This window comes from Streptomyces sp. NPDC040405, assembly GCF_055595765.1.
Window position 1 is genome coordinate 784,192 of sequence record NZ_JBVIVI010000001.1, and the last position, 51,826, is coordinate 836,017.

Annotated in this window: 47 protein-coding genes (1 of these 47 cut by a window edge); 26 read left to right on the forward strand and 21 right to left on the reverse strand. The window is 71.2% G+C overall.

Going from position 1 to position 51,826, the window contains the following annotated elements; all coding sequences use genetic code 11:
- Nucleotides 1–692 carry the 5' portion of an HpcH/HpaI aldolase/citrate lyase family protein gene (locus tag ACZ59A_RS03455; protein ID WP_470952895.1) on the reverse strand. Its footprint begins 496 nt before the window's first position, so only the first 692 of its 1,188 coding nucleotides appear in the window; the start codon lies at nt 690–692; its stop codon lies beyond the left edge, outside the window.
- A gap of 222 nt (nt 693–914) precedes the next feature.
- Between ACZ59A_RS03455 and ACZ59A_RS03460 the strand changes: the two genes are divergently transcribed.
- On the forward strand, nt 915–1,964 hold the full coding sequence (locus ACZ59A_RS03460; RefSeq protein WP_470952898.1) for a TerD family protein: 1,050 nt from the start codon (nt 915–917) through the stop codon (nt 1,962–1,964).
- Between the two features lie 22 nt (nt 1,965–1,986).
- Here the strand turns inward: ACZ59A_RS03460 and ACZ59A_RS03465 are convergent, their stop codons facing one another.
- The 6 genes from ACZ59A_RS03465 to ACZ59A_RS03490 all read right to left on the reverse strand — a co-directional run bounded on the left by ACZ59A_RS03465 (nt 1,987) and on the right by ACZ59A_RS03490 (nt 6,527).
- Entirely contained in the window at nt 1,987–2,712 is a 726-nt protein-coding gene (locus ACZ59A_RS03465) for a TerD family protein (protein WP_470952900.1), read from the reverse strand.
- Between the two features lie 136 nt (nt 2,713–2,848).
- Nucleotides 2,849–4,030: a DUF475 domain-containing protein gene (locus ACZ59A_RS03470; RefSeq protein WP_470952902.1), complete on the reverse strand. Its 1,182-nt coding sequence runs from the start codon at nt 4,028–4,030 to the stop codon at nt 2,849–2,851.
- Between the two features lie 52 nt (nt 4,031–4,082).
- Nucleotides 4,083–4,658 carry a TerD family protein gene (locus ACZ59A_RS03475; protein ID WP_470952905.1) on the reverse strand — a complete coding sequence of 192 codons (576 nt, stop codon included), beginning with the start codon at nt 4,656–4,658 and terminating at the stop codon, nt 4,083–4,085.
- A 158-nt stretch (nt 4,659–4,816) separates the two neighbouring features.
- On the reverse strand, nt 4,817–5,392 hold the full coding sequence (locus ACZ59A_RS03480; RefSeq protein WP_470952908.1) for a TerD family protein: 576 nt from the start codon (nt 5,390–5,392) through the stop codon (nt 4,817–4,819).
- 125 nt (nt 5,393–5,517) lie between these two features.
- Nucleotides 5,518–5,976, reverse strand: coding sequence for a peroxiredoxin (locus ACZ59A_RS03485; protein WP_468053964.1), 459 nt, complete (start codon nt 5,974–5,976; stop codon nt 5,518–5,520).
- A gap of 110 nt (nt 5,977–6,086) precedes the next feature.
- A complete protein-coding gene (locus ACZ59A_RS03490; protein ID WP_470952910.1) occupies nt 6,087–6,527 on the reverse strand; it encodes a DUF3052 domain-containing protein in 441 nt (146 codons plus the stop codon).
- Nucleotides 6,528–7,020: 493 nt separating this feature from the next.
- On the opposite strand from ACZ59A_RS03490, the gene aceE reads away from it, so the two are divergent.
- Nucleotides 7,021–9,750 carry a pyruvate dehydrogenase (acetyl-transferring), homodimeric type gene (gene aceE / locus ACZ59A_RS03495; protein ID WP_470952912.1) on the forward strand — a complete coding sequence of 910 codons (2,730 nt, stop codon included), beginning with the start codon at nt 7,021–7,023 and terminating at the stop codon, nt 9,748–9,750.
- Nucleotides 9,751–9,935: 185 nt separating this feature from the next.
- Here aceE and ACZ59A_RS03500 read toward each other — a convergent pair whose 3' ends face one another.
- Nucleotides 9,936–10,334 (reverse strand): peptidase inhibitor family I36 protein, encoded by a 399-nt coding sequence (locus ACZ59A_RS03500; RefSeq protein ID WP_470952914.1) that lies wholly within the window; start codon nt 10,332–10,334, stop codon nt 9,936–9,938.
- A 122-nt stretch (nt 10,335–10,456) separates the two neighbouring features.
- On the reverse strand, nt 10,457–12,058 hold the full coding sequence (locus ACZ59A_RS03505; protein WP_468055541.1) for an MFS transporter: 1,602 nt from the start codon (nt 12,056–12,058) through the stop codon (nt 10,457–10,459).
- 117 nt (nt 12,059–12,175) lie between these two features.
- Between ACZ59A_RS03505 and ACZ59A_RS03510 the strand changes: the two genes are divergently transcribed.
- The 5 genes from ACZ59A_RS03510 to ACZ59A_RS03530 all read left to right on the forward strand — a co-directional run bounded on the left by ACZ59A_RS03510 (nt 12,176) and on the right by ACZ59A_RS03530 (nt 17,462).
- Nucleotides 12,176–12,874 (forward strand): TetR family transcriptional regulator, encoded by a 699-nt coding sequence (locus ACZ59A_RS03510; RefSeq protein ID WP_470952917.1) that lies wholly within the window; start codon nt 12,176–12,178, stop codon nt 12,872–12,874.
- An 85-nt stretch (nt 12,875–12,959) separates the two neighbouring features.
- Nucleotides 12,960–14,165, forward strand: coding sequence for an alpha/beta hydrolase (locus ACZ59A_RS03515; protein ID WP_470952920.1), 1,206 nt, complete (start codon nt 12,960–12,962; stop codon nt 14,163–14,165).
- Nucleotides 14,166–14,294: 129 nt separating this feature from the next.
- A complete protein-coding gene (locus ACZ59A_RS03520; RefSeq protein ID WP_470952922.1) occupies nt 14,295–15,323 on the forward strand; it encodes a DUF4429 domain-containing protein in 1,029 nt (342 codons plus the stop codon).
- Between the two features lie 118 nt (nt 15,324–15,441).
- The gene (locus ACZ59A_RS03525; RefSeq protein WP_470952925.1) at nt 15,442–16,785 is read left to right on the forward strand and encodes a sensor histidine kinase; all 1,344 of its coding nucleotides are present in this window, start codon (nt 15,442–15,444) and stop codon (nt 16,783–16,785) included.
- Nucleotides 16,782–17,462, forward strand: coding sequence for a response regulator (locus ACZ59A_RS03530; protein WP_470952927.1), 681 nt, complete (start codon nt 16,782–16,784; stop codon nt 17,460–17,462). The genes ACZ59A_RS03525 and ACZ59A_RS03530 overlap by 4 nt, the downstream gene beginning before the upstream one ends.
- A gap of 191 nt (nt 17,463–17,653) precedes the next feature.
- Here the strand turns inward: ACZ59A_RS03530 and ACZ59A_RS03535 are convergent, their stop codons facing one another.
- Nucleotides 17,654–18,292, reverse strand: a complete 639-nt coding sequence (locus ACZ59A_RS03535; RefSeq protein ID WP_470952945.1) for a C39 family peptidase — start codon at nt 18,290–18,292, stop codon at nt 17,654–17,656.
- A gap of 35 nt (nt 18,293–18,327) precedes the next feature.
- Between ACZ59A_RS03535 and ACZ59A_RS03540 the strand changes: the two genes are divergently transcribed.
- The 3 genes from ACZ59A_RS03540 to ACZ59A_RS03550 all read left to right on the forward strand — a co-directional run bounded on the left by ACZ59A_RS03540 (nt 18,328) and on the right by ACZ59A_RS03550 (nt 20,787).
- A complete protein-coding gene (locus ACZ59A_RS03540; protein WP_470952955.1) occupies nt 18,328–18,822 on the forward strand; it encodes a GNAT family N-acetyltransferase in 495 nt (164 codons plus the stop codon).
- A gap of 14 nt (nt 18,823–18,836) precedes the next feature.
- Complete coding sequence (locus ACZ59A_RS03545) at nt 18,837–19,460, forward strand: hypothetical protein (protein ID WP_470952958.1); 624 nt, start codon at nt 18,837–18,839, stop codon at nt 19,458–19,460.
- A 136-nt stretch (nt 19,461–19,596) separates the two neighbouring features.
- Nucleotides 19,597–20,787, forward strand: coding sequence for an alpha/beta hydrolase (locus ACZ59A_RS03550; RefSeq protein WP_470952959.1), 1,191 nt, complete (start codon nt 19,597–19,599; stop codon nt 20,785–20,787).
- A gap of 23 nt (nt 20,788–20,810) precedes the next feature.
- Here ACZ59A_RS03550 and ACZ59A_RS03555 read toward each other — a convergent pair whose 3' ends face one another.
- Together ACZ59A_RS03555 and ACZ59A_RS03560 are read right to left on the reverse strand one after the other, a co-directional pair.
- The gene (locus tag ACZ59A_RS03555) at nt 20,811–21,857 is read right to left on the reverse strand and encodes an aldo/keto reductase (RefSeq protein ID WP_470952962.1); all 1,047 of its coding nucleotides are present in this window, start codon (nt 21,855–21,857) and stop codon (nt 20,811–20,813) included.
- A 22-nt stretch (nt 21,858–21,879) separates the two neighbouring features.
- On the reverse strand, nt 21,880–22,383 hold the full coding sequence (locus tag ACZ59A_RS03560; RefSeq protein WP_470952965.1) for a MerR family transcriptional regulator: 504 nt from the start codon (nt 22,381–22,383) through the stop codon (nt 21,880–21,882).
- A 125-nt stretch (nt 22,384–22,508) separates the two neighbouring features.
- Here ACZ59A_RS03560 and ACZ59A_RS03565 point away from each other — a divergent pair, with 125 nt between their 5' ends.
- Complete coding sequence (locus ACZ59A_RS03565; RefSeq protein ID WP_470952968.1) at nt 22,509–23,321, forward strand: serine hydrolase domain-containing protein; 813 nt, start codon at nt 22,509–22,511, stop codon at nt 23,319–23,321.
- Nucleotides 23,322–23,521: 200 nt separating this feature from the next.
- Here the strand turns inward: ACZ59A_RS03565 and ACZ59A_RS03570 are convergent, their stop codons facing one another.
- Entirely contained in the window at nt 23,522–24,190 is a 669-nt protein-coding gene (locus ACZ59A_RS03570) for a pirin family protein (RefSeq protein ID WP_470954634.1), read from the reverse strand.
- A gap of 111 nt (nt 24,191–24,301) precedes the next feature.
- Here ACZ59A_RS03570 and ACZ59A_RS03575 point away from each other — a divergent pair, with 111 nt between their 5' ends.
- From ACZ59A_RS03575 to fabF, 5 genes are all read left to right on the forward strand, one after another.
- A complete protein-coding gene (locus ACZ59A_RS03575; protein ID WP_470952972.1) occupies nt 24,302–25,486 on the forward strand; it encodes a PucR family transcriptional regulator in 1,185 nt (394 codons plus the stop codon).
- A gap of 89 nt (nt 25,487–25,575) precedes the next feature.
- Nucleotides 25,576–26,535, forward strand: coding sequence for an ACP S-malonyltransferase (locus tag ACZ59A_RS03580; RefSeq protein WP_470954635.1), 960 nt, complete (start codon nt 25,576–25,578; stop codon nt 26,533–26,535).
- Between the two features lie 22 nt (nt 26,536–26,557).
- A complete protein-coding gene (locus ACZ59A_RS03585) occupies nt 26,558–27,568 on the forward strand; it encodes a beta-ketoacyl-ACP synthase 3 (protein WP_470952975.1) in 1,011 nt (336 codons plus the stop codon).
- An 82-nt stretch (nt 27,569–27,650) separates the two neighbouring features.
- Nucleotides 27,651–27,899: an acyl carrier protein gene (locus ACZ59A_RS03590; RefSeq protein WP_009718247.1), complete on the forward strand. Its 249-nt coding sequence runs from the start codon at nt 27,651–27,653 to the stop codon at nt 27,897–27,899.
- Nucleotides 27,900–27,969: 70 nt separating this feature from the next.
- Nucleotides 27,970–29,235, forward strand: coding sequence for a beta-ketoacyl-ACP synthase II (gene fabF, locus ACZ59A_RS03595; RefSeq protein WP_470952978.1), 1,266 nt, complete (start codon nt 27,970–27,972; stop codon nt 29,233–29,235).
- Nucleotides 29,236–29,295: 60 nt separating this feature from the next.
- Here fabF and ACZ59A_RS03600 read toward each other — a convergent pair whose 3' ends face one another.
- Both ACZ59A_RS03600 and ACZ59A_RS03605 read right to left on the reverse strand, forming a co-directional pair.
- Entirely contained in the window at nt 29,296–30,201 is a 906-nt protein-coding gene (locus ACZ59A_RS03600; protein ID WP_470952980.1) for an NAD(P)-dependent oxidoreductase, read from the reverse strand.
- Between the two features lie 28 nt (nt 30,202–30,229).
- Nucleotides 30,230–30,724 (reverse strand): DUF3145 domain-containing protein, encoded by a 495-nt coding sequence (locus tag ACZ59A_RS03605; protein WP_468055501.1) that lies wholly within the window; start codon nt 30,722–30,724, stop codon nt 30,230–30,232.
- A 326-nt stretch (nt 30,725–31,050) separates the two neighbouring features.
- Here ACZ59A_RS03605 and ACZ59A_RS03610 point away from each other — a divergent pair, with 326 nt between their 5' ends.
- On the forward strand, nt 31,051–31,998 hold the full coding sequence (locus ACZ59A_RS03610; protein WP_470952982.1) for an SGNH/GDSL hydrolase family protein: 948 nt from the start codon (nt 31,051–31,053) through the stop codon (nt 31,996–31,998).
- A 20-nt stretch (nt 31,999–32,018) separates the two neighbouring features.
- Here the strand turns inward: ACZ59A_RS03610 and ACZ59A_RS03615 are convergent, their stop codons facing one another.
- Entirely contained in the window at nt 32,019–34,532 is a 2,514-nt protein-coding gene (locus ACZ59A_RS03615; protein ID WP_470952984.1) for a glycoside hydrolase family 3 protein, read from the reverse strand.
- A gap of 74 nt (nt 34,533–34,606) precedes the next feature.
- Here ACZ59A_RS03615 and ACZ59A_RS03620 point away from each other — a divergent pair, with 74 nt between their 5' ends.
- The gene (locus ACZ59A_RS03620) at nt 34,607–35,215 is read left to right on the forward strand and encodes a TetR/AcrR family transcriptional regulator (RefSeq protein WP_470952985.1); all 609 of its coding nucleotides are present in this window, start codon (nt 34,607–34,609) and stop codon (nt 35,213–35,215) included.
- A gap of 7 nt (nt 35,216–35,222) precedes the next feature.
- Here ACZ59A_RS03620 and ACZ59A_RS03625 read toward each other — a convergent pair whose 3' ends face one another.
- The 3 genes from ACZ59A_RS03625 to ACZ59A_RS03635 form a co-directional block, all read right to left on the reverse strand.
- The gene (locus ACZ59A_RS03625) at nt 35,223–37,973 is read right to left on the reverse strand and encodes a type 1 periplasmic-binding domain-containing protein (protein WP_470952988.1); all 2,751 of its coding nucleotides are present in this window, start codon (nt 37,971–37,973) and stop codon (nt 35,223–35,225) included.
- A 103-nt stretch (nt 37,974–38,076) separates the two neighbouring features.
- Entirely contained in the window at nt 38,077–38,604 is a 528-nt protein-coding gene (locus tag ACZ59A_RS03630; protein ID WP_470952990.1) for a DUF6299 family protein, read from the reverse strand.
- A 196-nt stretch (nt 38,605–38,800) separates the two neighbouring features.
- The gene (locus ACZ59A_RS03635) at nt 38,801–39,130 is read right to left on the reverse strand and encodes a hypothetical protein (protein WP_470952992.1); all 330 of its coding nucleotides are present in this window, start codon (nt 39,128–39,130) and stop codon (nt 38,801–38,803) included.
- A 234-nt stretch (nt 39,131–39,364) separates the two neighbouring features.
- Between ACZ59A_RS03635 and ACZ59A_RS03640 the strand changes: the two genes are divergently transcribed.
- The 8 genes from ACZ59A_RS03640 (at nt 39,365) to ACZ59A_RS03675 (ending at nt 49,291) form a co-directional block, all read left to right on the forward strand.
- Nucleotides 39,365–40,528, forward strand: a complete 1,164-nt coding sequence (locus tag ACZ59A_RS03640; RefSeq protein ID WP_470952995.1) for a mandelate racemase/muconate lactonizing enzyme family protein — start codon at nt 39,365–39,367, stop codon at nt 40,526–40,528.
- 121 nt (nt 40,529–40,649) lie between these two features.
- A complete protein-coding gene (locus ACZ59A_RS03645) occupies nt 40,650–41,675 on the forward strand; it encodes a zinc-dependent alcohol dehydrogenase (RefSeq protein WP_470952997.1) in 1,026 nt (341 codons plus the stop codon).
- Nucleotides 41,676–41,779: 104 nt separating this feature from the next.
- A complete protein-coding gene (locus tag ACZ59A_RS03650) occupies nt 41,780–42,796 on the forward strand; it encodes a hypothetical protein (protein WP_470953000.1) in 1,017 nt (338 codons plus the stop codon).
- A gap of 32 nt (nt 42,797–42,828) precedes the next feature.
- Nucleotides 42,829–43,938: a multiple monosaccharide ABC transporter substrate-binding protein gene (chvE, locus tag ACZ59A_RS03655; RefSeq protein WP_470953002.1), complete on the forward strand. Its 1,110-nt coding sequence runs from the start codon at nt 42,829–42,831 to the stop codon at nt 43,936–43,938.
- A gap of 14 nt (nt 43,939–43,952) precedes the next feature.
- The gene (gene mmsA, locus ACZ59A_RS03660; RefSeq protein ID WP_470953004.1) at nt 43,953–45,515 is read left to right on the forward strand and encodes a multiple monosaccharide ABC transporter ATP-binding protein; all 1,563 of its coding nucleotides are present in this window, start codon (nt 43,953–43,955) and stop codon (nt 45,513–45,515) included.
- Nucleotides 45,512–46,744 carry a multiple monosaccharide ABC transporter permease gene (gene mmsB, locus ACZ59A_RS03665; protein WP_470953007.1) on the forward strand — a complete coding sequence of 411 codons (1,233 nt, stop codon included), beginning with the start codon at nt 45,512–45,514 and terminating at the stop codon, nt 46,742–46,744. The genes mmsA and mmsB overlap by 4 nt, the downstream gene beginning before the upstream one ends.
- A gap of 48 nt (nt 46,745–46,792) precedes the next feature.
- Complete coding sequence (locus ACZ59A_RS03670) at nt 46,793–47,956, forward strand: aldose epimerase family protein (protein ID WP_470953010.1); 1,164 nt, start codon at nt 46,793–46,795, stop codon at nt 47,954–47,956.
- An 87-nt stretch (nt 47,957–48,043) separates the two neighbouring features.
- A complete protein-coding gene (locus tag ACZ59A_RS03675) occupies nt 48,044–49,291 on the forward strand; it encodes a pyroglutamyl peptidase (RefSeq protein WP_470953017.1) in 1,248 nt (415 codons plus the stop codon).
- A 23-nt stretch (nt 49,292–49,314) separates the two neighbouring features.
- Here ACZ59A_RS03675 and ACZ59A_RS03680 read toward each other — a convergent pair whose 3' ends face one another.
- Both ACZ59A_RS03680 and ACZ59A_RS03685 read right to left on the reverse strand, forming a co-directional pair.
- Nucleotides 49,315–50,103, reverse strand: coding sequence for an EI24 domain-containing protein (locus ACZ59A_RS03680; RefSeq protein ID WP_470953019.1), 789 nt, complete (start codon nt 50,101–50,103; stop codon nt 49,315–49,317).
- Between the two features lie 18 nt (nt 50,104–50,121).
- Entirely contained in the window at nt 50,122–51,471 is a 1,350-nt protein-coding gene (locus ACZ59A_RS03685; RefSeq protein WP_470953021.1) for a jacalin-like lectin, read from the reverse strand.
- Nucleotides 51,472–51,826: the final 355 nt, after the last annotated feature.

A 51,826-nucleotide genomic window follows, 5' to 3' on the forward strand; every position in this document is an offset into this window, starting at 1 on the left:
GAGGCGACGAGCTGGACGTCGTACGCGGTCATGTCGGGCGCCCGGCGCAGCCCGTACGCGGAGCACAGGTCGGTCACCCCGAGCCGCAGCGCCAGCACCCGTTCCCGGTATTTGTCGACGATCCGGCCGATCCCGGCGAGGGTGTCGGTGCGGGTTTCGCGGTGCATCAGCTCGGGCGACTCCAGGACCGGCATCGCATACAGCCGCCGGCCTCCCAATACCTCGGCCACCTCACGGTTTTCGGCCGATATCAGCGCCTCTAGAAACGGAACGCCGCGTTCCTCGGTGAACTTGGGGAGTACGAATCCGGACAGCAGCCGGACGGCCGGTCCGAGCCGCCGGACGAGGCCGACGATCTGCTCGGGGGTGCGGACCCGGATGAACAGCAGTGGCAGATCGGCGTCCATGCCGCGCCCGTCGAGGGCCGCGAACTGCCGCACGAGATTCTCCTCGGCGCCCGGCACCTCGGCGTCGTGGATCGAGTCCTCCAGGCACAGCACCATGGAGACAACGCCCCGACCAGCCTGTTTGACGATGTCGTCGGCGAGGGAGGGCCGGGTGGCGGGACTGTAGAGGGTGGCGCCGAGAGCGACGGCGAGAGTCCGGGCCGGTGAGTCGACCGAAAATTCGACGGGCTGCTGATGGAAGAGACGCGTCCGCACCTCGTCCGGCAGATGTCCAAAATGCCGCATGTTTCTCCCCGCACTGCCGGTTCCCCACCCGGGCCACACGACCCTCGGGTGGCCGATTATCGTACGTCCGAGCCCGGGTCAAAAGTTCCCCAAGGGCGTGAAAATCACGTAACTCCTGTGCGTCGCTCCGGTATCCGGCATGCCCGTCCCGCCACATCCCACCAGCGCCGACCCGGCACCCTGCGTTGTCCCCGGACCCTGCGGGAGGGCAGGATTACGGCCATGACGCACGCGATGCTGAAGGGATCGAACATCCCGCTGGAGGCCACGGCCATACGCGCGGTGCTGCGCTGGACCCCCGGCACGGACGTTCCGGACGTCGACGCCTCGGCGCTGCTGCTGGGCACGGACGACCGCGTGCGCTCGGACGAGGACTTCGTCTTCTACAACCAGCCACGGCACCCCTCGGGCCTCGTCCGGCACCTGCCCAAGAAACAGGCGCCGGAGGGGCTGACGGACACCATCGAGGCCGATCTGACCGGGCTGGGGCCGGAAGTGCACCGGGTGGTGCTGGCCGCGTCGGCGGACGGCGGCACCTTCGGACAGGTACGGGATCTGAGCCTCCTGCTGTACGACGCGTCCCCGTCGGCCGCCGAGGAGCCATTGGCGATCTTCGCGGTGCTGCCGGAGACCGGCAAGGAGGCCGCGCTGGTCTGTGGCGAGCTGTACCGGCGGGGGGACAGCTGGAAGTTCCGGGCGCTGGGGCAGGGCTATGAGTCCGGTCTGGTCGGGCTGGCCACGGAGTACGGCATCTCGGTGGACGACGGCGAGGCCGCGGACGCGGTCCCGGACCGGGGCACCGGAGGGGGCGCCGACGAGCCGGAGGCCCTCGGCGGGGCCGAGCCGCTCTCCCCGCCCGCCGCACCGACCCCGAGCCAGGCCGATACGGCCGCTCTGCCGCCGCAGCAGCCACAGCCGCTCCCGCAGCCCGACCCCTGGGACCCGCAGGCGACCCAGCCGCTCTCCGCCGCGCCGGGCGCCACACCGACCGGCGACGGGGACTACTACCTGCCGCCACAGCCGCCCGTACCGCCGCAGGCGGCGCCGCACGCGCCGGCACCGGCCTATCCGCAGCCGCCCGCCCAGCCCCCGGCACAGCCCGCGTACGGCTATCCGCAGCAGCCGTCGTACGGATACCCGCAGCCGCCCGCGTACGGATACCCGCAGCAGGTGCAGCGGACCGATCCGCCGCCCCCGCCGCCGATCCCGATGCCGTTCCCGGACCCGAACTTCGCCCTGCCGCCGCAGGGGCCGCAGTTCCAGAAGCGCTAGCGGCACCCCGTGACGGCGGCGGCTACACCTTCGACTTGTAGCCGCGGCCCCACTGGAGGCCCCACCCGTACAGCCGGTCCAGCTCGGCCTGGAAGCCGTACACGTACTTCACCTCGCGGCGGACGACGATCTCGCCCTTGACGTTCTCCAGCATGACCACGGCGCACGAGCGGGCCTGCGGGGCCCGCTCGTCGAGCGCGATCTCCACCCGCGGACCGTTGCTCGGGAAGAGCGTGACCATGCCGTGCGTACGGTCGAAGGCGGGGGTGCCGTCGTAGATGTAGACGAAGACGAGCAGACGCTTGATGTCGTCCTTGTGGTCCAGATTGATGTAGATCGTCTCGCCCATGCCGGAGCCGAACCGGTCATCCCCGCTGAGCTTGACGTACGGCGCCTCGTTGAGGTTGCCGAAGAAGTCGCCGAGTGGCTGGACCACGCCCTTGGCGCCGCTCTTCAGCTCGTACATGACGGCCAGGTCCAGGTCGACGTTGACCATGGCGGGCCCCTGGGCCTGCACCACCTGCGGCTTGAACATCTGCAGCGGGTGGCGCAGCAGGCTGGGCCCCCTGCTGTTGAAGTCCGAGGTGCGCATCTGCCAGGACAGATTGATCCGCAGGTTGCCGCTGGCGGCCCCCTGTTTGGTCAGCGAAATGGTCGAGTTCCGCTTGGTCAGCTCGACAGCTCCGGTCGCGTCGCCGCTCTCGAACTCGCGCCACGCGGACCGCCCCCAGTTGCTCCAGAACGCCATCGTGCGCACCCCCACCCTTCGTGGCTCCCACTGCCTCAACACCGCTCCATGAGCAGCGGGGCGGCCGGGAGGTCGGTAGACCTCGGCCGCCCCGCTGAGAGCGTTCCTCAAACGCCGGTGCGTCACACTCCGGAGGTCAGACTCCGGACGTGACTTCCGCTTTCTCCTCTGATCCGGCTCCGCCGCCGCGTCCTTCCTTGCGGTTGCGGATGACCGAGGACCAGTACGAGGCGCCGATGAGGGCGACGCCCACCACGCCGGTGATGACCTCGTTGATCTCGTACTTGATGGTGACCAGCAGGATCACCGCCAGCGCGCCGATCGCGTAGTGCGCGCCGTGCTCCAGGTAGACGTAGTCGTCCAGGGTGCCCTGGCGGACCAGGTAGACGGTCAGCGACCGGATGTACATCGCGCCGATGCCCAGACCCAGCGCCATCTCGAAGATGTCGTTGGTGATCGCGAAGGCGCCGATCACGCCGTCGAAGGAGAACGAGGCGTCGATGACCTCGAGGTAGAGGAACATGAAGAACGCGGCCTTGCCGGCCAGGCCGACCACCGTGGCGCCGCTGCTGCCACGCCCACCGCCGTTCAGCTGGGCGGTCTCGGCGGGCTTCTTCTCGTCGGCCCCGTCCTTGTCGCCGTCGCCGTCCTCATCGTCTTCGTCCTCTTCGAGCTTGTCCTCGAAGAATCCGGAGATCCCGTTGACGATCAGGTACGTCATCAGACCGGCGACGCCGGACAGCAGCACGGTCGCGCTCTTGTCGCCGCCGCTGTGCGCCACGTCGGTGGCGAAGGTGGTGGCGGTGACCAGCAGCACGGCCAGGGCGATGACGGCCGAGAAGGTGTCCAGCTTGCCGAGCTTGGACAGCGGCTTCTCCAGCCAGCCCAGCCAGCGGATGTCGCGCTCCTCGAAGATGAAGTCGAGGAAGATCATCAACAGGAACATCCCACCGAAGGCCGCGATCGCCGGGTGGGCGCCCGTCACCAGGTGTTCGTACTTGTCCTTGTCGTTGATCGCGAGGTTCACGGCCTCGATCGGGCCCAGCTTCGCCGTGATGGCGACGATGACCACCGGGAAGACCAGACGCATGCCGAAGACGGCGATGAGAATGCCGATGGTCAGGAAGATCTTCTGCCAGAAGGCATTCATCTTCCGCAGGATGCCCGCGTTGATCACCGCGTTGTCGAATGAGAGCGAGATCTCCAGGATCGAGAGGATCCCGACGATCGCGAGCCCCTTCCACCCCCAGAGGACGCCGGCCAAGGCCAGACCGATCGCCGTGACGGCGAACGACCAACCAAAGGTTTTGAGGAGCACTGGCAACCCAATCCTTCTTCGTACGGTCTCCCCCGCGCCTGGTTACGCGGCTTTACGAAACGTTGACCCCGAAGTCTAGAGCGATGCCCCGGAGCCCCGACGCGTACCCCTGCCCTACCGCACGGAACTTCCATTCACCGTGGTACCGGTAGACCTCGCCGAAGATCATCGCGGTCTCGCCCGAGGCGTCCTCGGAGAGGTCGTAGCGGGCCAGCTCATTGCCGTCCGCCTGGTTCACCACCCGGATGAACGCGTTGCTGACCTGCCCGAACGTCTGACGCCTGGCGTCGGCGTCATGGATCGAGACCGGGAAGACGATCTTGTCGACCCGCTCCGGGACCTTGGTGAGGTCGATCAGCAGCGACTCGTCGTCGCCGTCGCCCTCCCCGGTGAGGTTGTCGCCGGTGTGCTCCACGGAGCCCTCGGGGCTCTTGAGGTTGTTGTAGAAGATGAAGTAGTCATCGCCGAGCACCCGCCCGGACCCGCACAGCAGCGCGCTGGCGTCGAGGTCGAACGGTGCTCCGGTCGTGGAGCGCGCGTCCCAGCCCAGGCCGACGAGCACCTGCGTGAGATTCGGCGCGGCCTTGGAAAGGGAGACATTGCCTCCCTTGGCGAGCGTAACGCCCATGATCCCTCCCCGGGGTAGTGCGATGGAGCGACGCGCGTCCGGCGCCGCACTCCCGCCCGTCGAGTGCAGGGGTGCGGCGCCGGACGTGGCGGCCGCGGCGGGCCCGGCCAATGCCTTCGGGGATCTCCCCTTGGGCCCGGCCGGGCGCCACGGCCGGTTCAGACGTTGACGCCGAAGTCCTGCGCGATGCCACGCAGCCCCGAGGCGTACCCCTGACCGATGGCGCGGAACTTCCACTCCGCCCCGTTCCGGTACAGCTCACCGAAGACCATGGCGGTCTCGGTGGAGGCGTCCTCGGAGAGGTCGTAGCGGGCCAGCTCATTGCCGTCGGCCTGGTTCACCACGCGGATGAACGCGTTGCGCACCTGGCCGAAGCTCTGCTGACGGGTCTCGGCGTCGTAGATCGACACCGGGAAGACGATCTTGGAGACCTCGGCCGGTACACCGGCCAGGTTCACCTTGATCTGCTCGTCATCGCCCTCGCCCTCACCGGTGATGTTGTCACCGGTGTGCTCGACGGAGCCGTCGGGGCTCTTGAGGTTGTTGAAGAACACGAAGTTCTGGTCGTTGCCGACCTTGCCCTCGGTGTTGGTCAACAGGGCACTGGCATCGAGGTCGAAGTCAGTGCCCGTGGTGGTGCGGGCGTCCCAGCCCAGACCGACGACCACCGCGGTCAGGTTAGGGGCTTCCTTGGTCAGCGAGACGTTGCCGCCCTTGCTGAGGCTGACTCCCACGAGTCCTCCCAATAAGGTTCGTCAGGAGCACTTCGTGCCCCTATCTCCATGAAGGTTTCCCACCAGGATCAACGCGTCGATCCTAGTGAGCGGTTCCCGCCCGAAACAGGTGTATCCCTGCTCGATTACAGGCTTTCGAGGGCCTTGGCGTAGTCGTTGAGGTCCCGGGCGTCCGGCAGACCGTTGACGACCGTCCAGCGGACCACGCCCTCCTTGTCGATGACGAAGGTGCCGCGCACCGCGCAGCCCTTCTCCTCGTCGAAGACGCCGTAGGCGCGGCTGGCCTCGCCGTGCGGCCAGAAGTCCGACAGCAGCGGGTACTCGAACCCCTCCTGCTCGGCGAAGACCCGCAGGCTGAAGGGCGAGTCGTTGGAGACCGCCAGCAGCTGCACGTCGTCGTTGACGAACTTCGGCAGCTCGTCGCGGAGCGCGCACAGCTCGCCGGTGCACACGCCGGTGAAGGCGAACGGGTAGAAGAGCAGCACGACGTTCTTCTCGCCGCGGAAGTCGGAGAGCCGGACCGACTCGCCGTGCTGATTCTTCAGCTCGAAGTCCGGAGCCTTCGTACCGACCTCTATGGCCATGGGAGCCATCCCTTCACATCAAAGTCTCGACTGATCACGGCCCACCCTACGCGCCGAGCCCCCCACCGAAAGGGAACGGCGGGGGGCTCGGGTGTGTAGGTCCTTCGGCCTCAGCGCTTGCCCGAACGGGCGGCCTTCGGAGTGACCAGGCGGCTGCCGGTCCAGTCCTTGCCCGCGTTGAAGCTCTTCGTCTGGGACAGGCCCGCGGTGGTCGCGGCCTCGTTGATGTCGCTCGGCTCGACATAGCCGTCACGGCCGGTCTTGGGCGTCAGGAGCCAGACCGGTGCGCCGTCGTCGATCATCTGGATGGCGTCCACCAGCGCGTCCGTCAGGTCGCCGTCGTCCTCCCGGAACCACAGCACAACGGCGTCGGCCACATCGTCGTACTCCTCGTCGACGAGCTCCTGGCCGGTGATCTCCTCGATGGCCTCGCGGAGCTCCTGGTCGGCATCGTCGTCGTAGCCGATTTCCTGGACCACCTGTTCGGGCTGAAAACCCAGCCTCGCGGCAGGGTTGGTCCGCTCCTCCGCGTGGTCCGCGGTCGCGCTCACGGATTGCCTCCTGTCATCTTTCGTTCACTCTTCGGATCTGGGGACCCCGCGCGCGTACGCGAGGGCATGGGGCGTAGTCCACACGGGCCGGGCGGATCGCGCAAGTACCCGGCCAGCGATCCCGCCCAAACGTTGACGTGTCGCCGCAACTCCCATCAGGGAGGAACGGCACGGAACGGCACGCGGCTGCCCGGATTACCCCGTTATGCCCAGCTTACGTGTGTGTATCGACACCCTACGCCGCCCGGAGCCGAACGGCCGTACGCAGGTGCCCCCGGACGTGGGCGTAAGGTTGCGATTTGGCCGTCGCGACGCCGACCGCACTCCGGCCGGCACCGTCCGGCTCGGTGAGCGCCCGTCCCAGCAGGTGTTGGTTACCACTCGGTAGAGGTGACGTATCCCGCACCCGAGGTACACGATGGAGACCGGCGCGACAGCAGCAGAGCACGAATCCATGTGCGTGCACAGCACGACCGAAAAGTGAAGGAATAGCGTGGCTTCCGGATCCGATCGCAACCCGATCATCATTGGCGGCCTTCCCAGCCAGGTCCCGGACTTCGATCCCGAGGAAACCCAGGAATGGCTCGACTCGCTCGACGCAGCCGTCGATGAGCGAGGCCGGGAACGTGCCCGCTACCTGATGCTTCGCCTGATCGAGCGCGCCCGCGAGAAGCGGGTGGCCGTGCCCGAGATGCGCAGCACCGACTACGTCAACACCATCGCCACCAAGGACGAGCCGTTCTTCCCCGGCAACGAGGAGATCGAGCGCAAGGTCCTGAACGCGACCCGCTGGAATGCGGCGGTGATGGTCTCCCGTGCCCAGCGCCCGGGCATCGGCGTCGGCGGCCACATCGCCACCTTCGCCTCGTCCGCCTCGCTGTACGACGTGGGCTTCAACCACTTCTTCCGCGGCAAGGACCAGGACAGCGGCGACCAGATCTTCTTCCAGGGTCACGCCTCCCCCGGTATCTACGCCCGCGCCTTCCTGCTCGACCGGCTGTCCGAGGACCACCTGGACGGATTCCGTCAGGAGAAGTCCAAGCTCGGTCACGCGCTGTCCAGCTACCCGCACCCGCGGTCGATGCCGGACTTCTGGGAGTTCCCGACCGTCTCGATGGGCCTCGGCCCGCTCGGCGCGATCTTCCAGGCCCGGATGAACCGCTACATGGAGGCGCGCGGCATCGCCGACACCTCCAACTCCCACGTCTGGGCGTTCCTCGGTGACGGCGAGATGGACGAGCCCGAGTCGCTCGGTCAGCTCTCCCTGGCCGCGCGCGAGGGGCTGGACAACCTCACCTTCGTGGTCAACTGCAACCTGCAGCGGCTCGACGGCCCGGTGCGCGGCAACGGCAAGATCATGCAGGAGCTGGAGTCGCAGTTCCGCGGCGCCGGGTGGAACGTGATCAAGCTGGTGTGGGACCGCTCCTGGGACCCGCTGCTCGCCCAGGACCGCGACGGTGTGCTGGTCAACCGGCTGAACACCACGCCGGACGGCCAGTTCCAGACGTACGCCACCGAGACCGGCTCGTACATCCGCGACCACTTCTTCGGTGACGACCAGCGGCTGCGCAAGATGGTCGAGGGCATGACCGACGACCAGATCCTGCACCTGGGCCGCGGCGGTCACGACCACAAGAAGATCTACGCGGCGTACGCGGCGGCCAAGGCCCACAAGGGCCAGCCGACCGTGATCCTTGCCCAGACCGTCAAGGGCTGGACGCTCGGCCCGAACTTCGAGGGCCGCAACGCGACCCACCAGATGAAGAAGCTGACGGTCGACGACCTCAAGGGCTTCCGCGACCGGCTGCACCTGCCGATCCCGGACAAGGAGCTGGAGTCCGGCCTCCCGCCGTACTACCACCCGGGTCCGGAGTCCGAGGAAATCCAGTACATGCACGACCGCCGCAAGTCGCTGGGCGGCTACGCGCCGACCCGCGTCGTGCGCGCGAAGCCGCTGCAGCTCCCCGGCGACAAGGCGTACGCGCCGGTCAGGAAGGGCTCCGGCCAGCAGCAGATCGCCACCACCATGGCCTTCGTGCGGCTGCTGAAGGACCTCATGCGGGACAAGGAGATCGGCAAGCGCTTCGTGCCGATCGCGCCCGACGAGTACCGCACCTTCGGCATGGACTCGCTGTTCCCGTCGGCCAAGATCTACAACCCGCTGGGCCAGCAGTACGAGTCCGTCGACCGTGAGCTGCTGCTCGCCTACAAGGAGTCGCCGACCGGGCAGATGCTGCACGACGGCATCTCCGAGGCGGGCTGTACGGCCTCGCTGATCGCGGCCGGTTCGGCGTACGCCACCCACGGCGAGCCGCTGATCCCGGTCTACGTCTTCTACTCGATGTTCGGCTTCCAGCGCACGGGTGACCAGTTCTGGCAGATGGCCGACCAGCTCGCGCGCGGCTTCGTGCTGGGCGCGACCGCCGGTCGTACGACCCTGACCGGTGAGGGCCTCCAGCACGCGGACGGCCACTCCCAGCTGCTGGCCTCGACCAACCCCGCGGTCGTCGCGTACGACCCGGCGTTCGGCTTCGAGATCGCCCACATCGTGCAGGACGGTCTGCGCCGGATGTACGGCGAGAACAGTGAGGACGTCTTCTACTACCTCACCGTCTACAACGAGCCGATCCGCCACCCGGCCGAGCCGGAGGACGTCGACCGCGAGGGCATCCTCAAGGGGCTGTACCGCTTCAAGCAGGGCGAGTCGGGCACCCACCCGGCCCAGATCCTCGCCTCCGGTGTCGCGGTTCCGTGGGCGGTCGAGGCCCAGCGGATGCTGGCCGAGGACTGGGACGTCCGCGCCGACGTCTGGTCCGCCACCTCCTGGAACGAGCTGCGCCGCGACGCGGTGGCGACCGAGGAGCACAACCTGCTCCACCCGGAGGAGGAGCAGCGCGTCCCCTACGTCACCCGCAAGCTCAGCGGCGTGGAGGGCCCGAAGGTCGCCGTATCCGACTGGATGCGCGCGGTCCCGGACCAGATCGCGCGCTGGGTGCCGGGCACGTACCAGTCGCTCGGTGCCGACGGCTTCGGCTTCGCCGACACGCGCGGCGCGGCTCGCCGCTTCTTCCACATCGACGCCGAGTCGATCGTGCTGGGCGTGCTGACGGAGCTGGCGAAGGACGGCAAGATCGACCGCTCGCTCCTGAAGCAGGCCATCGACCGCTACCAGCTCCTGGACGTGGCCGCGGCCGACCCGGGCCCCGCGGGCGGCGACGCGTAGGCATCACGCGACGGCATTGACGTGAAAGGGCCGGGGGGGGTGGGAAAACCACCCCCCCCGGCCCTTTGTCGCACCCTCAGCCCAGGGCACGGTCCCGACGGCCCACCGTCCGCCCGGGGTCCAGGGGCTTGCCCCTGGTTCGGGAAGGGGCGGGGTGGGGAAAAGTCCGGCCCCGCCCCCGCGTGTCACCGCTCCCAGATCTTGAAGGCCCGTACCTGGTAGGCCGTTTCGGGGCTCCAGGAGCCGGTGGGATAGGTGCGGAATTCGCCTGTCTCGGCGCATTCCGCGCTCTGGTACGCCGTCACGGGCCGTCCCGTGCGGTTGGCCAGGGACGCGGCCGAGGCGCCCGACGGCAGGGGGACGCAGCTTTCGATGTCGGTGCCGGCCAGCTCATGGACCTGGCGCGCCCCCGTGAAGGCCGCCTTGTGCCAGAGGCACAGCTGCCCCGTGGCGCAGCTCCCCAGCCGGGGCCCGGGCGCCGCCGCGTGGGCGGGGGCCGGGGCCAGGGCCGGGGTAAGGGCGCAGGCCAGGGCGAGGGCCGCCGTGGCGAGGCCGGTCTTGTGCGGCGGAACGGTCTTACGCATGTGGATCACTCCCCGTGTGGAACACGTACAAATGCGAACGGGAGCCAGCCTGTCGGCCGGCTCCCGTTCCCACCACGGGGTCGATCAAGGTCCACCCGGATAGGGGGCTTGACCCTGAGAGGTCAGATGTGCACGCCCCCGCCGCCCGCTTCCGCGTTCTCACCGCGCTTGGTGAGCGCCGCGACCAGCGCCGCGACCGTCGAGACCACGGCGGCGACGGTGAAGGCGAGCCCCATCCCCGACACGAACGTGTCATGCGTGACGCTCGTGATCTTCGCGAGAATCTCCGGCGGGGTGCCCTTGGGCGCGGGCGGCATGCCGACCGCGACGGCGTCGGACGCCTTGCTCGCCTGCTCCGGCTTCAGGGGCGGCAGTCCCGCCTTGGCCCACTTGTCCGGCAGTGTGTCGTCCACCCTGCCCGCCATGACCGCGCCGAGGACGGCCGTACCGAGGCTGCCGCCGACCTGCATGGCGGCCTGCTGGAGGCCGCCCGCCACACCGGCGTGTTCGAGCGGCGCGTTGCCGACGATGACCTCGGTGGCGCCGACCATCACGGGGCCGAGGCCGAAGCCGAGGAGGGCGAACCACACGGACATCTCGACCGTGCCGGTGCCGACCTCCAGCCGGGAGAGCCCGAACATGGCGACGGCGGTCAGCGCCATGGACGTCACCAGCGGCCCCCGCGGCCCGAACTTGGTGATCAGCCCGCCGGCGATCGGCGAGGAGACGATCATCGTGGCGGTCAGCGGCAGCAGGTGCAGACCGCTGTTGACCGGGGACATGCCGTGCACGTTCTGCAGGTAGAAGGTGACGAAGAACAGCCCGCCCATGAAGCCGAAGGCCATGAGCACCATCAGGACCGTCCCGGCGCTCAGCGGCACCGAGCGGAAGATGGACATCGGCAGCAGCGGCTCGGCGGTCCGCTTCTCCCAGAACACGAAGACGACGAAGAGGACGACCGAGAGGCCGAGGAACCCGAGCGTCTTGGAGCTTCCCCACTGCCAGTCGGTCGCCTTGATGAGCGCCCAGATCAGGCAGAACATGGCGCCGGACAGCAGCGCGATGCCGGGGACGTCGAAGGACCGCGGGGCGTTCTCGGCCCGGTGGTCCACGAGGATGACCAGGCCGAGGACGACGGCGAGGATGCCCACGGGCAGGTTGATGAAGAAGACGGACTGCCAGTTGACGTGCTCGACGAGCAGACCGCCGACGATGGGTCCGGCGGCGGTGGAGGCGCCGATCACGCCGCCCCAGACACCGATCGCCATGTTGAGTTTCTCGGCGGGGAAGGAGGCGCGCAGCAATCCGAGCGCCGCGGGCATCAGCAGCGCTCCGCACAGGCCCTGGAGCACCCGGAAGCCCACGACGAGCGCCACGTCGCTGGAGAAGCCGATGGCGGCGGAGGCGGCGGCGAAGCCGACGACGCCGATGAGGAAGGTCTGCCGGTGGCCGAAGCGGTCACCCAGCTTGCCCGCGGTGATCAGCGCGACCGCGAGGGCCAGCAGATAGCCGTTGGTGATCCACTGGACGTCGGCGAGCGAGGCGCCGAGGTCCTTCTGAATGGCCGGGTTCGCGATGGCGACGATCGTGCCGTCGAGGGCCACCATCGTCACACCGATAGCGACGGTGAAGAGCGTCAGCCAGGGGTGGCCCCGCAGCCCCTTTGGGGGATCCGATATGGGAGGTTCCGGCGCCGGATCGGCGACGGTGGTCTCAGACGTCATGCTCGGAGGCTAATGTCAGCGTCTGACAATTGACAAACTGATTCATCAGCTGGTCTCTGTCGAGTTGGCCACAGGTATGGTGGCCTGCCGAAACGCGACAGAAAGCGAGTACGAGAGGTGACAGCGGACGAGGCGGTGGCGCCGCCACCGACCGGACTGCGCGAACGCAAGAAGCAACGAACCCGCGGCGCGCTGGTGCGCTCGGCGCTGGATCTGTTCACCTGTCAGGGGTACGACCACACGACGGTGGACGAGATCGCGGAGTCGGTGGACGTCTCGCAGCGCACCTTCTTCCGCTACTTCGCCAACAAGGAGCAAGTGGCCTTCGCCACCCAGGACTCGGCGGAGTCGCACTTCTTCGCGGCGCTGTGCGCGCGCCCCGCCCACGAGGCCCCGCTCGCCGCCCTGCGCAACGCGGTCCTCGACTCGTGGGGCAACATCGGGGAATCCATCGAGCAGTTGGTTCCGGCCGAACTCCATATGCGGATGTACCGGGTGATCGAGTCGACGCCCGCGCTGCTCGCCGTCCACTTGCGCCGCACCGCGGAGCTGGAGGAGCGGATCGCCTCGGAGATCGCCCGCCGCGAGGGCCTCGACGTTTCCGTGGATCCCCGGCCGCGGCTGCTGACCGCGATGTTCGGCGGCGTGATCCAGATCGCGGGGAAGCTGTGGGGGGAGGGCGACGACGACTCCACGGACGCCCTGCGGCACATCACCGCGTTCCACCTGGATCATGTGGGTCCGGCCCTCGCCGAGAACTGGCACAGCGAGCAGCCAAACCGACAAGAGCCACTAAAGGCATCAAATCCGACATAAGGTTCCGTCAAAATCACGCTCTCAAACGTGATGTAAATCACGGCATTTGGCACCTGTGGGCGCGCTTCTCCTAGGGTGTCCCGCGGTGACTTCCTTCTCGGAGCTCGGTTCTCCCTCCCCCGGTTCCACCGCCTGGCGCGCACTGCTCGCCCTGGCGGTGGTGTTCGTCCTGCTCGCCACCACCGGCTGGACGGCCATACGGAGCCACAGAGGAGCCTCGGATCCGCTCTCCGCGTCGGTCGGCGCCTGGCGCCACGGCAGCCTCGGCGGTCACGCCCTGCCCGATCCGTACGCGTCGCCGCGCTTCCTCGGCCGCTGGATGGATTCGCTCACCAAGGCCCAGCGCGACCGTCTCGTCCATCGCTACCCGCTGGTCGTCGGCAACCTCAATGGCGCTCCGGCGGTACTGCGCTACCGCGCCAACCGGATCGCGCTGACCCAGGCGCGAAACACCGAACGCCGACGGATGCACGACAACGAGCTGACCCCGCTCGGGCGCCATGACGCGGGGCGGCGCATGCATCGGTACGAGGACCTGCTGAGCGGACAGCGGCAGATCCTCTCGTTCGACCCCTCGGGCCCCGGCCGCGCCGCCGAGGTCTTCGGCGACCTCGCCCGCGCGCGCCGCATCTCGGTCGTGGTGCCCGGTGTGGACACCAACATCCTGACCTTCCAGAAGTCGGACCGTCCGTACACCGCCACCGTCGGCATGGCCCGCGCGCTCTACCACAACGAGCGCACCGAGGCCCCGGACACCAGGACCGCCGTGATCGCCTGGGCCGACTACACCTCACCGGCCGGTATCGGCATGGACGCGGCCACCGGCAAGCTCGCCGCCCAGGGTGCGCTGCGGCTGCGCGCGCTGGTCAACGCGCTGCCCCCGCCGGCCCGGGTCTCGCTGATGTGCCACAGCTACGGCTCGGTGGTGTGCGGGGTGGCCGCCCGCGATCTGCCGTCCAAGGTCACCGACATCGCGGTGGCGGGCAGCCCCGGCATGCGCGCCGACCGCGCCGCGGAGCTGGGCCCCCACCGCCGGGTGTGGGCGATGCGGGACTCCGGCGACTGGATCCAGGACATTCCGCATCTGGAGGTCGGCGGCCTCGGCCACGGCGCCGACCCGCTCTCCTCCGGCTTCGGGGCCCGCGTCCTGTCCGCCTCCGGCGCCCAGGGCCACGCCGGGTACTTCACCCCCGGCACCACCAGCCTGGACAACTTCGCCCGGGTCGGGGTCGGCCGGGTCAAGACCGTGAGCTGCGGGGACGGTTCCGCGTGCACCGCCGGACTGAGCTGACCCGCGGATGAGGGCACGAAAACCGGGCGGTGGCGACGCGGAGACCGCGCGCGGGGCCCGGGGTGGACGTTTGACGCGCGTAGCGCCCAAGGGGGGACGGGCGGGCCACCGCCGCATACGATGAGCCGCATGGGTGATGTGCTGGCCGGTTTTCAGACCGTCTGGGAGTTCGACACCGACTCCGTGCTCATCCGCTTCGAACGGGGGATCCGCACGCCGAAGCTGCTTCAGGCGCTCGGCGAACGGCACATCCCCTACGAAGCGCTGTCCGCGGTCGATCTCGCTCCTGGTAAACGCGGAACTGTGGTGCTGCGTGCGGTGCCCAGACCCGGCGCCGATCCGCTGATGGACGTTGCCGACGGGCAGCTCAAGGAGGGGTACGACCCGTACCGCCTGGTGCTGCCCGCCGAGCGCGCGTCCCTCGCCGAGTACTACGCCGAGCAGATACGCGCCGCGCTCGGGCCCGGCACGGACACCGCCGTCGAATCCCATCTGGTGGCGGCTCCCCCGCCGCCGCTGTCCTTCAAGGCGTACGACGGCAAGGCGTCCTTCGACGGCAAGGCGGTGTCGTTCCGCTGGTTCTGGACGGGCGCGTCCTCGGCGAAGTGGAAGGCCGGGGACCAGCGGTTCCGGATCGACGAGCTGGCCGGGGTGGAGTGGCACTCGCCCGAGAACCGGGGCTCGGGCGGCACGGCCGCGAAGGCGTCGGGCACGGCACCGGCGGAGGATCCGGAGGCGCCGGGAGCGGACGCGGGCGGCCCGGCGGGCAAGAGCACGGCCGGGAAGGCTTCCGGATCCAAGGGCTCCGGCACCAAGAGCGGCGGCTACGGCCATCTGCGGCTGGTGCCGCGCGGCGCCGAGGACCACCCCGCGGGCCGTCCCGACCACGACCCGGCGGCCGTGGTGTTCGGGATGGGGTACGGGCTCGTCCACGAGTCCCTGCCGTTCGCCGCCGCCGTGCTGGAGGCCGTACGGGCGTCCGCCCCCGCGCCGAGTGCCGAGAGCTCCCCCGCGCCCGCCCGCGCCCCGGCCCCGGCGCGCCGCGACCCGGCGGACATCGCCGACCGCATCCGCCACCTCGGCGAGCTGCACACGGCGGGGCTGCTGACGGACGAGGAGTTCAGCGCGAAGAAGGCCGAGCTGCTGGCGGAGCTGTAGGCGGGGCTGTGGGCGGGGAGGGGGTTCAGGGGGGCGTGCCCCCTACCCAGGTATGAGCCATAAATCGGCTCCCAGGTATGACGTGCGTCAGGGCCGCCGACCCTACGCTGAGGCGACCATGTCCTCCTCCTCGTCCGCCTCCCCGACCGGCTACTCCACCGCGCACGAAAGCCTGGCCGCGGTCGCCCGGCGGCAGGTGAGCGGCCTCGCCCGGGCCCTGGTGACCCCCAGCTATCCGGCGACCCCGCTGCTGGCCGGATCCTCCCGGCGCTGGCTGCGGAGGGTGCCGTACGGCGTCGCGATGATCCTCACCGCCATCCTGGTCCCGGTCACCGCCCGCCTCCTGACCGAGGACTACGGGGTGAGCGGCGGCTTCGCCACCCTGCTCGGCTTCGCCCAGGCCACGCCGCTGCTGCTGTCGGTCACCCGCCCCCTCCAGGCGTGGTGGATCGTCCTCCTCGCCGATGTGACGACCGCCCTGTCGGTGCTGGACGCCGTCGGCCTCCAGCACCGCATATGGCCGTGGCAACCGCCCGCGATCATCGGCTACCTCTTCCTCCTCCTCGCCCTCGCGCTGCGCGAGCCGCGCCGCACGCTGGTGGCCGTATGGCTGGTCACCGGGGGCGCCGGGCTCGCCCTCGGCTGGGCGTTCCAGACCAGGAGCGACGGCAGCAATGTGCTGCTGTTCGTGCTCAGCGGCGTGGTGCTGCTGGTCGGCGGCGCGCTGCGGGAGCGCGGGGACGTCCAGCGGCGGCTGGCCGAGCAGGAGACCATCAGCGAGGCCGAGCGGGCCCACCGCACGCTGCTGGAGGAGCGCGCCCGTATCGCGCGCGAGCTGCACGACGTCGTCGCCCACCACATGTCGGTGATCACGGTGCAGGCGGACAGCGCGCCGTACCGGATCGGGGGGCTGCCGCCCGAGGCGGAGCAGGAGTTCGGCACCATCGCCGCCACCGCCCGCGAGTCCCTCGCCGAGATGCGGCGGCTGCTGGGCGTGCTGCGCAGCGAGGAGACGCGCGGCGAGCGCACCCCGCAGCCGGGGCTGCGCCAGGTGCCGCAGCTGGTCGAGGCGACGGTCCGGGCGGGGATCCCCACCGAGCTGTCCATCAGCGACGACGTGGCCGGGCTCGGCGCGCTGCCGCAGGCCGTGGACCTGTCCGCGTACCGGATCGTGCAGGAGGCGCTGGCCAACGTCGTACGCCACGCCCCGGGCGCCGCCACCCGCGTCTCGGTCTCGGCGGCCGAGGGCGGCTCCGGGCTGACCCTCCTCATCGTCAACGGCCCTCCCGCCGAGGCCCCGGCCAAGCCCCTGGAGACCAGCGGCACCGGCCACGGTCTGGTGGGGATGGTCGAGCGCGTCCGCCTCGTGGACGGCATGCTCGACACCGGTCCGCTGCCGGACGGCGGCTTCCGGGTGGCGGCCCGCCTCCCCCTCGTCGACCTGGAAGAAACGGACTCATGACCATCCGCGTGATCATCGTCGACGACCAGGCCATGGTCCGGGCGGGCTTCGCCGCGCTGCTCGCCGCGCAGAGCGACATCGACGTGGTCGGCGAGGCCCCGGACGGGCGCCAAGGGGTGGACGTCAGCCGCAACACCCACCCGGACGTCGTGCTCATGGACGTCCGCATGCCCGAGATGGACGGCCTGGAGGCCGCCCGCCAGCTCCTCGAACCGCCCCGCGGCGTCGTCCACCGCCCGAAGGTGCTCATGCTCACCACCTTCGACGTGGACGACTACGTGTACGAGGCGCTGCGCGCCGGGGCCAGCGGCTTCCTCCTCAAGGACGCCCCACCGGCCGACCTGATCTCGGCGGTCCGCGTCGTCGCCGCGGGCGAGGCCCTCCTCGCCCCCTCCGTCACCCGCCGCCTGATAGCCGAATTCGCCCGCCAGCGCCCGGCCCCCCGCCGCAACAGCTCCCTGCTGCGCCGCAGCGGCCTCACCCCGCGGGAGACGGAGGTCCTGGAGCTGATCGCGCGCGGCCTGTCCAACCAGGAGATAGCGGAGTCGCTGGTCCTCGCCGAACAGACGGTAAAGACCCACATAGGCCGGGTCCTCGCCAAACTCGGCCTGCGCGACCGCGCCCAGGCGGTGATCTTCGCGTACGAGTCGGGCCTGGTGACCCCGGGCAGCGGTTAGGTCCTGTCCGGCGGATCTTCGTGGATCAGCCCGCGGCGTCTGGTGCGGGGGGGGCACCTCCCAGCGGTAGCTGGGGGAGCATCGCAAGGCGGAGGGGCGTCCTCGTACCGGGTCGTAATCGGGCGACCCCGACAACGCGGCGAGGTGCCGTGCCAGGCGTCGTGGGCCCGCGAAGATCCGCCGGACAGGGCCTAACGGCGCGACTCCCGCCCAAGGACGACCCCGCGCCCGGCGTAGAACCGTCCGAGATCCGCCCAGGACACCTGGTGATACTCCTGGGAACGCCCCGGGAACCCCGACGGATTGTGCAGCACGACCCCCTGGGGCCCGGCCCCCACCGCGAGCACCAGATGCCCGCCCCGCCTCGGGGGCTCCGGACCGAGCGAACGGATCGAAGGGTGCACCGACAGCATCACCAGCCGCCCCCGCGCCACCTCGGCCCCGATGTCCCCGACCCCCAACTCGGGCCGCGCCTCGGCGTACAGCCCCCAGCGCCGGACGACCCAGTCCGCGAACGGCGCGTAGATCAGCCCCTTGACGGTGGTCTCGCCGGTCCGCACGTACGCCCCCGCGTCGAGGGCGTCGCGCAGCAACGGAATCGACGGCGGCACGGGATGCCCGAAGTGGTCCAGCGCCATCCGCAGACAGGCCATCCCACAGATGCGCGCCGCCCAGAACCCGTATTCCTCCCGGCTCCCGGCCCCGCTCTTCTGCCACAACGGATCATCAACCGCCGCCCGAGCGCCCGCCACGAACTCGGGCACGAGGTCCGCGGATTCCCACTGCGCGTAGTAGGGCACGTGATGTGTCGTCGGCGAGGCGTCAGTCATGGCCCACAGTCTGCCCGGCCCCTGGAAGGAACCCTGTGCCCGACATTTTGGTCCGTCCCGCAAGCACCGCCGACCGACCCGTGGTGGAGCGGCTGTGGCTGATGTTCCGCCACGACCTGTCGGAGTACGACGGGGTCCTCCCCGATGCCGAGGGGACGTTCCACGCCGAGCGACCCCGCACCGCCCTCGCCGACGCCGACTGGGCGGCGTACGTCTTGACCATCGACACCCGCCCGGCCGGTCTCGCCCTGGTCCGGGGGCTGACCGGTCCGACGCGCGTGCTGAACACCTTCTTCGTCGTGCGCGGCGCCCGCCGGGCGGGGATCGGCCTGGGCGCCGTGCAGCAGGTGGTGGCCCGGCACCCGGGCCCCTGGGAGGTCGCCTTCCAGGACGCCAACGCGGCCGCGGTCCGCTTCTGGCGTCGCGTCGCCACCGAGATCGCCGGGGACGCCTGGACCGAGGAGCGCAGGCCGGTGCCCCATCGGCCGGAACTGCCACCCGACGTCTGGATCTCCTTCGACCACCGCTGAAAGGGAACCGAACCATGGGAATGTCCAGTTTCTGGGCGGTGGGCGCGCTTGCCGCGGAGGACATCGCGGAGTTGGCGCACCGGGCGGGGCCGGCGATCGAGGCCGCGGCGGCCCGCCCGTCCGCGGTGGCGGCCTGGGAGCGCTGGGAGCGGGATGCCGCGCAGGGTGGTGGCGCGGTGCCGGTGCGGGGGGCCGACCGCAACCACACGGAGGCGGCGTGGCACCTGTTCGAGATGGTCAACGACTCCGCCTTCGAGGCCCTGGACAGCTCCTGTGAGCTCCACGTGATGGAGTGGTGGGACCGGTTCAGCGACGATGTCGATCCGTTCATCGAGGCCTACCGCAAGGACAACCCGGTGGCGGCCCTCTTCCACGGCCTCGGCCCCGCGCGGGCGGCGGCGCTGCCGGGCTGGGCGGGCGACGCGGTGCTCACATCCGCCGAGGTACGCCGTCTGTTGCCCGCGGTCGAGGCGGCGTTCGCCATGACGGGGGCGGAGCGCACTCGAGTGCTGGCCCGGATCGACGACTGGCCGCACCTCCAGGAGGAGCCCGAAGAGCTGCTCGACCAGCCGCTGCGGGTGTGGCGGGACACGGCCGGGGCCGGGATGGGGCTGCTGGCGTCCCGCATCTGGTTCTGAGGACGACGCGTCCGCGGGGCCTCGGCACCCCCTACCCCGGTATGACATCCGACTTGGCACCGGGGGTTGACGCCCCGCCAGCCGTCCGCTCCCTACCTTTCCCTCCGTCACCGAACAGAAGAGGGAAACCGCGGCCATGTCCCAGACGCTACGCACCAGGCACTACGCCCGGCGCCTGATCACGGCCGCGCTCACCATCACCGTCATGGCGGGCACGGCCGGTTGGACCGTGGCGCACGAGGAGCAGGCCGTCACGGGGCCGCCGCCGGGGACCGGGCGGTGGCTGGCCGATCACTCGCTGGGCGGGCGCGAACTGCCGGACCCGGAGAGCGTGTCGCCCGCCCGCATCGCCCGGTTCTTCGACGGGCTCGGCCACGCCCAGCGGCAGGCGCTTGTCATCCGGCACCCCCAAGTCGTGGGCAACCTCGACGGGGCGCCGCTCGCGCTGCGTTACGCCGCCAACGCGCGGGCCATCCGGGCGGCGCGGGACGCGGAGCGCAGGGCGGATCCGCGCAGTGCGCTGGCCGAGCGGTACGACGCGCTGCTCAGGCCCGGGCGGCAGATCCTGGCGTTCGACCCGCGCGGGCGTGGACAGGTCGCCGAGGTGTACGGGGACCTGGCGACAGCGGAGCGTACGGCGGTCGTCGTACCGGGGTCGGACATCGATCTGGCTGACTTCGACCGTACGCACGACCGGTACGGCGCCCCCGCCGGGATGGCGAAGTCGCTGCGGGCGCAGCTGACCGAGGACGCGCCGGGCACCCGTACCGCCGTGGTGGCGTGGGTGGGGTACACCACCCCGGTCGGGCTCGGGCCGGACGCGGCGACCAGTCGGCTGGCGAAGGCGGGGGCGCCGCGGCTGGACCGCTTCCTGGCGGGGCTGGCGGTGACCACGGCGGGGACCGCCGACGCGCCGCCCACCGTGTTCTGCCACAGCTACGGCTCGGTGGTGTGCGGGGTGGCCGCGGCCGCGATGGACCGTACCCGGGTGTCCGATCTGGTGGCGTTCGGCAGCCCCGGCATGGGCGTGGACGACGCCGGGGAGCTGGGCACCCAGGCGCGGGTGTGGGCGGCGCGGGACGGCTCCGACTGGATACGACGGGTCACCGGCTACGACTTCATGGGGCTGGGCCACGGCGAGGACCCCACGGCCGCCGGCTTCGGCGCCCGCGTCGTGTCCGCCGACCACGCCGACGGCCACACCGGCTACTTCGCCCCGGGCACGGACTCGTTGCGCAACTTCGCGCGGATCGTGCTCGGCGACTTCGGGGCGGTGCGGTGCGGCCACGGCGCGGCGGACGAGGACTGCCGTCACGACCTCGTCTGACACCTCGCGTGACGCCGGACGGCCTACTCGCGGTCCTGGCTCGTCGACGCCATGTTCGCGTAGCGCGCGCCCGCGACCTTGCCCGCGATCGGCTCCAGCGCGGCCAGCTCGTCCGCGGTCAGCTCGATGCGGACCGCGGCGGTGTTCTGCTCGACGCGGGCGCGGCTGCGCGTGCCCGGGATCGGGACCACGGCCAGCCCGTGCGCCTGGGCCCGCTGCTGCACCCAGGCCAGCGCGACCTGGGCGAGTGTCACGCCGCGCGCGGTGGCGATGTCGCGGAGGGGAGCCAGCAGCGCGGCGTTGGCGGCCGCGTTGTCACCCGTGAAGCGGGGCTGGTTCCGGCGGAAGTCGTCGTCGGTCAGCTCCTGCTCCGCGTTGACGAAGGAGCCGGTCAGGAAGCCACGGCCGAGCGGCGAGTACGGGACGAGGGCCACGCCCAGCTCCCGGGCCGCGGCCACGACGCCGTCCTCCGGGTCGCGGCTGAACAGCGACCACTCCGACTGCACGGCCGCGATCGGGTGCACCGCGTGCGCCGCGCGCAGCTCGTGCGCCGTGACCTCGCTCAGACCGAGGTGCTTGACCTTCCCCTCGGCCACCAGCCCGGCCATCGCGCCGACGCTCTCCTCCAGCGGTACGTCGGGGTTGCGGCGGTGCATGTAGTACAGGTCCACATGGTCGACGCCGAGCCGCCGCAGGCTGCCCTCGATGGCCTCCCGGATGTACGCGGGGTCGTTGCGGATCTGCTGGCTGCCGAAGGGGTCGTTCTCGTTGCGCACGATGGAGAACTTGGTGGCCAGGGTGATCCGGTCCCGGTTGGCCCGGACGAACGGAGAGATGAACTCCTCGTTCCGGCCGAAGCCGTACACATCGGCGGTGTCGAAGAGGGTGACGCCCAGCTCCAGGGCCCGGTCGAGCGTCGCCCGCGCCTCCCCCTCGTCCTGTGTCGGGCCGTACGCCCAGCTCATGCCCATGCAGCCGAGGCCCTGGACGCCGACCTGGGGACCGCCGGTGCCGAGTGCGACGGTCGGTATCGTCTTCGTCTCGTTGCGCGTGGTGCCGTTGTCGGTCATCGGTTGACCTGCGCTCTCTGGTTCAGGTGCCGCTCCGAACCCTTCGGGCGGCATAGATGTCGATCTTGTAGTCGAGGACGTCGAGCGTGCTCTCCAGCTCGGCGATCCGTTCCCGGACGTTCGCGCGGTGCGCGGTCAGCAGGTCCTCGCGTTCGGCGAAGGTGTGCTCGCCCGCCCGTACCAGCTCGGCGTAGCGGACCATGTCCGCCACCGGCATTCCGGTCAGCCGCAGCTTGCCGACCAGATCGAGCCAGTCGAGGTCGCGGTTGGTGAAGCGGCGCTGGCCGGTGTGGGTGCGGTCCACGTGGGGCATCAGCCCGATCCGCTCGTACCAGCGCAGGGTGTGCGCCGTCAGCCCGGTGTGCTCGGCGACCTCGCTGATCGTGTACCGGTCCTGGCCGGTCGGCCGGGGGTGCGGGCGGTGCCCCACGCACTCCCGCGGCCTCGCCAGTGCCGGAGCCCGCTCCAGGTCCTGCTCCAGATCCTGCTCCAGTCCCTGCTCAATGCCCTGTTCCAGTACGGTCATGCCGTCCACCCTCTCGCCGTCGCCGATGCGCGAAGCCCACGACGTCTTCAACGCTATGGGCTTCGAGTGCACTCCAAGCAAGCGCGGATTTGGCGGAATCTTGGTCGGCGATAGGCTCGGGCCCCATGGAGAGCCTGCGGATGATCGAGAACTGGCCGGTCCCGACGGCGGCGGCCGCCGTCGTACGCGCGGACGGCACCGTGGCCGGATCCTATGGCCCGGTCGGCCACAGATTCCCGCTGGCCTCGGTGACCAAGCCGCTCGCCGCGTACGCGGCGCTGGTCGCGATCGAGGAGGGCGCGGTCGAGCTGGACGAGGCGGCCGGGCCCGAGGGCGCCACGGTGCGCCATCTGCTCGCCCACACCTCCGGGCTCGCCTTCGACGAACACCGGTCGGTCGCCGCGCCCGGCGACCGGCGGCTGTACTCCAACGCCGGGTTCGAGGTGCTCGGCGATCACCTCGCCAAGGCGACGGACATCCCCTTCGGGGAGTATCTGCGCCAGGCGGTCCTGGAGCCGCTGGGCATGACCGCGACCGAGCTGACCGGCTCGCCCGCCAAGGACGCCGTCTCGACCGTCGACGACCTGGTGCGCTTCGCCGCCGAGCTTCAGGCACCGCGGCTGCTGGCCGCCGAGACGGTGGCGGAGGCGACGACCGTGGTGCATCCGGGGCTGACCGGGGTGCTGCCGGGGTACGGGCACCAGAAGCCGAACGACTGGGGGCTCGGCTTCGAGATACGCGACGGGAAGTCGCCGCACTGGACGGGCGCTTCGTCCTCGCCCCGCACCTTCGGTCACTTCGGCCAGTCCGGCACGTTCCTGTGGGTGGACCCGGACGCGCGAGCGGCGTGCATCGCCCTCACGGACCGGCCGTTCGGCCCCTGGGCCATCGAGGTCTGGCCCCCACTGACCGACGCCGTCCTGGCGGAGCTGGCCTAACCGCCCCGGTCAGCACGACCGCCGGACGGCACGCCCCGGCCACAGCACCGCGACCGCCGGACGGCACGCCCCACCGCGCCCCCGGCGCCAGGGCTCGGGCATCAGGCGCCCGGCGGCGCCCCGGTGCCGCGCCACAGCGGCTCGGGGTCCAGGGGCGGAGCCCCTGGTTCGGGAAGGGGCGGGGCGGGGAAAAGCCCGCGCTAGCCGTACACCGGTTCCGCGCGCATCTCCCACACCAGCAACTCCGCCGCCCCCACCGCCCGCGCCTCCACGTCCCGCGCGTCCGTGACGCGGGCCGCGTCGCCCGCCGCGAGGGTCTCGTCCCCGACGCGCGCCTCACCGCGCACGACGTGCGCGTACACCCAGGGCGCGTCCGGCAGCGCCGTGCGCTCGCCGTCGCCGAGGCGCCGTACGTGGAGCACCGCTTCGGCGCGGGCCAGGGCGTACGGGGTGCCGTCGGCGATGCCGCGGACGACCTCGTACTCCGGCTCGCCGCTGACCGCACCCGACGACGCCAGCCACATCTGGACGAAGGTGAGCGGCGCCCCGGACTCGTTGCGCTCGGAGTGGCGTACGCCGCCGCCCGCGCTGAGCCGCTGGACGTCGCCGGGGCGGACCACGGTCCGGTGGCCGGTGGAGTCCTCGTGGGTGAGTTCGCCGTCGACGACCCAGGTCACGATCTCCAGATCGCGGTGCGGGTGTTCGGCGAAGCCCGCGCCGGGGGCGAGATGCTCCTCGTTGCAGGCGACGAGAAGCCCGAACCGCACGTTGTCCGGGTCGTAGTGTCCAGAGAAGGAAAAGGCGTGGCGCGTCTCGACGCCCGCTCCGTCCCCGCCCGGATACCGTGCACCGGACCGCTGTACCCACATCATCCGGTCCACGGTAGTGCGCCCCGGCCCGGCCCGCTCCTGCCCCCGTCCCTACCCCCGCGTAGCCTCCCGCCCCCAGCGTTCACCCTCCGATAAGGCAGTCTTGTCCTCGTGCCTGAACCAGCCGCGAATACCCCGCATCCGCACAGCGCCACCCTGCGACGTCTGGAGAAGTCGTCCGGGAAGCTCGCCGCCGCCGCCATCGCGCGCATGGACGAGCAGCTGCCGTGGTACCGGGCGATGCCACCGGAGAACCGCTCGTGGATCGGGCTGGTGGCGCAGGCGGGCATCGCGGCCTTCACGGAGTGGTTCCGCCACCCCGAGGCGCCACAGGCGATCAGCACCGACGTGTTCGGGACGGCGCCGCGCGAGCTGACCCGGGCGATCACGCTGCGGCAGACGGTGGAGATGGTCCGTACGACCATCGAGGTCATGGAGTCGGCCATCGGCGAGGTGGTCGCGCCGGGCGACGAGGCGGTGCTGCGCGAGGCGCTGCTCGTCTACGCGCGGGAGATCGCCTTCGCCACCGCCCAGGTGTACGCGCAGGCGGCCGAGGCGCGCGGCGCCTGGGACGCCCGGCTGGAGTCGCTGGTGGTGAACGCGGTGCTGTCCGGGGAGGCCGACGAGGGCGCGCTGTCCCGGGCGGCGGCGCTCGGCTGGAACTCGCCCGAGCATGTGTGCGTGGTGCTGGGCACGGCACCCGACGGGGACAGCGAGCTGACCGTGGAGGCGATCCGGCGGGCCTGCCGCCACGCCAAGCTGCAGGTGCTCACCGGGGTGCTCGGCAACCGGCTGGTGGTGGTCGCGGGCGGCTCGGACAATCCGCTGCAGTCGGCGAAGGCGCTGATCGGACCGTTCGCCGCGGGCCCGGTGGTGGCCGGTCCCGTGGTGCCGGACCTGCTGGCGGCCACCCGCTCGGCGGCGGCCGCCGCGGCCGGTCTGAAGGCGTGTACGGCCTGGCCGGACGCCCCCCGCCCGGTACTGGCGGACGACCTGCTTCCGGAACGCGCGATGGCCGGGGACCCGGCCGCCCGTGCCCAGCTGGTGGAGGAGATCTACAGACCGCTGGAGGAAGCGGGCTCGGCGCTGCTGGAGACACTGAGCGTGTATCTGGAGCAGGCGAGCAGTCTGGAAGGCGCCGCCCGGATGCTTTTTGTTCATCCCAACACCGTGCGCTACCGGCTACGACGTGTGACCGACGTCACCGGGTGGTCACCATCTGACGTCCGGTCGGCCTTCACGCTACGGATAGCCCTGATCCTCGGACGTCTTGCCGACGGGGACATATTTCCTTAGCTGTTTGTTGGACTCCAACAATTCCCTTGACCGTTCTTCGTCCTTGTCCCCACGGGCGGGCGGGACCACCCACAAGAGAGAGTGTGAGAGTGCTCGTACTCGTCGCTCCCGGCCAGGGCGCCCAAAAGCCCGGCTTCCTGACCCCCTGGCTCGACCTCCCCGGCGTCACCGAACGTCTGCGGTGGTGGTCGGCCGTGTCCGGCCTGGACCTGGTCCACTACGGGACCGAGGCCGATGAGGAGGCGATCCGCGACACCGCGGTGGCCCAGCCGCTGCTGGTGGCCGCCGGACTCGTCTCCGCCCAGGCGCTGTTCGCCGACGGCCCGCACCGCGTCCAGGACGTGGTCGGCGCCGCCGCGGGCCACAGCGTGGGCGAGATCACCGCGGCCGCGGCCACCGGTGTGCTCAGCCACGAGGCGGCCATGGTCCTGGTGCGCCGCCGCGGTCTGGCGATGGCCGAGGCGGCGGGCCGCGCCGAGACCGGCATGGCCGCCATACTGGGTGGTGAGCAGGAGACCGTCGTCGCGCACCTCGACAAGCTCGGGCTGACCCCGGCCAACGTCAACGGCGCCGGACAGATCGTCGCCGCGGGCACCGCCGAGCAGCTGGCGGCGCTGGCCGAGGACAAGCCGGAGGGCGTGCGCCGCGTCGTTCCCCTGAAGGTGGCCGGAGCGTTCCACACCGACCACATGGCCCCGGCGGTGGCCACGCTGGAGAACCTGGTCGCGGGCGTGCCGATCGCCGATCCGGGCACCGTGTACGTCTCCAACCGGGACGGTGGCGTCGTGGCGTCCGGCGCCGAGGTGATCCAGCGCATGGTCGCCCAGGTGTCCAACCCGGTCCGCTGGGACCTGTGCATGGAGACGTTCCAGAAGCTGGGCGTCACCGCGATGATCGAGGTGGCTCCGGGCGGGACGCTCACCGGGATCGCCAAGCGGGCCCTGCCGGGCGTGGCGACCCTGGCGCTCAAGACTCCGGACGACCTCGACGCGGCACGCGCGCTGATCGCCGAGCACGCCGTACCCGCCGCCGATACCCCGGCCGTATAGCCGAATAGGAGTTCCGAGAGCCATGACCGCGAAGATCAGGCCCAGCAAGGGTGCCCCGTACGCGCGTATTCTCGGCGTCGGCGGCTACCGCCCCACCCGGGTGGTGCCGAACGAGGAGATCCTCAAGCACATCGACTCCTCCGACGAGTGGATCCGCAGCCGCTCGGGCATCGCCACCCGCCACTGGGCCGGTCCGGACGAGACGGTCGCCCAGATGTCCGTCGAGGCGGGCGGGAAGGCCATCGCCGACGCGGGGCTGACGCCGGAGCAGATCGGCGGCGTGGTCGTCTCGACCGTCTCGCACATGAAGCAGACCCCGGCGGTCGCCACCGAGATCGCCCATCTGCTGGGCACCGGCAAGCCCGCCGCGTTCGACATCTCCGCGGGCTGTGCGGGCTTCGGCTACGGGCTGACCCTCGCCAAGGGCATGGTCACCGACGGCACGGCGGAATACGTGCTGGTCATCGGCGTCGAGCGGCTCTCGGACCTGACCGACCTGGAGGACCGGGCGACGGCCTTCCTGTTCGGCGACGGCGCGGGCGCCGTGGTCGTCGGCCCCTCCAAGGAGCCCGCGATGGGCCCGACCGTCTGGGGCTCGGAGGGCGACAAGTCCGACACCATCACCCAGACGCTGCCCTGGGACGTCTACCGCGACCACTCCACCGACGAGGTGCGCTACCCGGCGCTGCGCCAGGAGGGCCAGGCGGTCTTCCGCTGGGCGGTGTACGAGATGGCGAAGGTCGCCCAGCAGGCCCTGGACGAGGCGGGCGTCAGCGCGGACGAGCTGGACGCGTTCATCCCCCACCAGGCCAACATGCGGATCATCGACTCGATGATCAAAACCCTCAAGCTGCCGGAGCACGTCACGGTCGCCCGTGACGTGGAGACCACCGGCAACACCTCCGCCGCCTCCATTCCGCTCGCCATGGAGCGGCTGTTGGCGACGGGGCAGGCGAAGAGCGGTGACACCGCGCTCGTCATCGGCTTCGGGGCGGGTCTCGTCTACGCAGCGACGGTCGTTACCCTCCCATAGGCTCTCTAGCCCAGATCCACGCAGCCCCGGACGAGTCGGGCGCTGCTCACCCACCGCAACACACCGAAGAAGGAGCGCCGCAATGGCCGCCACTCAGGAGCAGATCCTCGAAGGTCTCGCCGAGATCGTCAACGAGATCGCCGGTATCCCGGCCGAGGACGTCGCGCTGGACAAGTCCTTCACCGACGACCTGGACGTCGACTCGCTGTCCATGGTCGAGGTCGTCGTCGCCGCCGAAGAGCGCTTCGACGTGAAGATCCCGGACGACGACGTCAAGAACCTGAAGACCGTCGGCGACGCCGTCGACTACATCCTGAAGCACCAGGGCTGAGCCGAGCGTCTGTCGCCACCCGTGCGGTGGCAGAGGTCCAGCACCTCCTACGTAGGAGTGAAGAATTCCTGTGAACTCGACCAATCACACCGTGGTCGTCACCGGTGTTGGTGCCACGACGCCGCTGGGTGGCGACGCCTCATCGACCTGGGAAGCACTGCTCGCCGGCCGCTCCGGCATCAGCCTTCTGGAGCATGACTGGGCGGCCGAGCTGCCGGTCCGGATCGCCGCGAGCATCGCGGTGGACCCCGGCACCGTCCTGCCGCGCCCGCAGGCGCGCAAGCTCGACCGGTCGGCGCAGTTCGCGCTGATCGCGGCCCGAGAGGCATGGGCCGACGCGGGCTTCACCGGCAAGGCCGGTGAGGACCCGTCTGTCGACCCGGACCGGCTGGGCACCGTCGTCGCCTCCGGCATCGGCGGCGTGACGACCCTGCTCGACCAGTACGACGTGCTGCGCGAGAAGGGCGTCCGCAAGGTCTCCCCGCACACCGTGCCGATGCTGATGCCCAACAGCCCGGCGGCCAACGTGGGCCTGGAGGTGGGCGCCCGGGCCGGTGTCCACACCCCGGTCAGCGCGTGCGCGTCCGGTGCGGAGGCCATCGGGTACGCCATCGAGATGATCCGCACCGGCCGCGCCGATGTGGTCGTCGCGGGCGGCACCGAGGCGTCCATCCACCCGCTGCCCATCGTGGCCTTCGGCAACATGATGGCGATGTCCAAGAACAACGACGACCCGCAGGGCGCCTCGCGTCCCTTCGACGTCAACCGCAACGGCTTCGTGATGGGCGAGGGCTCGGGCGCCATCGTCCTGGAGTCGGCGGAGCACGCCGCCGCGCGCGGCGCCCGGGTGTACGCGGAGGCTGTCGGCCAGGGCATTTCGGCCGACTCCCACCACATCACCCAGCCGGAGCCGTCCGGCAACGGCATCGCGCACGCGCTGCAGAACCTGCTCCAGAACAACGAGCTGAACCCCGCCGAGATCGCGCACATCAACGCGCACGCGACCTCGACGCCGCAGGGCGACGTGGCCGAGATCAAGGCGCTGCGCAAGATCTTCGGCGACGACGTGGACCACATGGCGATCTCCGCCACCAAGTCCATGACGGGACATCTGCTGGGCGGCACCGGCGGTGTGGAGACGGTGGCGAGCGTGCTCGCGCTGTACCACCGGATCGCCCCGCCGACGATCAACGTCGACGAGCTGGACCCGGAGGTGGACGCGGACGTCGTGCTCGGCGAGCCGCGGTCGCTGCCGGGCGAGGGCCCGATCGTCGCGCTGAACGACTCGTTCGGCTTCGGTGGCCACAACGTGGTGCTGGCGTTCCGCACCGTCTGAGGCAGCGAGACGAGTGAAGGGCGTGCCTCCGGCTCCGGCCGGAGGCACGCTTTTCGCGTATCAGCCCTCGGTGCCGTCCGTGCCGTCGAAGCTGGCGAAGTACGAGGCGATCATGTCCTCGTCACCGTGGCCCTGTCCGACGGCGCGCCGGAACCGCTCCGCGCCCGCGGCCGCCACGTCCATCCGTACGCCGGACCGCTCCCCCGCCTCGACGATCAGCCGGGCGTCCTTCTCGGCGGTTCGGGCCGCGAAGCTGGCTTCGAGGTTGTCGTTCAGCAACAGGCCCGCCTTGGCGTGCAGATAGCCGTTGTCCAGCGGTCCGCCCGCGATGGCGTCGAAGAAGCCCTGCGGCTCCACGCCGAGCCCCTTGGCGAGGGCGAGCGCTTCGGCGGTGCCGTGGGTGATGGCCAGGATCCAGCTGTTGGTGACGAGCTTGAGCCGGGTGGCCGCGCCCTCCTCCCCGGAGTCGCCGACCCAGACCGTACGGCTGCCGATCGCGTCGAAGACCGGCGCCGCGGCGGTACGGGCGGAGGGCGGACCGGCGGCGAGGACCACGAGCTGTCCGCTCTCGGCGGGCTGCTTGGTGCCGAGGACGGGCGAGTCGAGGAGGATCAGGTCCTGCTCACGGGCGAACGCGGCGAGCGAGTCGAGCCCGTCGAGACCCGCGGTGGTGGCCTGGGCCCACACCGTGCCGGGGCGCAGCGCCGGGGCGGCCCGGCGCATCGTCTCCAGGGCGGCCGGGCCGTCGTGCAGGATCGTCAGGACGACGTCGGCGCCGTCCACGGCCTGCGCCGGGGTGTCGGTGACGCGTACGCCGTCGGTAGCGAGCGGTTCGGCCTTGGCGCGGGTGCGGTTCCACGCGCGGACGTCGAGTCCGGCGCGGGCGAGATTGCGGGCCATGCCGGCGCCCATGATGCCGGTGCCGAGAACCGCGACGGACGTTGCTGCCGGAAGTTGTTCGGTCATCCGGCCACGCTAAAACGTACGAAGGAGATCAGACGACCTGGTGCAACCAGCGGACCGGGGCACCCTCACCCGCGTAGCGGAACGGCTCCAGCTCGTCGTCCCACGGCTTGCCGAGCAACTTGGCGATCTCCGCCTGCAGATCGCCCTCGCCCCGGGCGGAGCGGGCCAGCGCGGCGCGCAGCCGGTCCTCAGGGATCAGGATGTCGCCGTGCATGCCGGTGACGGCGTGGAAGATGCCCAGTTCCGGGGTGGAGCTGTAGCGCTCGCCCTCGGCGGTGGCGCAGGGCTCGGCGGTCACCTCGAAGCGCAGCAGATGCCAGCCGCGCAGCGCGGAGGCCATCTTGGAGGCCGTGCCGACCTCGCCCTGCCAGGAGAACTCGGCGCGCCATGCGCCGTTGGCGGCGGGCTGTTTGATCCAGTCGAGGGTGACGCGCACACCGAGTACGCCCGCGATGGCCCATTCGACATGCGGGCACAGCGCGCGCGGAGCGGAGTGCACATACAGAACTCCACGTGTCGTCACCGGGGCCTCCTGTGCGGTTCGAGGTGCGCCTTCCCCAGCGGCCTCGTGCCCGTACCGGTCACGCCCGGGACAGCACACGACATTCTGCCCTAATGATCACCCTCGCACCAGTCCCGAGGTTACCTGCGGTGAAATTTATCGGGCAGAATTCTCTAGAAAAGGGACAGGATGTGACGCAACGTAATGTGACGGTATCGCAATGCTCTGCCTGGCGCTGGGCCGATGCCCAACTGCCACAAGAAAAACGTACCGCGCGGACCGACCGGAGGAGTGACGTACCGTCGGTCCTGGATAGATATCACCCAACAGTCGGAGGGGGAACAGCCATGCGGGCCAGCGCACCACGCCGGAAGCAGCAGACACTTGCGTCCACGAGCGCGCGTGCGGCGGTGCGTACCGCACCACGCGCCGCGATGCGCACCCGTGTGCGTACCGGTGTCGTCCTGCTCACGACGGCCGGCGTCATGAGCACGGCAGGCTGCTTCGGCAGCTCCGAGGACCCCTCCCGGAACGGGCCGAGCCGGGGCGGCAAGAGCCGCGCCGCCGAGGGCCCCGCGTGGAACACCCGGCCCGGCTCCATCGCCTCCCTGGGCGACTCCATCACCCGGGGCTTCGACGCCTGCTCGGTGCTCTCCGACTGCCCCAAGGTCTCCTGGTCCACCGGCACCGACGTGAACAGCCTCGCCCAGCGGCTGCGCTCGGGCGCGCGCAGCTGGAACTACGCCAAGACCGGCGCGGTCATGGCCGATCTGCCCGGCCAGATGGCGGCGGCCGCGGCGCGCAAGCCGCAGCTGGTGACCGTGATGATCGGCTCCAACGACGCCTGCCGGGACTCGGTCTCCGCCATGACCCCCACCGACGAGTTCCGCTCCACCTTCACCTCAGCCCTCACCCGGCTGCGCCGCGAGGTGCCGAAGACGCAGGTGTACGTCGCGAGCGTGCCGGACCTGAAGCGGCTGTGGTCGCAGGGGCGGAAGAACGTGCTGGGGCGGCAGATCTGGAAGCTGGGCATCTGCCCGTCGATGCTGAAGGACTCCGACGCGATGGACGCCGCCTCCACGGAGCGGCGCAAGCAGGTGGACCAGCAGGTGGACGACTACAACCAGGTGCTGAAGGACGTGTGCGGGAAGGACCCGCTGTGCCGCTACGACGACGCGGTGCACAAATACCGCTTCACGGAGCGCGAGTTGAGCAAGTGGGACTGGTTCCACCCCAGCAAGGCGGGTCAGCAGCGGCTGGCCGCGATGGCCTACCGCCGCATCACCAGCCCCTAGCCCCTAGCCCCTAGCCCCTCTCAGCTCACCACCACCGGTGCCGTGAGGCGGAGGTCGGCCACGCTGCGGCCCGCCGCCGCCGTGTACGGGCCCGGGACCAGGCGCCAGGCGTCCGCCTCCTCGTCCCAGATCTCCGCCGCGCGGCGCCGCACCGGGATCGCCACCTCCACCGTCTCCCCCGGACCGGCCTCCGCGGCCGCGAAGCCCGCCAGGCACCGGGCGGGGCGGTCCTCGGAGTCGCCGGGCGGCGGGGCCAGATAGAGCTGGACCACTTCCCGGCCCGGCCGGGAGCCCGCGTTCCGCACCCGGACCGTGACGGTGCCCAGGTCATCGGCCGCATCGCCCGCGGGGGTGAAGTCCACCGCCTCGTACGCCCACTCGGTGTATCCGAGCCCGTGCCCGAACCAGTACGCCGGAGCGGCTCCCCGCTGCCGCTCCCACGCCCGGTAGCCGATGAAGACGCCCTCGTCGTAGGAGAGTTGCCCCTCGCTGGGCACCACCTGGCTCACCGGCGCGTCCGTCAGCCGGGCGGGCCAGGTCGTCGGGAGGCGGCCGCCGGGCTCCTCGGCGCCCAGCAGGACGTCCGCGAGGGCGGCGCCCGCCTCCTGGCCCGGGAACCAGCTGAGGAGGACCGCGGCGACGTCCTCGCGCCACGGCATCTCCACGGGCGAGCCCGCGTTGACGACGACCACGGTCGGGGTGCCGGTGGCGGCGACGCGGCGCACCAGCTCGTCCTGGCGGCCCGGCAGCCTCAGGTCCGTACGGTCGAAGCCCTCGCTCTCGACGCTCTCCGTGGTCGCGACCACGACCACGGCGGTGTCGGCGGCGGTGGCCGCGGCGACGGCCTCCTCGATCAGCTCCCCCGGATCACGCTCCGGGGCGCGGTGCACCAGGCTGAAGCAGACGGCCTGCCAGTTCGACTCCTCCGACTTGGCGACCGTGCTGACGAGGCTGACCTCGACCGGTTCGCCCGCGGTCAGCTCGGCCTGCCCGCGCGGCACGGGCGAGCCGAAGAACGCCTCGAACGGGTCGTCGGTCTCGTCCATCGCCTGATGCCCGTCGAAGAGCACCTCATCGCCGACGGCGAGCCGGAAGCCGCCGAGACCCCGGGTGCCGAACGAGTGCGCCCCGCTCTCGCGCGGGGTGAAGGTGCCGGTGACCTCGACGGTGTGCAGTTCCTCGTACGCGACCCCCTCGGGGAAGTCGCCGAGCCACTGCACCTGCCCGCTGGGCAGCCGGGACTCGCCCAGCACCCGCCCGTCCCCGGCCCGGACGACGGCGCGCAGGTCGAAGCCCTGCCCGGCGGGGGCGAGTTCGTCGGTGGGGTCGGCGCCCACCGCGTAATCCAGCCGGACGCCGGAGGGCAGGGCGGCGCGCAGCCCGTCCAGCGGGGAGACCACATGGTCGGGGAAGACCAGCGCCGAGCCGCCGCCGAGCACCCGGGCGTCCCGCGCGGCGGCGCCGATGAGCGCCAGGGACCGTACGCCGGAGGGCTCGCCGAGCCGGAGCGGCAGCACCCGCGTCTCGTTGCGCAGCAGCACGAAGGACCGCCGGGCGATCTCGCGGGCGAGCGCGTCGCCGTCGATCGGCCCCGGCCGGTCGGCGGGGGCGACGGCGGGCTCCGCGCCGTCCAGGACGCCGACCCGGGCGGCAAGGGTCAGCACCCGCCGCACCGCGTCGTCGACGTCCGACTCGGCCACCAGGCCGTCGCGCACGGCGGCGGACAGCGCCTCCCCGTAGATCGTCTGCGGGCCGGGCATGGCGACGTCGAGCCCGCCCGCCATCGCCCCGGCGGTGTCCCGGGCGGCCGTCCAGTCGGAGACGATGAAGCCGTCGAACCCCCATTCGCCGCGCAGCACGCCCCGCTGAAGGGCGCGGTGCTCGGTCATCGTGGCGCCGTTGACCCCGTTGTAGGCGGCCATGACACCCCACGGGCGGGCGTCCTTGACGATGGCTTCGAAGGGCGCGAGATACAGCTCGCGCAGCGCCCGCGCGCCCACCCGGTTGTCGACGGTGAAGCGCTCGGTCTCCGCGTCGTTGGCCACGAAGTGCTTGACGGTGGTGCCCACCCCGCCGTCCTGGACGCCCCGCACATAGCCGGTGCCGATCGCGCCGGTGAGATACGGATCCTCGCTGTACGCCTCGAAGTGGCGGCCGCCCAGCGGCGATCGGTGCAGATTCACGGTCGGGGCGAGCACCACGTGCACCCCCTTGCGCCGCGCCTCCTGGGCCAGCAGCCGCCCCGCGCGGCGGGCCAGGTCCGGGTCCCAGGCGGCGGCCAGCGCGGTGGGGCTGGGCAGGGCGACGGACGGGTCGTCGGCGGTCCAGCGCACGCCCCGGACGCCGATCGGGCCGTCCGACATCACCAGGGAACGCAGCCCGATGGCGGGGACGGCGGGCAGGGACCACATGTCCTGCCCGGAGAGCAGCCGGGCCTTGGTCTCCAGATCGAGCGCGCCGAGCGCCTTCTCGACGACGCTGCTCACGTCCGCACTGATCGCTTCTGCCACGGTCGGCCTCCTCAGGTCGCCCATATCGTGGACCCGATTCCCTGTAATCCGGTAGGTACCGTTACTGTTTTGTTATCAACCTGCTTTACGGTACTCCCATGGAAAAGCTGGACGACGATGCGCCGACCCGGCGCGGCCAGGAGCGGCGCGCGGAGATCGTCCGCTCCGCCCTCGAAGTCATCGCCGAGCGCGGCTACCGGGGCGCCACCCTGGCCGCGGTGGCCGAGCGCGCCGGGCTCACCCAGCAGGGGCTGCTGCACTACTTCCCCACCAAGGAAGCCCTGCTCATCGCCGTGCTGGCCGAGCGCGACCAGTGGGACACCGGCACCGCGCGGCGCGACGGCGGCGGCACCTGGCCGCTGGAACTGCTGGCCTCCCTGGTGGAGTACAACGCCATGCGCCCCGGCATCGTGCAGACCTTCTCCGCGCTGCTGGGCGAGAGCGTCACCGAGGAGCACCCCGCGCGCGACTACTTCACCCGCCGCTACGAGCGGGTGCGCGCCGACATGGCGGACACCCTGCGCGGCGAGTTCGGCGACCGGCTGCCCGGCGGGCTCACCCCCGAGAGCGCCGCGCCGCTGCTGGTCGCGGTGCTGGACGGGCTGCAGTTCCAGTGGCTGCACGATCCGGACGCGGTGGACATGCCCGCCCTCTTCCGCACCTTCGTCTCCCTGCTGGGCCGGGGAGACGAAGACGCGGCGCGCTAACGGTGTCTCAGTCGGCGGGCGCCGGGCAGGTGTACCGCTGCCCCGGGCCCCACTTCTCGCGGATGTCGGTCGCCGTGACCGCCCCGCACAGCAGCGCGGACCGCGGCGCGCCCTCGGGCTCGCCGTGCAGGATGGCCACCAGCTTGTCGGCGGTCAGCCGCCCGCCACCGGCCACGCCGTGGGCGTCGATCCGGCCGGTCGCCCCGTTGAAACCGCCGCTGCCCAGGCCCTGGTAGAGCACGGCCTGCACCAGCGCCCGGTCCAGCCGCCCGTCCCGCTTCCCGCTGCCCACCCATGCCTCGTCGATGGCCTGGGACAGATAGCACAGGGCGTCCCAGGCCAGCGGGGAGTGTCCGTCGAGCCGCATCGCCTGGGCCAGCACCCCGCGTTCGCGGCCGTACTGCGCGTCGTACGCCCGCAGATACGCCTGGGCGTTCTTCGCCCGGACCCGCGACGGCTCGCCGTGCGAGACGTAGTACAGATTCAGCCCCTGGAAGATCGCCCAGGGATTCTGGCCCAGCAGCAGCGCGTTGGTCACGTCGTCGCCGCCGAGCACGCTGACGGTCGGGCAGCCGTCGGCCATCCTGGTGTACTCGGACAGGAAGGTGACGAACTGGCTGCCGCGGGCCGTCCATACGACGCCTGTCGGCTCCCCTCCGCCCGCCACCCGGCACACCCGCTCCGCGAAGTCCTCCATCGTGTCGTACGACCGCCCGGCCGGTCCGGTGGCGCCCCCGCCCGTCCCCAGCAGCAGCGTCTCGACCGGGCCCTGCCGGTATGCGGTACGGAACGAACGGGCCAGCCCGGAGCTGTACGGATCCTTCGGATCGGCGACCAGCATCACCCGGCGCGCCTTCACCGGGGCGCGCCCGGGCCGGGTCACCATCGCGGCCTCCCGGACGAAGGCCGCCATGACCTGGGCGGCGCGGGAGTCGACGGGGGCGAGCTGGTAGTAGTGCGGGCCCTGGGAGAGCAGGGAGTCGGCCGTGCCGGAGGTGCCGATCATGGGGATGCCCGCCGCGTCCAGCCTGCGGATCGCGGAGTACGTCGTCCCGCGGCTCTGGCCGAGGCCGACGGCGCCGACGATCGACGGGTCGCGCCGGGCCAGCTGGACGATGGAGTCGGCGACGGCCGGGGCGTCCTCGAAGAGATGGCCCGCGTTGGCCACCAGCACCCGCACCGGAACCCGGTCGTCCGACGTCAGCGCCAGGGCGTTGACATGGGCCTGGGCGAGCGAGATCCCGCGCAGCTCGGGCAGCGTGCCGCCGCGCACCGGGTCATCCGCGCCCGCGCCGCCGCTGAACGGGCCGATGTAGACCACGGTGCGATAGCGCGGCGACGCCTCCTCGCGGCGCCGCATCGCGGCGTCCACCTCGCCGTTCTGCCGGTCTATCCGCCCCAGCACCTCGCTGACCTGCCGCTCGTTGGTGCCCTGGGCGAACCGCTGCTTGCCCGTCGTCACCCCGACGCACTGGCCGTCCTTGCCCAGGAAGGTCTGGCCCGTACAGCTGTCGTCGCCCCCGTCCCACAGCGGCCGGTAGATCCCGCCCGCCACAAGCCCCAGCGTGAGCAGTGCGATCACCGCCGCCCCCGCGATCTCGGTGCGCGGGCCCCAGCGGCGGGAGGGCGCGACCAGGGTGGGACGGCGGCCGAGCCAGTACGACGCCCGCTCGTCGTCCTCCGGCCCCTCGCTCACCGGCACCACGATCCCGGTGGGCTGGCCCGCGCGCATGCCCTGCCGCTCGACCAGCTCCAGCTCGGCGCCCGCGTGAGCCAGGTCGGCCGCGTCGATGTCCGGGATGCGGGACGCCAGCGAGCGCGCCCCGGCCGCGATCGCGATCACCGACGTACAGCGCAGATCCTCGACGGCGGAGCGCAGTTCGCGTAAGAAGCGCTGCACCCGCGAGTCCAGCGCCCCGGCCTCCTCGAAGAGCAGCACGAACCGGGTGGTGCGGCGCATCCGCCACGGCTTGAAGCGGCGGCGGCGCACCGCCCCGTCCAGGTCCGCGAGCAGGGCGTGCATCAGCACCCGGTCCAGCCGCTCGGGATCGCTGCCCTCGCCGCCGGGGACGTGGTCGAGCGCGGAGCGGAAGAAGTCGGTGGGCGGGGTGCCGCGCTGGAGCCGCGCCCACTCCGCGTACCAGCGGCGGTGGCGGCCGCGGCCGAGCATCCGGCGGCTGGCCCGGACGCCGAACAGCCAGCGCGGCAGGGTCTGGCACAGCGGCCCGGCCACGAAGTTCCACAGCAGCTCCACGACCGAGCCGCCGCTCGCGTGGTCCCGGCCGCCGATCCGCCACAGCGTGTTGGCCGTGCGCGACCAGCGGCGGTGCTCGTCGTAGCAGTGGTTGCGCAGATCACGGTGGCGGTGCTCGACCGGCCCGTCGATGGCCGGGGCCGTGACCACCGAGTGCAGCAGCCGGTAGCCCGGCAGCCGCAGCTGTCCGGTGTCCACCGGCATCGACTCGGCGAGCTGGAGCGCGATCTGCTCGAACAGCTCCAGCGGCGGCGGATCGGCGCCGGGCGGGAGCGCCGGGACGTACGCGTGCGGCGCCAGCACCTGGCTGCGGCCGCGCAGCCGCGACCGCAGCCCTCCTACGATCCTCCGGCCGGCCCGCCCGGCGCCCTCCTCCGTCAGCAGCACCACCGGCACCCTGCTGCGGCTGCGCCGCTGCTGGATGACCAGCTTGTCGAACGCCTCGACGAAGCGCTCGACACCCGGATACGCCGGGATGCGGTCCTGTGGGTCCCCCGTCGCCATCGTCCCCGTCCCCCTCTCCCCGCCCGCCCCGTGACAAAGGCGGTGGAAACCAGGGATATCCCCCGTGGGGAAGGGGCTCAAGCGCGGTGGCGGCGGGCGGGTCTCACATCTCGCGCGCCTCCAGTGTGATCGCGCGCTCCCCCACGGCCGCGGTCCGCGGAAGCGGAACAATCTGCTCCTGCGCCTCGAACCTCAGCAGGCTGGTCTCCACGTACGCGGGGCCCGGCACGAACCGCCCGCCCGATGCCTCCGCCACCGACCAACGGTGCGTCAGCCCGTCGCAGAGCGCCGGGCCGCCCCCGATCCCGCGCCGCACCTGGCCCTGGGAGAGCGTGACGAGGACGTCGGCGCGCGGGATGGCCGCGCCGTCCCGCAGACAGCGGTACGTGCCCGACAGGGCGATCGTCCCGGCACTGCCCACGTAGCCGATGCGGTCCACGGTGACGTTGTTGCCCCACGGCAGCGGCAGGCCATGCCGCTCCAGCTGCGGGATTCTGGAGAACTCCCCGGCCTCGACGGGCGCCGGGGCGGGTCCGGGGGCGGGGGCGGGGGCGGCGTGGGCGGCGGGGGTGACGGGGGCGGCGATGAGCAGGCCGGTGACGGCACCGAGGAAGCGGCGACGGTTGCGCATGGGGTTACGGACCTCCGTGGAGCGGGCGGGTTCCCTGTGGGGGACGAAGCTCCCGTAGAGCTATCGGGCGCGCGAGGCCGCCCGCGGGACCCTCACCCCCGGGCGGCGTGTCCGATACCGCTGGGCGGGTGCCGCCCGCGGCGGCGCGTTGACCTCCGCCCCGGACGGCCCTCACCGCGACCGGATACGGCCGCCGCTATCCGATGATGTTGCGGCAGCCCAGGCCGGTGCCGCCCGGTGCGGACCCGGGAGCAGCCGCACCGCCGAGGGCGGAGGCGCTGAGGGCCATCGGGCCACCGCCGTCGCCGGTCCCGCCCATGCCCCCGAATCCGCCGTCGCAGTGGTTCCGCTGGGTCGCACCGCCCCCGGTGGAGGCGCGGACCACCTCGCCGAGGTCCGGCCCCTGCGCCCGGGTGGCGTGGCCGGTCCCGTCCTCGTGGCCGCCGCCGCCCGGGTGGCCGCCGCCGAGGGCAACGGCCGCGGCAACGCACGCGCCCAGAACGACCGTTCGCAGTACTCTCTTCATCTGACCGCCTCTCTCGATGTTTTTTCATCACCGTCAGCGGCGCAGCCTGCCGGGCGGCGGAACACGGCCGTCGTACCGACACGTCCGCGTCCGCCAAATGGCCCGGAGCGGGGAGGTCAGCGTTCGATAACCATTCGACGCAGGGCCATTGACACCTCTTACGCCCGGTGATTACCGTCACGCCAGGATTTCGAACGTGTGACGAAATATCGAACATCGCGAAGGGTCATAGCCTTGCGCATCACCGGAATCAGCACGCACGTCGTCGGCACCCCCTGGCGCAATCTCACCTACGTGCAGGTCCACACCGATGAGGGCATCACCGGCGTCGGCGAGACCCGCATGCTCGGCCGCACCGATGCGCTCCTCGGCTATCTCCACGAGGCCGAGAAGAACCACATCGCCGGGTCGGACCCGTTCGCGGTGGAGGACCTGGTACGCCGGATGAAGTACGGCGACTACGGCCGCGCGGGCGAGATCGTGATGTCCGGCATCGCCTGCGTCGAGATGGCCTGCTGGGACATCAAGGGCAAGGCGCTCGGCGTGCCGGTCTGGCAGCTGCTCGGCGGCAAGGTGACCGACCGGGTCAAGGCGTACGCCAACGGCTGGTACACGGTCGAGCGCACCCCCGAGGCGTTCCACAAGGCGGCCACCACGGTCGTCGAGCGCGGCTACCGGGCGCTGAAGCTGGACCCGTTCGGCACCGGCCACTTCGAGCTGGACCACGCCGAGACGCTGCACTCGATCTCGCTGGTCGAGGCGGTGCGGGACGCGATCGGGCCCGAGGCGGAGCTGCTGGTGGAGATGCACGGGCGGTTCAGTCCGTCGACCGCCGTGCGGATCGCGGGCGAGCTGGAGCGGTTCCGGCCGTCGTGGCTGGAGGAGCCGGTGCCGCCGGAGAACCTGAAGGCGCTGGCGAAGGTCGCGGAGAAGACGAACCTGCCGATCGCGACGGGTGAGCGCATCCACGACCGGATCGAGTTCCGCGAGCTGTTCGAGTCGCAGGCCGTCGACATCATCCAGCCGGACGTCGGCCACCTCGGCGGCATCTCCGAGACCCGCAAGCTGGCCGCGACCGCCGAGACCCACTACGTGATGATCGCGCCGCACAACGTCGGCGGCTCGGTGCTGACCGCCGCCTCGCTCCAGGTCGCGGGCTGCACCCCGAACTTCAAGATCCTCGAACACTTCAACGACTTCGCCGACGCGGAGATCAAGAAGGTGGTCAAGGGCGCGCCGAAGGTCGTGGACGGCTACTTCGAGCTGTCGCACGAGCCGGGCCTCGGCGTGGAGCTGGACACCGAAGCGGCGGCCGAGTTCCCGCAGCAGCAGGCCCGCTTCGACCTGTGGGCCGAGGGCTGGGAGAAGCGGAATCCCTCCGGGGGACGTGGCGAATGAGCGCCGTGGGACATCCCGCCGTCGCCATGGCGGGGCCCGTCACGGCCGGGCCCGCCACGGTCCGGGCCGCGGTCCTGGTTCCACCGGCGGGCCGGGCAGCGACGACACGAACGGAGCAGACATGAGCCGCACGGAGGACGCGCTCGTCCTCGAAGGGCCCGGCAGCCACCGGCTGGAGACCCGTACCGTGACGGAGCCGGGGCCGGGCGAGGCAAGGGTGCGCGTCCACGCCTCGGGCATCTGCGGCAGCGACCGCGAGGTGTACGAGGGCAACCGGCCCGAGGGGTACGTCCGGTATCCCGTCACCCCCGGCCATGAGTGGTCCGGGACGGTCGAGGCGGTCGGCGCGGGCGTCCCCGAGGCGCTCACCGGCCGCAAGGTCGTCGGCGAGGGGTTCCGCAACTGCCAGGTGTGCGACCGCTGTCACGCCGGGGAGACCACGCTGTGCACGGCGGGGTACGAGGAGACCGGCTTCACCCAGCCGGGCGCGATGGCCACCACCCTGACGCTGCCCGCCCGGCTGCTGCACCCGCTGTCCGAGGACGCCGATCTGACCGCGGCCGCCCTGCTGGAGCCCGCCGCGTGCATCGCCGCCGCCGCGCTCAAGGCGAACGCCCAGCCCGGGCAGCGCGTCGCGGTGGTGGGCACCGGGACGCTCGGCATGATCGCCGTGCAGTTCCTGGCCGCCGTCTCCCCCGCCGAGCTGCTGGTGGTCGGGACCCGGCCGGACCGGGAGCGGCTGTCGCTGTCCTTCGGGGCCACGGCCTTCGCCCGATACGACCGCCTCGACGACGTCCGGGGCGGCTTCGACATCGTTATCGAGACCGCCGGATCCGCCCCCGCCGCCCGTACCTCCGCGGCCCTGCTGCGGCGCGGCGGGCGGCTGGTGCTCACCGGGATCCCGGCGGCGGGCACGGCGGACGGGCTCGACCCGACCGACCTGGTCGTACGGCAGATCGAGGTGCAGACCGTGTTCGGGGCCGCGCCGGACGCGTGGGCGCACGCGGTGCGGGTCTTCGACGCCGGGCTGCTGACGCTGCTGCCGCTGGTGACCCACGAACTGCCGCTCATCGACTTCGCCACCGCCATCGAGCTGGTGGGGAGCGGTGATCCGAAGGTGGGCAAGGTGCTGCTGCGGCCCGCCTGACCCGTCCCGTTCCCCGCCGGGGGCGCCCTTTTCGCGCCCCCGGCACCAACGGTCCTCAACATTCGAGGGCTTCACCTAGTCCTTACGGCGATACAAGGAGCACCGTGACGACCGCCGCCTCAGCCCTTCCCTCCGGCCCCCGACGCCCCGCCGACGCCGCCCTCGCCCAGCTCGGCCACGCGGCGCCCGCACCCGACCCCGCCGACGCCTCCGCGCACTCCTTCCCCGACGGCGGCACCTGGCGCACCGAGGTCCCGTCCGTCGAGGGCCCGGAGGCGCTGGCCACCGTGTTCAAGGAGGCCGGACGGCTCGACGTACCGATCCACCGGATCAGCCAGGGCAGCGGCGTCTGGATGCTCACCGACGCCGAGATCACCGAGATGGTGGAGTCCTGCGCGGAGCGCAACGCCGAGCTGTGCCTGTTCACCGGGCCGCGCGGCACCTGGGACATCGGCGGCGCCACCCGTTCCGACTCCGGCGGCGGGGGCCTGCGGGCCCGCGGCCACGACGCGGTCGCCGGATGCGTGGAGGACGCCCTGCGGGCCGCCTCGCTCGGCGTGAAGTGCCTGCTGGTCGCCGACGAGGGCGTGCTGTGGCTGCTGCACCAGCTGCGGGAGCGCGGGGAGTTGCCCGCGGACACCACCTTCAAGCTGTCCGCGCTGGTCGGCCCGGTCAACCCGGCCTCGTTCGCGGTGTACGAGCGGCTGGGCGCCGACTCGATCAACATCCCCTCGGATCTGACGCTGGAGCACCTCACCGAGATCCGCCGGGTCTCCCGCGCCCCGATGGACTTCTACATCGAGGCCCCGGACGACCTCGGGGGGTACGTACGGCTCTACGACGCGGCCGAGTTGATCCGCCGCGGCGCCCCCATCTATCTGAAGTTCGGGCTCAGCAAGTCTCCGGGGATCTACCCCTACGGCGCGCAACTGCGGGACGTGGCGCTGAACAGCGCGCGCGAGCGGGTGCGCCGCGGCCGGCTCGTGCTCGATCTGCTCGCCCGGCTGGGCGCGGACGGCGGGCTGTCGCCGCTGGGCTCCCGGCTGCCGGGGCCGCTGCGGCGCTTCCCCGTCACGGACGCCTCCGACGCCGCCACCGGCGCGACCCCCCAGAAGTCCTGAGCAATGACGCCCCAGGGAAGGACCCCATCACCATGCGTACGGTAAGAGGCGCACGAGCCGCGGCGATAGGCGCCGGCCTCCTCGCGCTCTCGCTGACCGCCACGGCCTGTGGCCAGGAAGCGGTCGGTGGCAGTCGGTACAAGAGCAAGGAAAAGGGAGGGACGATCGGCATCGCGATGCCGACCAAGTCCTCCGAGCGGTGGATCACCGACGGCCGCAATGTGGCCAAGCAGTTCGCGGCGGCGGGTTACAAGACGGACTTGCAGTTCGGCGAGGACGACGTACGCACCCAGGTGGCCCAGCTCGAAAACATGATCACCAAGGGCCACCGGCTGCTGGTGATCGCGCCGATCAACGGCGGGGCGCTCAACGACGTCCTCAAGCAGGCCCATGAGGCCAACATTCCGGTGATCTCCTACGACCGGCTGCTCCTGGGCACGAAGAACGTCGACTACTACGCGACCTTCGACAACGAGAAGGTCGGCAGGCTCCAGGGCCAGTACATCGTCGACAAGCTGGGGCTGGCCAAGGGCCGCAAGGGCCCGTTCAACATCGAGCTGTTCGCCGGGTCGTCGGACGACAACAACACCGGGTACTTCTACAAGGGCGCCATGAGCGTGCTCAAGCCGTACATGGACAAGGGCGAGCTGGTCGTCCGCTCCAAGCAGACCAGTCTCAACCAGCTCTACACCGAGAAGTGGAGCGGAAGCGCCGCCCAGGACCGCATGGAGGACCTGCTCAACAAGGCGTACGGCAACGACGACGTCGACGCCGTGCTCTCGCCGTACGACGGCATGTCCATCGGCATCCTCTCGGCACTCAAGAGCGCCAGCTACGGGACGAAGGCCAAGCCGTTCCCGGTGGTGACCGGGCAGGACGCGGAGCTCGCCTCCGTGAAGTCCATCGTCCGGGGCCAGCAGACGCAGACCATCTACAAGGACCTCCGCAAGCTGGCGAAGGCCACCGTGCAGATAGCCAAGGCGAAGCTGACCGGCGGCAAGCCGCCGATCAACGACACCAAGTCGTACGACAACGGCGAGAAGGTCGTGCCGACCTATCTGCTCAACCCGGTCAGCATCGACAAGTCCAACACCAAGGTGCTGGTCGACCAGGGTTACTACACCGCGTCGCAGCTGAAGTAGGGCGGGTCCGGGCTATGAGCACCATTCTCGAACTGCGCTCCATCACCAAGACCTTCCCCGGTGTCAAAGCGCTCTCCGACGTCAACCTCCGTGTGCGCCAGGGCGAGATCCACGCCCTGTGCGGGGAGAACGGCGCGGGCAAGTCCACCCTGATGAAGGTAGTCAGCGGAGTCCATCCGCACGGCTCCTACGACGGCGAGATCCTCTTCGACGGCGAGAGCTGCTCCTTCAAGGACATCCGCGCGAGCGAGCAGCGCGGCATCGTCATCATCCACCAGGAACTCGCGCTGATCCCGTATCTGTCCATCGCCGAGAACATCTTCCTCGGCAATGAACACGCCACCCGCGGCCTGATCAGCTGGAACGAAACCCTCAAGCACGCCAACGCCCTGCTGAAGCGGGTCGGGCTGACGGATTCGCCGCAGACCCGGGTCACCGACATCGGCGTGGGCAAGCAGCAGCTCGTGGAGATCGCCAAGGCGCTCGCCAAGGAGGTGAAGCTGCTGATCCTGGACGAGCCGACCGCGGCGCTCAACGACGAGGACAGCGGCAAACTCCTCGATCTGCTGCTGGAGTTCAAGGCGCAGGGCATCTCCTCGATCATCATCTCGCACAAGCTGAACGAGATCCGCCGGGTGGCCGACTCCGTCACCATCCTGCGCGACGGCCAGTCCATCGAGACCATGACGGTCCGGGAGACCCCGGAGTCCGAACCGGAGGTCTCCGAGGACCGCATCATCCGCGGCATGGTCGGCCGCGACCTCGACAGCCGGTTCCCCGAGCGCACCCCGTACGAGGGCGAGGACGCCGCCGAGGTGGCCATGGCCGTCGAAGACTGGACCGTGCACCACCCCATCGACCAGCAGCGCAAGGTCGTGGACGGGGTGTCGCTGAACGTCCGGCGCGGCGAGATCGTGGGCATCGCCGGGCTGATGGGCGCGGGCCGCACGGAGCTGGCGATGAGCGTCTTCGGGCGGACGTACGGGCGCTACGCGGGCGGCCGGGTCCTCCGCGACGGCCAGGAGGTCCGTACCCGTACCGTGCCGGAGGCCATCGACCACGGCATCGCGTACGTCACCGAGGACCGCAAGACGTACGGGCTCAACCTCGGGGACACCATCAGCCGCAACGTCTCGCTCTCCTCGCTCCCGAAGGTGGCCCGCCGCGGCGTGGTCAACGAGCACGAGGAAGCGCGGGTCGCCGAGCGGTTCCGCAAGACCATGAACATCAAGGCACCGACGGTCTTCGAGCGGGTCGGCCGGCTCAGCGGCGGCAACCAGCAGAAGGTCGTCCTCAGCAAGTGGATCTTCGCTGGCCCCGAGGTGCTCATCCTCGACGAGCCCACCCGTGGGATCGACGTCGGGGCCAAGTACGAGATCTACACGGTCATCAACGACCTGGCGGCGCAGGGCAAGGCCGTCGTCTTCATCTCCTCCGAGCTGGGTGAGCTGCTGGGGATGTGCGACCGGATCTACACGATGGCGGCCGGACGGCTGACCGGGGAGGTTCCCCGGGCCGAGGCGACCCAGGAAGTCCTGATGCGCCATATGACAAGGGACAGAGGAGACGAAGGATGAGCACGGCCACCCAGAAGACCGAGAGCCCGGCGCCACCGCCGGCCGAAGGCTCCAAGAGCCTCGGGACGCTGCTGCTCCAGGGCATGCGGACCAATATGCGGCAGTACGGGATGCTGGTCGCGCTCGCCCTGATCATCGTCATCTTCCAGATCTGGTCGGACAACATCCTGCTGCGTCCGGGGAACGTCACCAGCCTGGTGCAGCAGAACGGCTACATCCTCATCCTCGCCATCGGCATGATGATGGTGATCATCGCGGGGCATATCGATCTGTCGGTCGGCTCGCTCGTCGCCTTCGTCGGCGCGGCCGCCGGCGCGATGATGATCAAACACGATATGCCGTGGGGTCTCGCGGTCGTCCTGTGTCTGCTGATCGGCGCGCTGGCCGGGGCCTGGCAGGGCTTCTGGATCGCGTACATCGGGATTCCGTCCTTCATCGTCACCCTCGCTGGAATGCTTGCCTTCCGCGGCGGCACCCAGATCCTGCTCGACGGGCAGTCCCTGTCGCCGTTCCCCGACGGCTTCGAGAAGCTGAGCACCGGCTTCATCCCGGAGATGGGCCCGTACACGCAGTACCACAACCCCACGATGGTGCTCGGCCTCATCGTGTGCGCGGCCGTCGTCTGGCAGGAGTGGCGCGGTCGGCAGCAGCGCGCGGCCTACGAGCTGGAGGTGGTCCCGCTCGGGCTGTTCTTCGTCAAGTGCGCGGCGATCGTGGCCGCCGTGATGGCGTTCACCATGACGCTGTCCAGCTGGCACGGGGCGCCGTACGGGCTGCTGGTCCTGGCCGTGCTCTTCGTGATCTTCAGCTTCGTGATGCGCAACACCGTCATCGGACGGCATGTGTACGCCCTCGGCGGCAACCAGCCGGCGGCCAAGCTGTCGGGTGTCCGGGACAAGCGCGTCACCTTCATGGTGTTCGTCAACATGGGCCTGCTGTCCGCGCTCGCCGGTCTGGTCTTCGCCGCCCGGCTCGGCTCCGCCACCCCCAGCGCGGGCCTCAACTTCGAACTGGAGGCCATCGCCGCGGCGTTCATCGGCGGCGCGTCGGCCAGCGGCGGTGTCGGCACGGTGCTGGGCGCGATCATCGGTGGTCTGGTGCTCGGTGTGCTCAACAACGGCATGTCGCTGGTGGGTATCGGCACCGACTACCAGCAGGTGATCAAGGGACTGGTCCTGCTGGCGGCGGTCGGCTTCGACGTCTGGAACAAGCGCCGGGTCGGCTCGTAGCCCGCCTCCCCCACTCCTCCTGAATTTCTGACTTCTATGGAGCCGCACATGACCACGAGCAGACGCACGGTGATCACGGCCGCGGCGGCGGCCGCCGGAGTGGCGGCCGCGGGCCCCGCGCACGCGAGCACCGGCACCACCCGGAAGGGCGAGGGACACGCGGTGAAGGAACACTTCGGCACGCTGGCCGACGGCACGAAGGTCGACCGCTGGACGATCGAGAACGGCCGCACCCGGCTGGGTGTGCTGTCGTACGGCGGTATCGTCCAGACCCTGGAGCTCCCCGACCGGCACGGCCACCGGGCCAACGTCTCCCTCGGCTTCGACAACCTGGACGCGTACGTCGCCAACAGCCCGTACTTCGGCGCCCTCATCGGCCGCTACGGCAACCGCATCGCCCGCGGCGCGTTCACCCTCGACGGCAAGAAGTACCAGCTGCCCGTCAACGACGGCCCCAACAGCCTGCACGGCGGCGACAAGGGCTTCGACAAGCGCGTCTGGTCCGTCGAGCCCTTCCGCAAGGGCGCCGACGTCGGCCTCACCCTGCGCCGGGTCAGCCCCGACGGCGAGATGGGCTACCCGGGCACGCTCACCGTACGCGTCGACTACACCCTGACCGCGGCGGGCGACTTCCGCATCGACTACGAGGCCACGACGGACAAGGCCACCGTCGTCAACCTCACCAACCACACCTACTACAACCTGGCCGGGGAGGGCTCGGGGTCCATCTACGACCACCGCCTCCAGATCGCCGCCGCCCGCTACACCCCGGTCGACAAGACCCTCATCCCGACCGGCGAGCTGGCCAAGGTCGCCGGGACGCCGTTCGACTTCCGCCGCGCCAAGGAGATCGGCCGCGACATCCGGGAGGCCCACCAGCAGGTGCTGTACGGGCAGGGCATCGACCACAACTTCGTCCTGGACAAGGGCATCACGGACCGCCCCGAGCACTTCCTGACGGTGACCGAGCCGTCCTCGGGCCGCGTCATGAAGATCGCCACCACCGAGCCGGGCGTGCAGTTCTACACGGGTAACTTCCTGACCGGCACCTTCGCGGGCACCTCCGGCCAGGTCTACCGCCAGGGCGACGCCTTCGCCCTGGAGACCCAGCACTTCCCGGACTCCCCCAACCAGCCGGACTTCCCCACCACCGTGCTCCGCCCGGGCGACACCTACCGCTCCACGACGGTGCACTCCTTCTCGACCCGCTGAGCGATCGGCTCTGCTTCCCTCCCGCTCCGCGTTCGCGCGGGCGGGAGGTTCGTCGTTTCCCCCTTCCCTCCGAGAGGCCGCCCTCGTATGAGACCGATACGCACCCTCCTGACCCTCGCCCTGGCCGCCCTCCCCCTGGCCCAGACCACCCCGGCGGCCGCCCGGGAACGTACCCCCACCGTGGAGGAACAGCGCCTCGAACAGGCGGCACCCCAGGAGATCCTGCGCCGCAGTGGCTTCGACGACGTGGCGCCGGGCTTCGCGCGGGACCTGGCGCGCGTACGGTCCGTGGCCGAGGCCGAGCGCGTCGTGCGCCGGGACGGCGGGCGGCTGTGGCAACGGGCGGTGGACCGGGTGCAGGGTCGGGGCCCCGCGGGCGGCGACCTCAGCCGGGGTGACGACCGGCCGCTGTACTGGGCACGGCTCGGGATGACCCGCGCCCTGGGCGAGTGGCGGCCGGGGTTCCCCCTCGATGACACCCGCCGCGCCGAGCTGCTGCGTTCCCTCGAACGCGGCTCCCGCGGCGAGGACTCCCTCACCCTCCCCACCGGCAAACACATCAAGCGCGTCGTCGTCACCGGCTTCGACCCGTTCCAGCTGGATGCCGACGTACGCCGCTCCAACCCGTCCGGCGCGGCGGCGCTCGCGCTGGACGGCACGACGATCCGTACGGCCGACGGCCCGGCCCGTATCGAGACCGCCGTCTTCCCCGTCCGCTGGGCGGACTTCGCGGACGGCACGGTCGAGCGCACCCTGCTGCCCGCCTTCCGGCCGGGCCCGCGCCGGGTGGACGCCTTCATGACGGTGAGCCAGGGCCGGGTGGGCCGCTTCGACGTCGAGCGCACCAACGGCGCCTGGCGCGGCGGCACCCCCGACAACGCCAACGTCTCCCGCACCGAGACCGTGCCGGTCCCTCCCGGTGTGCCGACGCCCGTCCCGCAGCCCCAGTGGACGACGACCTCCCTCCCCTCCGCGAAGATCGTCGCAGCGGACACCGGGCCGGTCCCCGTGTACGACAACACCACCGTCACCGAGATCCCGGCGGGCGCCACCACCCCGGTGGTCCGCCCCGAAGGACCGACGCCCGGCTCAGCCGCCGTCGCGGGCGGTGGCGGCAACTACCTCTCCAACGAGATCGCCTACCGCGCCACGCTGCTACGGGACGCGGTGGCCCTGAACGCCCCGGGCGGCCACCTCCACACCCCCGTCCTGCAGTTCGGCCCGGACAACACCGACCCGGCAACGGGCCGGATCACCGACCCGGACTTCGTCCGCAACCGCGAGGCCATCACGGCCCAGGTCCGTGCGATCCTCACGGTGGTCGCGGCACGCTGATCACCGCTCGGCCAGCAGCAGGGCTACGCGCCGTTCACGGCGTCCGCCGCGGTGTCGCCCTGGGCGATTGCCTCGTCCTCGCCCGTCAGGTCGCGGACCAGCAGGGTCGCGCCCGCTACGGCGCCCGGCATGAGGAAGACCGCGACCAGGGGGAGCAGGAAGAGCACGGCAAGGGGGAGGCCGAAGCCTACGGTGAGGAGGCGGCGGCCGCGGAGCAGGCGGCGGCGCTCCGTCAGCAGGATGCCGCGGCGCAGCAGGGCCACCGAGGTCAGTTCCTCGGCGAGGAAGAAGCCGGTCACGCAGAGGGCGAGTGCGGGGATGACGGTCTGGCCGGCGACCGGGATGAAGCCGAGGGCGAAGAAGAGCACGCTCCACAGGGTGACGCGGATGAGCAGGACGATGGCCTCACGGATGCCGATCCACACCTCCTGCCAGGTGGAAAGGCCGGACTCGGGGACGGCACCGCCCTCGGAGCGGTCGACCTCCTCGGAGAGGGATTCGTAGAAGGGCTGGCCGACCAGGAGCGTGACCGCGGTGAATGTGATCACCGCGAGGAAGAGGCAGGCCGCGGCGAAGAGGATCGCGAGGGCGCCGCGGAAGACGCCGAGCCAGGGTGAGGACCAGTCGTCGGCGAAGGGGGTGGACCACGCGATGACGTCGTCGGTCCAGTAGAAGAGCACGACGAGCGCCGCCGCGTAGCCGACGAGGGTGATGAGGGCCGGGAGCATCCCGATCCCCCACCACCTGCCGTGCTGGGCCACCCAGCGTTGGCCCTTCACCAGATAGCCGATGCCCACTCCAAGATCACGCATGGGCGGAAGCCTACTTGGCTAGCGTGGCGCGTAGATGACGCCCAGCTTGTCGATCTCCTCACCGGCGCGGCCGGTGAAGCCCGCGATCTGCCACCCGTCGGGGGCGGTGTAGGTGGCGGTGTCGGAGGTGGGGGTGCCCGCGGCCACGGTGCGGCCCGTGTCGGTGGTGAAGGCCGCGGAGAACAGGCGGGTGCGGCCGTCCTTCTGGCCCCGGGTGAGGGTGACGGAGGTGAGGTGTTCGGCGGCGCCGAGGGTGAGGGAGGCCGGGGTGCCGCCACTGCCGCCGTGGCTGAGGGTCGTACCGCCGCTCAGGGCCAGGGACACCGCGTCGAGGCGGGAGCCGCCGCGCAGAGTGAGGGTGCGGGGCGCGGGGGTGGCGGGCAGGTCGTCGGCGTCGTTGAAGGCGGTGCCGTGCGGCCCGCCGAACTGGTCCCCGGCGCGGAGGGTGTCGGCCGCCTTCCAGGAGAAGTCCACGGTGTGCGGGTAGTGGTCGGACAGCGGCTTGCCCTCGGCGTCGAGGAAGTCGGCGTCCTCGTTGTTGTAGCGGGTGGCGGTGAGGGAGAGCAGCGGGCCGGAGCGGTACAGGACCTTGTCGACGACCTCACAGGTGTTGGTGACGTGGTCCGGGTCGCATACGAGCGCGTCGGACCCGGCGGGCGGCGCCGAGCCGCCGCGGACGAGGTTCACCCAGGCGTCGGTGAGCCCGTTGCGGGTGGCGAGGTCGCGGATGTTGTCGGCGGCGCGGGTGTAGCGGGTGTTGGTGTCGCCCATGACGAGCACCGCGTTTCCGGCCGAGTTGGCGGCGATGAAGTCGGAGAGCTGGGTGACGTTGGCGCGGCGGGCGGCGAGGTCGGCGTCGGTGGTCCCGGCGTTGGTGTGCACGTTGTAGAGGTCGAGGTACGCGCCTTCGGCGAGCCGCACCCGGGCCAGCGAGAAGCCCTTGGGGGTGAGGCAGTCGGTGCCGTTGCACTTGGTCCACTTGACCCGCTCGAAGTCGTCGTACGGCAGGTCGGAGAGGGTGTTGAGGCCGTCGCCGAAGGCCGCGCCACCGCTGGTGGGGGTGCGGTACGGGTGGTCGTCACCGGCGTAGAGCGCGGCGTGGTAGTTGAAGTCCTCCTGGACGTTGACGATGTCGTACGGGCCCAGGCGGGGCGAGATCAGCGGGGTGTTCTTCGCGGGGTGGCCGGAGGACAGGCCCTCGGGGAGTCCGGCCACGTTGTAGGTCAGGGCGCTGAAGGAGCCGGTGGCGGCGCCGGGGGCGACCGGGGGCTCCGCCGCGGAGGCGGGGGCGGTGGCGGGGAGAAGTGCCGCGGCGCAGGTGGCGAGGGTGGCGGCGGCCACGGCGGCTAAGCGTCCGATAGGTCTCACGGTGGTGGGTCCTCTCGACGGGCGTCCGAAGCCGGGCGGCTCCGGGTGCGGGCGGTTCGAGTACCGGTGGTTCGGGTGCGGGCTTCCGGAACAGGGTGGCGCAGGATGCGGGAATCGGGAATCGGGTGTTGGGTGTTGGGTTCCGGGTGGACGTCTACGCCGGCACCGCGATGCGCGGCCCGCAGGGCGACTACGCACCCCCACGCCAACCCGATGTGGGTGCTGCCGTCGTGACGGAGCGGGGGGGGGGGGGGGGGGGGGGGGGGGGGGGGGGAGGGGAGGGGGGGGGGGGGGAGGGGGGGGGGGGGGGGGTGGGGGGGGGGGGGGGGGGGGGGGGGGGGGGGGGGGGGGTACG

Coding starts and splice junctions, on each gene's coding strand:
- ACZ59A_RS03680 (WP_470953019.1), bottom strand. CDS start 50,103: ATGCGTGATCTTGGAGTGGGCATCGGCTATCTGGTGAAGGGCCAACGC.
- ACZ59A_RS03675 (WP_470953017.1), top strand. CDS start 48,044: ATGAGACCGATACGCACCCTCCTGACCCTCGCCCTGGCCGCCCTCCCC.
- ACZ59A_RS03460 (WP_470952898.1), top strand. CDS start 915: ATGACGCACGCGATGCTGAAGGGATCGAACATCCCGCTGGAGGCCACG.
- ACZ59A_RS03625 (WP_470952988.1), bottom strand. CDS start 37,973: ATGGCGACGGGGGACCCACAGGACCGCATCCCGGCGTATCCGGGTGTC.
- ACZ59A_RS03590 (WP_009718247.1), top strand. CDS start 27,651: ATGGCCGCCACTCAGGAGCAGATCCTCGAAGGTCTCGCCGAGATCGTC.
- ACZ59A_RS03550 (WP_470952959.1), top strand. CDS start 19,597: ATGTCCCAGACGCTACGCACCAGGCACTACGCCCGGCGCCTGATCACG.
- mmsA (WP_470953004.1), top strand. CDS start 43,953: ATGAGCACCATTCTCGAACTGCGCTCCATCACCAAGACCTTCCCCGGT.
- ACZ59A_RS03535 (WP_470952945.1), bottom strand. CDS start 18,292: ATGACTGACGCCTCGCCGACGACACATCACGTGCCCTACTACGCGCAG.
- ACZ59A_RS03465 (WP_470952900.1), bottom strand. CDS start 2,712: ATGGCGTTCTGGAGCAACTGGGGGCGGTCCGCGTGGCGCGAGTTCGAG.
- ACZ59A_RS03620 (WP_470952985.1), top strand. CDS start 34,607: ATGGAAAAGCTGGACGACGATGCGCCGACCCGGCGCGGCCAGGAGCGG.
- ACZ59A_RS03475 (WP_470952905.1), bottom strand. CDS start 4,658: ATGGGCGTTACGCTCGCCAAGGGAGGCAATGTCTCCCTTTCCAAGGCC.
- ACZ59A_RS03505 (WP_468055541.1), bottom strand. CDS start 12,058: ATGACGTCTGAGACCACCGTCGCCGATCCGGCGCCGGAACCTCCCATA.
- ACZ59A_RS03545 (WP_470952958.1), top strand. CDS start 18,837: ATGGGAATGTCCAGTTTCTGGGCGGTGGGCGCGCTTGCCGCGGAGGAC.
- ACZ59A_RS03485 (WP_468053964.1), bottom strand. CDS start 5,976: ATGGCCATAGAGGTCGGTACGAAGGCTCCGGACTTCGAGCTGAAGAAT.
- ACZ59A_RS03520 (WP_470952922.1), top strand. CDS start 14,295: ATGGGTGATGTGCTGGCCGGTTTTCAGACCGTCTGGGAGTTCGACACC.
- ACZ59A_RS03600 (WP_470952980.1), bottom strand. CDS start 30,201: ATGACCGAACAACTTCCGGCAGCAACGTCCGTCGCGGTTCTCGGCACC.
- ACZ59A_RS03585 (WP_470952975.1), top strand. CDS start 26,558: ATGACCGCGAAGATCAGGCCCAGCAAGGGTGCCCCGTACGCGCGTATT.
- chvE (WP_470953002.1), top strand. CDS start 42,829: ATGCGTACGGTAAGAGGCGCACGAGCCGCGGCGATAGGCGCCGGCCTC.
- ACZ59A_RS03630 (WP_470952990.1), bottom strand. CDS start 38,604: ATGCGCAACCGTCGCCGCTTCCTCGGTGCCGTCACCGGCCTGCTCATC.
- mmsB (WP_470953007.1), top strand. CDS start 45,512: ATGAGCACGGCCACCCAGAAGACCGAGAGCCCGGCGCCACCGCCGGCC.
- ACZ59A_RS03610 (WP_470952982.1), top strand. CDS start 31,051: ATGCGGGCCAGCGCACCACGCCGGAAGCAGCAGACACTTGCGTCCACG.
- ACZ59A_RS03530 (WP_470952927.1), top strand. CDS start 16,782: ATGACCATCCGCGTGATCATCGTCGACGACCAGGCCATGGTCCGGGCG.
- ACZ59A_RS03500 (WP_470952914.1), bottom strand. CDS start 10,334: ATGCGTAAGACCGTTCCGCCGCACAAGACCGGCCTCGCCACGGCGGCC.
- ACZ59A_RS03670 (WP_470953010.1), top strand. CDS start 46,793: ATGACCACGAGCAGACGCACGGTGATCACGGCCGCGGCGGCGGCCGCC.
- ACZ59A_RS03615 (WP_470952984.1), bottom strand. CDS start 34,532: ATGGGCGACCTGAGGAGGCCGACCGTGGCAGAAGCGATCAGTGCGGAC.
- ACZ59A_RS03525 (WP_470952925.1), top strand. CDS start 15,442: ATGTCCTCCTCCTCGTCCGCCTCCCCGACCGGCTACTCCACCGCGCAC.
- ACZ59A_RS03555 (WP_470952962.1), bottom strand. CDS start 21,857: ATGACCGACAACGGCACCACGCGCAACGAGACGAAGACGATACCGACC.
- ACZ59A_RS03645 (WP_470952997.1), top strand. CDS start 40,650: ATGAGCCGCACGGAGGACGCGCTCGTCCTCGAAGGGCCCGGCAGCCAC.
- ACZ59A_RS03560 (WP_470952965.1), bottom strand. CDS start 22,383: ATGACCGTACTGGAACAGGGCATTGAGCAGGGACTGGAGCAGGATCTG.
- ACZ59A_RS03570 (WP_470954634.1), bottom strand. CDS start 24,190: ATGTGGGTACAGCGGTCCGGTGCACGGTATCCGGGCGGGGACGGAGCG.
- ACZ59A_RS03635 (WP_470952992.1), bottom strand. CDS start 39,130: ATGAAGAGAGTACTGCGAACGGTCGTTCTGGGCGCGTGCGTTGCCGCG.
- ACZ59A_RS03565 (WP_470952968.1), top strand. CDS start 22,509: ATGGAGAGCCTGCGGATGATCGAGAACTGGCCGGTCCCGACGGCGGCG.